The organism is Pseudoalteromonas sp. NS-SX12 (genome assembly GCF_057367955.1).
In genome coordinates, this window is the sequence record NZ_CM170634.1 from 2,093,770 (window position 1) to 2,151,440 (window position 57,671).

47 protein-coding genes and 18 tRNA genes (2 of these 65 only partly in view) are annotated in these 57,671 nt (G+C 41.4%); 36 read left to right on the forward strand and 29 right to left on the reverse strand.

Features of this window, described 5'->3' with window-relative positions:
- The 8 genes from AC2IOM_RS09655 to rlmM all read left to right on the forward strand — a co-directional run.
- Window positions 1-682, forward strand: the 3' portion of a protein-coding gene (locus tag AC2IOM_RS09655) for a monovalent cation/H+ antiporter subunit D (RefSeq protein WP_486358233.1). Its footprint begins 821 nt before the window's first position; 682 of the gene's 1,503 nt are visible here — the last part of the coding sequence; its start codon lies beyond the left edge, outside the window; its stop codon occupies window positions 680-682.
- 1 nt (window position 683) lies between these two features.
- Window positions 684-1,220, forward strand: coding sequence for a Na+/H+ antiporter subunit E (locus AC2IOM_RS09660; RefSeq protein ID WP_105171672.1), 537 nt, complete (start codon window positions 684-686; stop codon window positions 1,218-1,220).
- The gene (locus AC2IOM_RS09665) at window positions 1,214-1,483 is read left to right on the forward strand and encodes a K+/H+ antiporter subunit F (protein WP_010559799.1); all 270 of its coding nucleotides are present in this window, start codon (window positions 1,214-1,216) and stop codon (window positions 1,481-1,483) included. Before AC2IOM_RS09660 ends, AC2IOM_RS09665 begins: the two co-directional genes overlap by 7 nt.
- A gap of 5 nt (window positions 1,484-1,488) precedes the next feature.
- Window positions 1,489-1,818, forward strand: coding sequence for a Na+/H+ antiporter subunit G (locus tag AC2IOM_RS09670; protein ID WP_010559800.1), 330 nt, complete (start codon window positions 1,489-1,491; stop codon window positions 1,816-1,818).
- Window positions 1,819-2,302: 484 nt separating this feature from the next.
- Window positions 2,303-3,214, forward strand: a complete 912-nt coding sequence (locus AC2IOM_RS09675; RefSeq protein WP_010559801.1) for a transcriptional regulator GcvA — start codon at window positions 2,303-2,305, stop codon at window positions 3,212-3,214.
- The gene (locus tag AC2IOM_RS09680; RefSeq protein WP_486358234.1) at window positions 3,207-3,821 is read left to right on the forward strand and encodes an alpha/beta family hydrolase; all 615 of its coding nucleotides are present in this window, start codon (window positions 3,207-3,209) and stop codon (window positions 3,819-3,821) included. The genes AC2IOM_RS09675 and AC2IOM_RS09680 overlap by 8 nt, the downstream gene beginning before the upstream one ends.
- Window positions 3,818-4,198 (forward strand): DUF423 domain-containing protein, encoded by a 381-nt coding sequence (locus tag AC2IOM_RS09685; protein ID WP_486358235.1) that lies wholly within the window; start codon window positions 3,818-3,820, stop codon window positions 4,196-4,198. Before AC2IOM_RS09680 ends, AC2IOM_RS09685 begins: the two co-directional genes overlap by 4 nt.
- Window positions 4,199-4,207: 9 nt before the next feature.
- A complete protein-coding gene (gene rlmM, locus AC2IOM_RS09690) occupies window positions 4,208-5,293 on the forward strand; it encodes a 23S rRNA (cytidine(2498)-2'-O)-methyltransferase RlmM (protein ID WP_054980080.1) in 1,086 nt (361 codons plus the stop codon).
- Window positions 5,294-5,355: 62 nt separating this feature from the next.
- Here the strand turns inward: rlmM and cysZ are convergent, their stop codons facing one another.
- Window positions 5,356-6,084: a sulfate transporter CysZ gene (gene cysZ / locus AC2IOM_RS09695; RefSeq protein WP_486358236.1), complete on the reverse strand. Its 729-nt coding sequence runs from the start codon at window positions 6,082-6,084 to the stop codon at window positions 5,356-5,358.
- Window positions 6,085-6,250: 166 nt separating this feature from the next.
- Between cysZ and AC2IOM_RS09700 the strand changes: the two genes are divergently transcribed.
- The 5 genes from AC2IOM_RS09700 (at window position 6,251) to AC2IOM_RS09720 (ending at window position 13,436) form a co-directional block, all read left to right on the forward strand.
- Window positions 6,251-9,673 (forward strand): AAA family ATPase, encoded by a 3,423-nt coding sequence (locus AC2IOM_RS09700; RefSeq protein WP_486358237.1) that lies wholly within the window; start codon window positions 6,251-6,253, stop codon window positions 9,671-9,673.
- Window positions 9,674-9,801: 128 nt separating this feature from the next.
- The gene (gene zipA / locus AC2IOM_RS09705) at window positions 9,802-10,527 is read left to right on the forward strand and encodes a cell division protein ZipA (protein WP_486358238.1); all 726 of its coding nucleotides are present in this window, start codon (window positions 9,802-9,804) and stop codon (window positions 10,525-10,527) included.
- Between the two features lie 69 nt (window positions 10,528-10,596).
- Complete coding sequence (gene ligA, locus AC2IOM_RS09710) at window positions 10,597-12,609, forward strand: NAD-dependent DNA ligase LigA (protein WP_486358239.1); 2,013 nt, start codon at window positions 10,597-10,599, stop codon at window positions 12,607-12,609.
- A 3-nt stretch (window positions 12,610-12,612) separates the two neighbouring features.
- Window positions 12,613-12,957, forward strand: coding sequence for a DUF3392 family protein (locus AC2IOM_RS09715; protein ID WP_486358240.1), 345 nt, complete (start codon window positions 12,613-12,615; stop codon window positions 12,955-12,957).
- Entirely contained in the window at window positions 12,954-13,436 is a 483-nt protein-coding gene (locus AC2IOM_RS09720; RefSeq protein WP_486358241.1) for a DUF2919 domain-containing protein, read from the forward strand. Before AC2IOM_RS09715 ends, AC2IOM_RS09720 begins: the two co-directional genes overlap by 4 nt.
- Before the next feature lie 4 nt (window positions 13,437-13,440).
- Here AC2IOM_RS09720 and AC2IOM_RS09725 read toward each other — a convergent pair whose 3' ends face one another.
- The 7 genes from AC2IOM_RS09725 to AC2IOM_RS09755 all read right to left on the reverse strand — a co-directional run bounded on the left by AC2IOM_RS09725 (window position 13,441) and on the right by AC2IOM_RS09755 (window position 15,740).
- The gene (locus AC2IOM_RS09725) at window positions 13,441-15,060 is read right to left on the reverse strand and encodes a response regulator (RefSeq protein WP_138629780.1); all 1,620 of its coding nucleotides are present in this window, start codon (window positions 15,058-15,060) and stop codon (window positions 13,441-13,443) included.
- Window positions 15,061-15,187: 127 nt separating this feature from the next.
- Window positions 15,188-15,263 (reverse strand) — tRNA-Val (locus AC2IOM_RS09730).
- Between the two features lie 17 nt (window positions 15,264-15,280).
- Window positions 15,281-15,356 (reverse strand) — tRNA-Val (locus tag AC2IOM_RS09735).
- A 20-nt stretch (window positions 15,357-15,376) separates the two neighbouring features.
- A tRNA-Val gene (locus tag AC2IOM_RS09740) sits at window positions 15,377-15,452 on the reverse strand.
- Between the two features lie 22 nt (window positions 15,453-15,474).
- Window positions 15,475-15,550, reverse strand: a tRNA-Val gene (locus AC2IOM_RS09745).
- A 19-nt stretch (window positions 15,551-15,569) separates the two neighbouring features.
- Window positions 15,570-15,645: transfer RNA gene (locus AC2IOM_RS09750), tRNA-Val, on the reverse strand.
- Between the two features lie 19 nt (window positions 15,646-15,664).
- Window positions 15,665-15,740, reverse strand: a tRNA-Val gene (locus tag AC2IOM_RS09755).
- A 1,691-nt stretch (window positions 15,741-17,431) separates the two neighbouring features.
- On the opposite strand from AC2IOM_RS09755, the gene AC2IOM_RS09760 reads away from it, so the two are divergent.
- From AC2IOM_RS09760 to AC2IOM_RS09805, 10 genes are all read left to right on the forward strand, one after another.
- A tRNA-Ala gene (locus AC2IOM_RS09760) sits at window positions 17,432-17,507 on the forward strand.
- A 53-nt stretch (window positions 17,508-17,560) separates the two neighbouring features.
- A tRNA-Glu gene (locus tag AC2IOM_RS09765) sits at window positions 17,561-17,636 on the forward strand.
- A gap of 94 nt (window positions 17,637-17,730) precedes the next feature.
- Window positions 17,731-17,806, forward strand: a tRNA-Glu gene (locus AC2IOM_RS09770).
- 96 nt (window positions 17,807-17,902) lie between these two features.
- A tRNA-Glu gene (locus AC2IOM_RS09775) sits at window positions 17,903-17,978 on the forward strand.
- 96 nt (window positions 17,979-18,074) lie between these two features.
- Window positions 18,075-18,150 (forward strand) — tRNA-Glu (locus tag AC2IOM_RS09780).
- Window positions 18,151-18,245: 95 nt separating this feature from the next.
- Window positions 18,246-18,321, forward strand: a tRNA-Glu gene (locus tag AC2IOM_RS09785).
- Window positions 18,322-18,416: 95 nt separating this feature from the next.
- A tRNA-Glu gene (locus AC2IOM_RS09790) sits at window positions 18,417-18,492 on the forward strand.
- A 105-nt stretch (window positions 18,493-18,597) separates the two neighbouring features.
- A tRNA-Glu gene (locus AC2IOM_RS09795) sits at window positions 18,598-18,673 on the forward strand.
- A gap of 124 nt (window positions 18,674-18,797) precedes the next feature.
- Window positions 18,798-19,280 carry a prepilin-type N-terminal cleavage/methylation domain-containing protein gene (locus tag AC2IOM_RS09800; protein ID WP_486358242.1) on the forward strand — a complete coding sequence of 161 codons (483 nt, stop codon included), beginning with the start codon at window positions 18,798-18,800 and terminating at the stop codon, window positions 19,278-19,280.
- Window positions 19,281-19,811: 531 nt separating this feature from the next.
- On the forward strand, window positions 19,812-20,483 hold the full coding sequence (locus AC2IOM_RS09805; protein ID WP_486358243.1) for a Qnr family pentapeptide repeat protein: 672 nt from the start codon (window positions 19,812-19,814) through the stop codon (window positions 20,481-20,483).
- 69 nt (window positions 20,484-20,552) lie between these two features.
- On the opposite strand, the gene gloA is transcribed toward AC2IOM_RS09805, so the two are convergent.
- On the reverse strand, window positions 20,553-20,942 hold the full coding sequence (gene gloA / locus AC2IOM_RS09810) for a lactoylglutathione lyase (RefSeq protein ID WP_486358244.1): 390 nt from the start codon (window positions 20,940-20,942) through the stop codon (window positions 20,553-20,555).
- A 569-nt stretch (window positions 20,943-21,511) separates the two neighbouring features.
- Between gloA and AC2IOM_RS09815 the strand changes: the two genes are divergently transcribed.
- A complete protein-coding gene (locus tag AC2IOM_RS09815) occupies window positions 21,512-22,711 on the forward strand; it encodes a type III PLP-dependent enzyme (protein WP_486358245.1) in 1,200 nt (399 codons plus the stop codon).
- Window positions 22,712-22,785: 74 nt separating this feature from the next.
- On the opposite strand, the gene nth is transcribed toward AC2IOM_RS09815, so the two are convergent.
- The 12 genes from nth to AC2IOM_RS09875 all read right to left on the reverse strand — a co-directional run bounded on the left by nth (window position 22,786) and on the right by AC2IOM_RS09875 (window position 32,333).
- Window positions 22,786-23,421 carry an endonuclease III gene (gene nth, locus AC2IOM_RS09820; protein ID WP_010559823.1) on the reverse strand — a complete coding sequence of 212 codons (636 nt, stop codon included), beginning with the start codon at window positions 23,419-23,421 and terminating at the stop codon, window positions 22,786-22,788.
- A 4-nt stretch (window positions 23,422-23,425) separates the two neighbouring features.
- Window positions 23,426-24,124 (reverse strand): electron transport complex subunit E, encoded by a 699-nt coding sequence (locus AC2IOM_RS09825; RefSeq protein WP_054980447.1) that lies wholly within the window; start codon window positions 24,122-24,124, stop codon window positions 23,426-23,428.
- Window positions 24,117-24,755 (reverse strand): electron transport complex subunit RsxG, encoded by a 639-nt coding sequence (gene rsxG, locus AC2IOM_RS09830; protein WP_105171189.1) that lies wholly within the window; start codon window positions 24,753-24,755, stop codon window positions 24,117-24,119. The genes AC2IOM_RS09825 and rsxG overlap by 8 nt, the downstream gene beginning before the upstream one ends.
- A complete protein-coding gene (gene rsxD / locus AC2IOM_RS09835; protein WP_486358246.1) occupies window positions 24,755-25,810 on the reverse strand; it encodes an electron transport complex subunit RsxD in 1,056 nt (351 codons plus the stop codon). Before rsxD ends, rsxG begins: the two co-directional genes overlap by 1 nt.
- A gap of 1 nt (window position 25,811) precedes the next feature.
- Window positions 25,812-28,487, reverse strand: a complete 2,676-nt coding sequence (gene rsxC / locus AC2IOM_RS09840; protein WP_486358247.1) for an electron transport complex subunit RsxC — start codon at window positions 28,485-28,487, stop codon at window positions 25,812-25,814.
- Window positions 28,488-28,496: 9 nt separating this feature from the next.
- Window positions 28,497-29,051: an electron transport complex subunit RsxB gene (gene rsxB, locus AC2IOM_RS09845; RefSeq protein WP_486358248.1), complete on the reverse strand. Its 555-nt coding sequence runs from the start codon at window positions 29,049-29,051 to the stop codon at window positions 28,497-28,499.
- A complete protein-coding gene (gene rsxA, locus AC2IOM_RS09850) occupies window positions 29,052-29,633 on the reverse strand; it encodes an electron transport complex subunit RsxA (protein ID WP_010559829.1) in 582 nt (193 codons plus the stop codon).
- Window positions 29,634-29,825: 192 nt separating this feature from the next.
- A complete protein-coding gene (locus AC2IOM_RS09855) occupies window positions 29,826-31,757 on the reverse strand; it encodes an EAL domain-containing protein (RefSeq protein ID WP_486358249.1) in 1,932 nt (643 codons plus the stop codon).
- A 198-nt stretch (window positions 31,758-31,955) separates the two neighbouring features.
- Window positions 31,956-32,032: transfer RNA gene (locus AC2IOM_RS09860), tRNA-Asn, on the reverse strand.
- Between the two features lie 22 nt (window positions 32,033-32,054).
- Window positions 32,055-32,131: transfer RNA gene (locus AC2IOM_RS09865), tRNA-Asn, on the reverse strand.
- 28 nt (window positions 32,132-32,159) lie between these two features.
- Window positions 32,160-32,236: transfer RNA gene (locus AC2IOM_RS09870), tRNA-Asn, on the reverse strand.
- A gap of 20 nt (window positions 32,237-32,256) precedes the next feature.
- A tRNA-Asn gene (locus AC2IOM_RS09875) sits at window positions 32,257-32,333 on the reverse strand.
- A gap of 1,394 nt (window positions 32,334-33,727) precedes the next feature.
- On the opposite strand from AC2IOM_RS09875, the gene AC2IOM_RS09880 reads away from it, so the two are divergent.
- From AC2IOM_RS09880 to AC2IOM_RS09890, 3 genes are read left to right on the forward strand one after another with little or no spacing between them, the layout of a single operon-like run.
- Entirely contained in the window at window positions 33,728-35,110 is a 1,383-nt protein-coding gene (locus AC2IOM_RS09880; protein ID WP_486358250.1) for an MATE family efflux transporter, read from the forward strand.
- A gap of 8 nt (window positions 35,111-35,118) precedes the next feature.
- Entirely contained in the window at window positions 35,119-37,134 is a 2,016-nt protein-coding gene (gene uvrB, locus AC2IOM_RS09885; RefSeq protein WP_010559832.1) for an excinuclease ABC subunit UvrB, read from the forward strand.
- Window positions 37,127-38,050: a class I SAM-dependent methyltransferase gene (locus AC2IOM_RS09890; RefSeq protein ID WP_100913637.1), complete on the forward strand. Its 924-nt coding sequence runs from the start codon at window positions 37,127-37,129 to the stop codon at window positions 38,048-38,050. The genes uvrB and AC2IOM_RS09890 overlap by 8 nt, the downstream gene beginning before the upstream one ends.
- 56 nt (window positions 38,051-38,106) lie before the next feature.
- On the opposite strand, the gene AC2IOM_RS09895 is transcribed toward AC2IOM_RS09890, so the two are convergent.
- From AC2IOM_RS09895 to AC2IOM_RS09905, 3 genes are all read right to left on the reverse strand, one after another.
- Window positions 38,107-38,349: a hypothetical protein gene (locus AC2IOM_RS09895; protein ID WP_054980438.1), complete on the reverse strand. Its 243-nt coding sequence runs from the start codon at window positions 38,347-38,349 to the stop codon at window positions 38,107-38,109.
- Window positions 38,350-38,428: 79 nt separating this feature from the next.
- Window positions 38,429-39,778 (reverse strand): sigma-54-dependent transcriptional regulator, encoded by a 1,350-nt coding sequence (locus AC2IOM_RS09900; protein WP_486358251.1) that lies wholly within the window; start codon window positions 39,776-39,778, stop codon window positions 38,429-38,431.
- Window positions 39,778-41,145 carry an ATP-binding protein gene (locus AC2IOM_RS09905; RefSeq protein WP_486358252.1) on the reverse strand — a complete coding sequence of 456 codons (1,368 nt, stop codon included), beginning with the start codon at window positions 41,143-41,145 and terminating at the stop codon, window positions 39,778-39,780. The genes AC2IOM_RS09900 and AC2IOM_RS09905 overlap by 1 nt, the downstream gene beginning before the upstream one ends.
- Window positions 41,146-41,491: 346 nt before the next feature.
- Between AC2IOM_RS09905 and AC2IOM_RS09910 the strand changes: the two genes are divergently transcribed.
- From AC2IOM_RS09910 to AC2IOM_RS09920, 3 genes are all read left to right on the forward strand, one after another.
- Window positions 41,492-42,028, forward strand: coding sequence for a hypothetical protein (locus AC2IOM_RS09910; protein WP_486358253.1), 537 nt, complete (start codon window positions 41,492-41,494; stop codon window positions 42,026-42,028).
- Window positions 42,029-42,283: 255 nt separating this feature from the next.
- The gene (locus AC2IOM_RS09915; RefSeq protein ID WP_232732165.1) at window positions 42,284-42,619 is read left to right on the forward strand and encodes a PadR family transcriptional regulator; all 336 of its coding nucleotides are present in this window, start codon (window positions 42,284-42,286) and stop codon (window positions 42,617-42,619) included.
- Entirely contained in the window at window positions 42,612-43,286 is a 675-nt protein-coding gene (locus AC2IOM_RS09920) for a hypothetical protein (protein ID WP_486358254.1), read from the forward strand. Before AC2IOM_RS09915 ends, AC2IOM_RS09920 begins: the two co-directional genes overlap by 8 nt.
- A 67-nt stretch (window positions 43,287-43,353) precedes the next feature.
- Here AC2IOM_RS09920 and recR read toward each other — a convergent pair whose 3' ends face one another.
- Entirely contained in the window at window positions 43,354-43,956 is a 603-nt protein-coding gene (recR, locus tag AC2IOM_RS09925; RefSeq protein WP_138628901.1) for a recombination mediator RecR, read from the reverse strand.
- Between the two features lie 58 nt (window positions 43,957-44,014).
- Window positions 44,015-45,220 carry a hypothetical protein gene (locus AC2IOM_RS09930; RefSeq protein ID WP_486358255.1) on the reverse strand — a complete coding sequence of 402 codons (1,206 nt, stop codon included), beginning with the start codon at window positions 45,218-45,220 and terminating at the stop codon, window positions 44,015-44,017.
- A 193-nt stretch (window positions 45,221-45,413) separates the two neighbouring features.
- On the opposite strand from AC2IOM_RS09930, the gene htpG reads away from it, so the two are divergent.
- Window positions 45,414-47,324, forward strand: a complete 1,911-nt coding sequence (gene htpG / locus AC2IOM_RS09935) for a molecular chaperone HtpG (RefSeq protein ID WP_010559842.1) — start codon at window positions 45,414-45,416, stop codon at window positions 47,322-47,324.
- 64 nt (window positions 47,325-47,388) lie between these two features.
- Here the strand turns inward: htpG and AC2IOM_RS09940 are convergent, their stop codons facing one another.
- Window positions 47,389-49,077, reverse strand: coding sequence for a carbon starvation CstA family protein (locus AC2IOM_RS09940; protein WP_394227866.1), 1,689 nt, complete (start codon window positions 49,075-49,077; stop codon window positions 47,389-47,391).
- Between the two features lie 567 nt (window positions 49,078-49,644).
- Between AC2IOM_RS09940 and adk the strand changes: the two genes are divergently transcribed.
- Window positions 49,645-50,289, forward strand: coding sequence for an adenylate kinase (gene adk / locus AC2IOM_RS09945; protein WP_010559844.1), 645 nt, complete (start codon window positions 49,645-49,647; stop codon window positions 50,287-50,289).
- Window positions 50,290-50,344: 55 nt separating this feature from the next.
- On the opposite strand, the gene tpx is transcribed toward adk, so the two are convergent.
- Window positions 50,345-50,947 carry a thiol peroxidase gene (gene tpx / locus AC2IOM_RS09950; RefSeq protein WP_486358256.1) on the reverse strand — a complete coding sequence of 201 codons (603 nt, stop codon included), beginning with the start codon at window positions 50,945-50,947 and terminating at the stop codon, window positions 50,345-50,347.
- Window positions 50,948-51,208: 261 nt separating this feature from the next.
- Here tpx and AC2IOM_RS09955 point away from each other — a divergent pair, with 261 nt between their 5' ends.
- A complete protein-coding gene (locus AC2IOM_RS09955; RefSeq protein ID WP_010559846.1) occupies window positions 51,209-52,213 on the forward strand; it encodes a response regulator in 1,005 nt (334 codons plus the stop codon).
- A 4-nt stretch (window positions 52,214-52,217) separates the two neighbouring features.
- The gene (locus AC2IOM_RS09960) at window positions 52,218-53,168 is read left to right on the forward strand and encodes a sensor domain-containing diguanylate cyclase (protein ID WP_100913627.1); all 951 of its coding nucleotides are present in this window, start codon (window positions 52,218-52,220) and stop codon (window positions 53,166-53,168) included.
- A gap of 54 nt (window positions 53,169-53,222) precedes the next feature.
- Here AC2IOM_RS09960 and AC2IOM_RS09965 read toward each other — a convergent pair whose 3' ends face one another.
- Window positions 53,223-53,549, reverse strand: a complete 327-nt coding sequence (locus tag AC2IOM_RS09965; RefSeq protein WP_010559848.1) for a ribonuclease E inhibitor RraB — start codon at window positions 53,547-53,549, stop codon at window positions 53,223-53,225.
- Window positions 53,550-53,865: 316 nt separating this feature from the next.
- On the opposite strand from AC2IOM_RS09965, the gene AC2IOM_RS09970 reads away from it, so the two are divergent.
- The gene (locus tag AC2IOM_RS09970) at window positions 53,866-55,539 is read left to right on the forward strand and encodes an autotransporter assembly complex protein TamA (RefSeq protein ID WP_486358257.1); all 1,674 of its coding nucleotides are present in this window, start codon (window positions 53,866-53,868) and stop codon (window positions 55,537-55,539) included.
- Window positions 55,536-57,671, forward strand: the 5' portion of a protein-coding gene (tamB, locus tag AC2IOM_RS09975) for an autotransporter assembly complex protein TamB (RefSeq protein WP_486358258.1). It continues 1,566 nt past the right edge of the window; only the first 2,136 of its 3,702 coding nucleotides appear in the window; the start codon lies at window positions 55,536-55,538; the stop codon falls past the right edge of the window. Before AC2IOM_RS09970 ends, tamB begins: the two co-directional genes overlap by 4 nt.

The following is a 57,671-nucleotide window of genomic DNA, read 5'->3' on the forward strand; positions in this document are numbered from 1 at the left end:
TATCGCACAAATGTGGTTATGGCCTGCGGCAATTATCACATTAGTTATTGGTATTTTGGGCGTACTTGCTAGTAAAGACCTTCGTATGATTGTGGCAAATCTTGTTATTGTATCGATAGGCACGTTAATCGCTGCTGTGGCATTTAATACGCCAGGCGCCATTGCGGCAGCATTGTATTATTTAGTGCATTCAACATTGGTGACAGCGGGCTTATTTTTACTAGCAGATGTGATTGGTAAACAGCGAGGCAAAGTAGGTGTACGTCTTGTACCCGCCAAACCAATTGGGCAACCTATTTTATTGGGTACCAGCTTTATTGTGTTTGTGCTTGCTGTGGTTGGTATGCCTCCGTTCTCAGGATTTATTGGTAAAGTTTGGTTATTACAAGAAGCCCTCAACGTTGATAAAGCAGCTTGGTTCTGGGCAGTTTATTTGGTGGTGTCTTTACTCGTATTAGTAACGCTTACACGCGCAGGTTCGCAGCTGTTTTGGCGTCATAACGGGCAAGAGCCGTCAGAGACAAAGGCAACGAGTTGTCAGTTAGTGGGCGTAATCAGCTTGCTGCTTTGTTCGCCACTATTAAGTATTTTCGCAGGACCGATCAGCGAAATTACCACGCTTGCCGCAACACAAGTATTCGATACCCTTGGCTTGCAACAAGCTGTATTAGGAGGCAAGTAAGATGCGTTTTGAAGCTCGTTTTAGTCTTTTTCCAACACCATTTCGAAGCATTTTATTGTTTTTCGTCTGGTTACTGCTAAATAACAGCTATTCGCTCGGGCATATCGTGTTAGGAGCTATTCTAGCTACAGTGATCCCACTTGCAACGCTGCGCTTTCGTGAACCTCAGCCGCTGATTATGCGCAAGTGGCTTGCGTTTAAGCACTTTTTATTGGTGTTATACGATATTGTTACCGCCAATGTGCAAGTAGCGTTTCTGATTTTAGGGCCAATTAAAAAATTGCGTCCGGCGTTTGTAAAAGTACCGCTTGATTTAACTCATGAAATGCCAATCACCATACTAGCGAGCACAGTTTCCTTAACACCGGGTACTGTGAGCGCAGAGGTGTATCCGTTTCCTGAGTCGTTAGACGAGGGTGAAGAAGTGACGCAGCGCTATTTGCTTATTCATGTTCTTGACTTAGATAACGAAGCAGAACTAATTGCGACGATTAAAAGCCGTTATGAAGCACCGCTTAAGGAGATTTTTCAATGTTAAGCACCGTTATACTAATTGTATCGGCAATGATTGGCGTGTCACTGTTACTTAATTTATGGCGCCTAATTCTCGGGCCATCTGTGCCAGATCGCATCTTAGCGCTTGATACCATGTATATAAACAGTATTGCGCTTATTGTATTGTACGGCATTAAAGTGGCGTCAGAGCTTTATTTTGAAGCAGCATTGTTGATTGCCATGCTCGGGTTTGTCAGTACGGTGGCAATTTGTAAGTTTCTTTTACGCGGCGATATTATAGAGTAATTATTATGGCAGAGATTATTGTTTCACTACTGTTGTTGTTAGGCGGCGTGTTTATTCTAATTGGTTCAATTGGTATGAACCGTATGCCGGACTTCTTTATGCGTTTACATGGTCCAACTAAGGCAACTACGTTGGGCATGGCGGGTGTGCTAATTGCTTCTATTGTTTATTTTAGTGCAATCGTTAATGAGCCAAGCGCGAAAGAAATTTTGATATCGATCTTTTTACTGATCACGGCACCAATCAGTGGCTATATGCTAATTAAAACGGCAATTCATCACAAATTAAAAGCTCACAAAGGCACTAAAGGTGTAGAAAACATCGAAGAAGATTAGCGGGTTATGCTCTTTGTTGTCACTTTTTGGTTTAGCCAACTAGGCCTACAAAGCGACACTGCGGTCAAAACGGTTTGGATATGAACAGAATTTAAACCATAAAGGTCAACACGCTCTAATACCTTTGCATAAAAGGCATTAAAAAAGACGCAATATGCGTCTTTTTTATTGGGCAGATTAAACGTGAATAACCCACGTTTTAATTGTTTGAGTTTCAGCAGCAAGTTATTCGCAGTGTAACGCTTATTTTATGCTGCTAAAAATCACTAAGTTTGCCTAAATTAAACAAACTCAATTTATGCATCTGGGTTGCATAAATATCTAAGTTCTAAAATGCTACTTAAATGATTAAGGGGGAAAACTATAATTTGGTTGGCAGTTTTTCCTCTCGGAGTAAATAATAACCAAGTTGTTTGCCTTTTAAAAACGATGATTTATAATGCGTTCAGATAAAAAAAACTAATGAATACGTCATCAGGTTGTCATGTCGAGAAGATTGCCCCCGCTAAACTCACTCAAAGCGTTTGAAGCAGCCGCCCGTAATTTAAGCTTTACCAAAGCAGCAGACGAGCTGTTTGTTACGCAAGCCGCTGTTAGTCATCAAATTAAAACCTTAGAAGAACACCTAGGCTTAAAATTATTTTTAAGGCGAAATCGTTCACTGTTACTAACAGAAGAAGGGCAGGCGTATTTTCTCGATATTAAAGAAATATTCACCCAATTGGTTGATGCAACAGAAAAGTTATTAGCGCGTGGCGCAAAAGGTTCGGTAGCAGTAAGTTTAACCCCGAGTTTTGCGATTCAATGGTTGGTACCACGGTTGCAAGCGTTTAACGAGTTGCATCCGGAGATTGATATTCGTATTAAAGCGCAAGATTTAGACGAAAACTCGTTAACTGATGATGTTGATGTGGCGATTTATTATGGTCGCGGTCATTGGAGTGGCGTACAAAGTCACAAACTTCATACCGAATACTTAGTGCCCTTATGTAGCCCGTTATTGTTAAACGGGCCCAAGCCGCTGGCAGAGCCAAACGACTTACAACACCATACATTGCTGCATGATATGACACGTAAACCTTGGAAAAGTTGGTTCAAAACGTTGGGCGTTGCTAATTCGCGGGTAAATCAGGGGCCTATTTTTAGTCACTCTTCAATGGTATTGCAAGCCGCGGTGCACGGGCAGGGTATCGCACTGGTAAACAGTGTTTTAGCCAAGCCAGAAATCGATTCCGGGCGATTAATAGTGCCATTTAGCCATCACTTAGAAAGTAAAAATGCCTTTTATTTAGTGCTGAGAGAATCGCAGTCTGAATTAGGTAAAATCGTGGCATTTAAAGAGTGGATGCTCAGCATGGTAGAAAAAGAACAGATTGAGGCAGGTTTTAATGATTAATTGGGTAAATGCAGATAAACCCATTGCGCAATTGATTTTGGCGCACGGTGCTGGTGCAGGCATGGATTCAGAGTTTATGGTCACCATGGCCAACAATTTAGCGAAATTAGGCGTCACAGTTGGCTTATTTGATTTTGAGTATATGCAGCAAGCCAAATTAGAGGGCAAAAAACGCCCGCCGCAACGTGCACCAAAACTATTAGCCTATTTTGAAAGCATACTTGCAGAGGTTGATGCTAACTTACCTTTATTTATTGGCGGTAAGTCAATGGGCGGACGAATGGCATCAATGTTGGCGTGTGAACAAAGCGTCAAGGGCGTTGTTGCTTTTGGTTACCCATTTCATCCACCTGGCAAGCCAGAAAAGCTTCGAATCGAACATTTTCCTGATCTCAAAGCGCCACTTGCAATAATTCAAGGTGAGCGTGATACCTTTGGTAAAAAAGATGAGGTAGAAAGTTATCCAGTATGCGATAATGTGCACACTTTTTGGATCCCTGATGGGGATCATTCATTAGTACCACGAAAAGCGAGTGGTTTAACCCAACTGCAAAATTGGCAAACAGCAGCCGAAATTGCATCTCAGTTTATCGCAAAACAACTATGAACAGGTTTAGCTTAGCAGCAGGTGGCATTTTTTGTGCCCTCGCCGTGATGTTAGGTGCATTTGCAGCACATGGATTAAAATCAATAATCAGCCCAGCAATGATAGCGGTGTTTCAAACCGGTGTTGATTATCAGTTTATTCACGGTTTAGCGTTAATCTTGTTTGGATTACTGGGAAACAGCGGGTACAAATTAAAGTGGGCCAGTATTTTTGCCATTGTAGGCATTTTGTTTTTTAGTGGCAGTCTATACTTGTTGGCAACAACGGGTATAAAGATTTTTGGCCCAATAACGCCACTTGGTGGCGTGTGTTTTATTGTGAGTTGGTTACTGTTTACCGTTTCGGTTATTAACCATAAACCAGCTCAAGTTAAGTAAGTGAGAAAAATGTCTGCGATTGTAATTTATTGTCGTCCGGGTTTTGAAAACGATTGTGCCGCCGAAATAAGCCACCATGCAGCACTGCGTGAAATTGGTGGATTTGTAAAAGCAAAAGATAACAGCGGTTATATCACCTTTAACTGCTATGACCCGTTAGAAGCCGAAGTTGTTGTGCGTAAGTTGCCATTTAAAGAAATGGTTTTTGCACGTCAATGGTTTGTTGGTCAACTGGTTGATAAAATGCCGATTGAAGACCGCGTTTCAGCTATTAGTGAGGCGGTTAGCGAGTTTCCATTGTGTGGTGAGCTACGGGTAGAAACACCAGACACCAACGACGGTAAAGAGCTGCAAAAGTTTTGTAAAAAGCTATCCGTACCACTACGTAAATCGTTAGTGGCGCAAGAAACCTTACTTGCTAATGAAGTGAAAAACCGTCCTGTTTTACACGTAATGTTTTTGTCAAATAGCGCTGCATACGTTGGTTTTTCTTACAGCTATAACAATTCACCATTTTATATGGGTATTCCGCGTCTGCGTATGCCAAAAGATGCGCCAAGCCGCTCAACGCTGAAACTTGATGAAGCGTTTCACGTTTTCGTACCAAAAGACGAACATGAGTCACGTTTGCAACCGGGCATGCGTGGTGTTGATTTAGGTGCGTGCCCAGGTGGTTGGACGTATCAGTTAGTGCGCCGTGGCATGATGGTACAAGCAATTGATAACGGTCCTATGGCTGAGTCATTAATGGAAACAGGCCAAGTTAAACATAAGCGTGAAGATGGCTTTAAATTCCGTCCGGATAAGCGCAATATTGATTGGTTAGTATGCGATATGGTTGAAAAACCAATTAAGGTCGCTAATTTAATGATTGATTGGGCGGTAAACGGCTTTGTAAAAGAGCAAATCTTCAACTTAAAACTGCCGATGAAAAAACGTTTTGACGCGGTTTATCAGTGTTTAAACTTAATTCATGAAGAGCTGACTAAGTACAACATCAAGTATGAACTGCAAGCAAAGCAGCTCTACCATGACCGTGAAGAAATCACAGTACATATTCAAATCTTAAAAGTACCGCAAAACGTTTATAGTTAATCGCTACTGATACTTAAATCAAAAAAGGCTGCAATTGCAGCCTTTTTAGTGAACGCTATATACTAAGCGCGATAATTGACACGATAGTTTTCAACAAACAAACGCGTTGCGCCACATACCGCTACCGGCATTACAATTAAGTTAACGATTGGCACCATACTAAAAATTAATACTGCGCCGCCAAAACCGTAACTTAAGCCCTGTTTTTGCTTTAAGTGCTGACGCGCTTCAGCAAACGGGATTTTGTGATTATCAAACGGGTAATCAATGTATTGTACGGCAAACATCCACGCGCTAAATAAAAACCACATCACTTGACCAAACACCGGAATAAACAGCAGTAAAATTAAAAACAACAAAGCTTTTGGTAAGTAGTACATCAGTTTTGCCAATTCACGGCCAAGCATACGTGGTACGTCTTTAAGTAAATCAGCTAACCCATCGTCGTTAACGCGTTGCCCTGTTAAATACAGCTCGACCTTTTCACTTAATAAGCCGTTAAATGGTGCAGCGATAAAGTTAGTGATAACCGTAAACACCATGGAGTAGATAAACAACACCAGCAACAATGCAATAGGCCATATAATAAATTCTAACCAAGATAGAAAGTCAGGCAGGTAGCCATTGAGGTAGTTAACGCCTTGTTCAATCCAACCAATAATAAAAAATAACGAGCTACCAAATAGCACCAAGTTAATTAGTAATGGGATCAGCACAAAGCGTTTTAACCCTTTTTGGCTGATTAAACTAAAGCCCGATAAAAAATATTCGAACCCTTTTCCTAATTGCATGGAAAACTCCAATAAAACAACAACTCACCTTAGCGATTATAATAAGCCGTATATTCCCTTTAAACCAGATTTTGTTGTTAAGCGTTACAAGTTGTTTCAATTAGGGTAAATCTGATAAAGTTGGCCTTTAATTTTCTTACTATTTAGACAATCAAATAAGAATAAAATGCGTCTAGCCTCAATTAAGCTCGCGGGTTTCAAATCGTTTGTAGAGCCAAGTAAAATTCCATTTCCCGATCAAATGACCTGTGTTGTTGGTCCAAATGGCTGTGGTAAATCAAACGTCATCGATGCTGTGCGCTGGGTACTAGGTGAAAGCTCGGCTAAAAACCTGCGCGGCGACGCCATGACCGACGTCATTTTTAATGGCTCAACAGAACGCAAACCAGTTTCACAAGCGTCTGTTGAATTATTATTTGATAATACTGAAGGACGTTTACCGGGCACGCTTGCGTCACGTAACCAAATAGCGATTAAACGCTTAGTTACCCGTGATGGCGTATCACAATACTATTTAAATGGTGAGAAATGCCGTAAGCGTGATATCACGGATATTTTTCTGGGTACCGGACTTGGCCCACGCAGTTATGCGATTATCGAACAGGGCATGATCTCGCGTTTAATTGAAAGTAAGCCACAGGATTTACGGATTTTCCTCGAGGAAGCGGCTGGCGTTTCAAAATACAAAGAAAGACGACGCGAAACACAAACGCGCTTAAACAGCACGCGCGACAATCTAGAGCGTTTGCTTGATTTACGCACCGAACTTGAAAATCAACTCAATGTGCTAACAGAGCAGGCAGAAAAAGCGCGCACTTACACCACTGCTAAAGCCAAAGAACGTACCTTAAAAGCGCAAATATGCGTGCTTAAATGGCAAGCACTGCAACAAAAACTACTCGAAAGCGAAGAAAAACTGGCGCAAATTAATGAGCAAATCGCATTTCTTAGCGAAGCGCACAGCGGTCATGATGATGTGATTTCGGCATTAAAATTGGCAATCGAACAAGCTAATGACATGGTGAATGATGCGCAGCACCAAGAATATCAGTTGCGCAACAAGTTGGCGCGTGACGAACAAGATAAAGTGCATAAGCAAAGCCAAAAAACTCAGCTCAGCCAACGCATTGCGCAGTTACAAACACAGTATCAGCAAATCCAGCAAGAGCAGCAGCAAACAAAGCAACAGTTTGATGACATTAGCGAACAAGTTGCGTTTTCAAACGAAGCGCTTGAAAGTACCGCAGAACAGTTAGAAATCAGCTTACACAAATACGAAGAACAAAAAGTACAGCAAGAAACCAGTTATAGCGCTTATCAAGCATCCTTGTTGGAAAACCAAACAATTATAAAAGCGCAAACTGAGCAGCAAAAAGCACTGTCTGCATTAAATGTTAAATACGCGCAACTGTCAGAGCAACAAAGCGCTTGCCAGCAGCGCCAAAGCCAACTGAAATCAGAGCGTGAAACACTTGAGCAGCAACTGGAAGCTATTGATTTAACACAAGCAAAAACCCTCGTGCAACAAGCCGAAGCTGAATGTGAAAGCGCAAATATTCAGCTCCAACAAGCGCAAGATGTGCTTGCTCAAAAACATACAGCAGCGAGGAAAAGCGAGCAAACCTGTAATGATTTAGCGGCAAAACAAGCGGCGCTTTTAACGGTTGTAGGTGAAAACACACAGAGCCAGTCAGGCTCACCAACGCTTGTCTCTAAGCTTAGTGTCGATAAATCTTGGCAAGTGGCAGTTGAAGCAAGTTTGTTTAATTTAAGCCATGCGCATGTTAGCGCGCAGTTCGATGGCGAATGCAAAACACCCAGTATTTGGCCGCAAACACACCATTGCACAAATGGGTCATTGGCTGAGAAAATCACTACAGGGCCCATCCCACAATACTTTAATGCGATTGCTGCTGTTGAAAATATCGATACGTTAGAAGGTGATTTTTGGTCAGGGCCATTTTTATTTGCGGTGGATCAGCGCGGCGATTTACGCGGCGCTAACTGGTGTATTCCCTGTGAGTTTGATAGTGAAAGTTCACACATCGTAAAACACCAGTTATTAAAAGACATAGAGAAAGCGATACCCGCGGTACAAAGCGAACTCGAAAGTGCGCAAAAAGTGCTTACTGCAGAGCAAAAAAAGGTTGATGAGTTGCGTGTTGTTTCAACACAAAAGCAACACGCGTTATCATCACTAATGCAATCGCTCACACAAAAACAAGCAGAACATAATTTTGCTAGCGAACGTTTAGCGGCTATTACGAAGCAATGTGACGAAACACAAAATGAGCTAGCGGCACTGATTACTCAACTTGACGCTGTAGGCAACGAACAAGCGCCGTTGACTGCGCAATTAACTAAAGCCGAAACACGCCTCAGTGATTTAAAACAGCAGCAAGAATCCTTAGAAGCGGATTATCATAATGCCAAACTGGTTACTAGGCAGCTTCAAAATGCCTATGAAAATGAGAAAAATCAGCACCATAAGCAACAATTACATTTAGAGAGTGTAAAAAACCAAGCAGCCTTATGTGAGTCCAAATTAGGCCAGTTTTCATCACGCTTTAGTGAGCTTAACGAGCAACTTGAAGAAGCAAAGTTTACACTTGAAGACATTCAACTGCCGCTGGTTGAACTTGACGAGGCGATTGCGGAACAGCACCTTATGCTTGAGTCGCTTATCGAGCAAAAGTCGCAAAAGCAGCGCAATCTAGATGATGCGAAAGAGAAATTAAAGCAAGCCGAGTCGGGCATTGGTACTGAGCAGCAAAAGCTCGATAACCTGAAACAACAAAGACAAAATATTATACTTGAACAACAAGGGTTTCAGCTAAAATCGGAAGCGGCACTGTCACCGCTTGCAGAATTAAACACACAGCTAAAAGACGTGATTGCCGCGCTTCCTGAAGATGCCAAACTTAATAGTTTACAAAGCCAATTGAACAAAGTCTCGAGCGATATTGCTGGATTAGGTGCAATTAACCTAGCGGCGATAGAAGAGTTTGATAAAGCATTTGAGCGTAAAAATTACCTTGACCAACAATACGATGATTTAATCAGCGCGCTTGATACATTAGAAACGGCAATCGTTAAAATAGACCGAGAAACCAAACAGCGCTTTAAAGCGACATTTGATCAAGTGAACAATGGCTTGCAGAACTTGTTTCCAAAAGTATTTGGGGGTGGCTCGGCCTATTTAGAGCTGACATCAGACGATTTACTGGAAACGGGGGTGGCAATCATGGCGCGTCCTCCAGGTAAGAAAAATGCGACGATTCATTTACTCAGTGGTGGTGAAAAAGCACTGACGGCGTTGTCGTTGGTTTTTTCTATTTTCCAATTAAATCCCGCGCCATTTTGTATGTTAGATGAGGTAGATGCGCCGCTCGATGATGCCAACGTTGGGCGTTTTTGTCGTTTAGTGGAAGAAATGTCACAAGACGTGCAATTTGTGTATATTAGTCACAATAAAATCGCCATGGAAATGGCCGCGCGCTTAACCGGTGTAACTATGGCTGAGCCAGGTGCGTCTCGCGTGGTTGCGGTGGATATTGAAAAAGCGTTAGAAATGTCAGAATCCGCTTAGCTTTCGGTATAAATTATCAGCAACTAGTCTTATCTGTGCACTTTGCATAAGATAAGCGGTTGAAATTAAGTGCCGCTTGCTTAATAATTTTGTAAATCGGAAAAAAATATAAATTTAAGGGTACTTGAATGAGTGACGAACTAAGGTGGGTGTTAATTATTGGTGGTGCGTTAGTAATTGGCGGCGTACTGCTTCATGGCCTTTGGTCAATCCGTAAAAATGACAGCCGCACACTTGTTCAAGAACCAAGTGCCGCTCCAGACAAAAAAGAAGCAGCACCCGAAAGCGAAAAAGCATCTGTGGTTGAACCACAAATGAGCGCAAAATTAAATGTGAATGATGAACCAGAACTAGGTGATTTATCGATTAGCATTGATGACGATGAGCCAAGCACACAAGTCAGTGACGAGCCAGAACAAGCGCCTGAAGGTAAGACAGCAGTTCAAGACTACATCATCATTCATATTCAAACCGAAGAAGGTTTGCCGATGCAAGGCTCTTCGCTACTGCCGTTATTACTTACATTAGGTTTTAAGTATTCAGAGGATGGCTTCTTTAATCGTCATGAAGATGCATCAGGTCAGGGCCCAGTGCTATTTCGTTTAGCAAATATGTTTAACCCAGGCACGTTCGATATTGATAATATGGAACAACTTCAAACTGAAGGCGTAAGCTTGTTTATGACACTGCCTTGTGCAGGTGACAGTTTACCGTCGTTTAATATGCTTCACAGCGCGGCTAAGAAAATTGCCGATGAGTTTAGCGCGACAATTCTCGACCATAACCGCGAAGAGCTGGGTGTTGCCACTGTTAGGCAATATGTTGAAAAAATAAGAGAATTTGACGAACTGTAACGTCACAACCAGATTTAAACAAAAGCCACCCTTGCGGTGGCTTTTTTAACGAATATAGAGGAAGTCTCCGTGAGCGCGGCTGAACAAATAAACCAACTTAAAGCACAAATTGAAAATTACAATTATCAATACTATGTGCTAGATAATCCGACGGTACCGGACGCTGAGTATGACCGTTTAATGCGTGAGCTGATTGCGTTAGAAGAGGCAAATCCAGCGCTTAAATCAGCAGATTCGCCAAGTCAGAAAGTCGGCGGTATGGCGCTTGCTGCATTTGAAAAAGTAAACCACGAAGTACCGATGTTGTCGCTTGATAATGCGTTTGATGAAAGTGAGTTTTACGCATTTGATAAACGTATGAAAGACAGATTAAAAGATGCTAGTGATTTAGCGTTTTGTTGTGAGCCAAAACTCGACGGTTTAGCCGTGTCTATCTTGTATGAAAACGGTGTATTAGTGCGTGCTGCAACACGTGGTGATGGTCAAGTTGGCGAGAACATTACCGAAAATGTGAAAACTATTCGCAACGTGCCGCTACGTTTGCGTGGTGAGTCAATTCCAGCGCGTTTAGAAGTACGCGGAGAAGTGTTTATTGACGATAAAGGGTTTGCCAAACTTAACCAAACGCAACAAAAAAAAGGGGATAAAACCTTTGCTAACCCGCGTAATGCGGCTGCAGGTAGTTTACGCCAATTAGACCCTAAAATTACCGCATCTCGCCCACTGATGCTTTATGCCTACAGCACGGGCGTAGTTGAAGGGTTTAAGCTGGCAGCAACCCATTATGAGCAATTAATGCAGCTAAAAGAGTGGGGCTTACCAGTATGCCCTGAGATTTGCACTGCAGACAACGCCAAAGACGCCTTTGCCTATTATTCAGATATTCTTGCTCGTCGTGCCGCGCTAGGCTACGAAATTGACGGCGTAGTAATCAAAGTTAACGATAAAGCGATTCAGCAAACTTTAGGTTTTGTCGCCCGCGCACCGCGTTGGGCAATAGCCTGTAAGTTTCCAGCACAAGAAGAATTAACCACCTTATTAGATGTTGAGTTTCAGGTTGGCCGCACCGGCGCAATTACGCCGGTTGCCCGTTTAGAGCCTGTTTATGTGGGCGGTGTAACAGTATCTAACGCCACCTTACATAATGCCGATGAAATTGAACGCCTAGGCGTACACATTGGTGATACTGTGATTATTCGCCGCGCAGGAGATGTGATCCCGCAAGTCGCAAGTGTCGTGCTTGATCGTCGCCCAGAAAATAGTAAAGAAATTGTATTTCCGATAGCGTGCCCTGTGTGTGAATCGCACGTTGAACGTATTGATGGTGAAGCGGTTGCCCGTTGTAGCGGTGGCTTGGTATGTGAAGCGCAGCGCAAAGAAGCGATTAAGCATTTTGCTTCACGTAAAGCGCTCGACGTAGACGGTTTAGGCGATAAAGTGGTTGAGCAGTTAGTTGATCGCAAGCTGATCCAAACACCAGCTGACTTATTTAGTTTAAGCCAAGGCCATATTGAGTCGCTTGAGCGTATGGGGCCAAAGTCGGCCGAGAATTTAGTTGCGGCACTTGAAAAAGCCAAGCAAACCACACTTGCTAAGTTTTTATATTCACTGGGTATTCGTGAAGTAGGTGAGGCGACAGCGCAAAACTTAGCGAATCATTACAAAACCCTTGATGCATTACAAAACGCCTCAATAGAGGGCTTACAAGACGTTTCAGACGTAGGTGAGATTGTTGCTAAGCACGTCTATTACTTCTTTAAAGAAGAACATAACCAAGAGGTGATTGACGCTTTAATCGCTGCTGGCTTGCACTGGCCAGATATCGAAGAAAAGTCACAAGATGAAATGCCGTTGGATGGTTTGACTTATGTGCTAACAGGTACACTTAATCAAATGGGGCGCAGCGAAGCAAAAGCTAAACTTCAAGCACTCGGTGCAAAAGTGTCGGGCAGTGTTTCCGCTAAAACACACGCGTTAGTCGCTGGTGAAAAAGCAGGTTCTAAGCTCACTAAAGCACAAGATTTAGGCATTGAAATCTTAACTGAAGACGATATGTTAGCGTTATTTGCAAAGTACGAGTAATCCATGTCTGAATTCGTGAATATGCTCAGTTCATTCAATAGCCAAGTTGCGACTTGGCTTACACCGTACTTGAGTCAAATAGTATTGATAGCGCTTATTTGTTTAACGTCGGTGTATGGCGCGAGTCTAAATAAAGCGGTAAAGCGATTAATCGGTCAGCAAAATTTTGTTGCGCGTACGTTCGTATTCATTTTAGTAACGGGTGTTGGGATCGGTAGTTTAATTGTATTTGTTAGCCCTTATTTGGTAAGCATGATTAAACAAATTGATCGCAGTTATTTACCGTTAACCGTATTGCTGTTGTTTGTAGTGCTAGGTGTGTTAGCTGATAGGAAAAATCAAGTATGACACGCTTTGGCCCAGAATATTGGGACAAAAACGGTTACTTTAGAGCACCAATCGGCTTTGTGCTAGTGTTATTGCTGCTTTTAAGGCCTTATATTTTATGGCTCTTTGCAGCAGCATCACGACGTGAAGATTTAAACCTAATGGCGATTTTCTACCCGCAAAAACAACAATTTTTTGTTGCACTTGCTATCGCTGGGGTTAGTATCATCGTCACCTTTTGCTATTTGTTTAGGCGCCCCAATGCTATGCAGTGGCCTAAATACATTTGGTGTTATGCGCGCTGGTTATTGCTTGCTAATGTTGTGATGGATTTAACCTGGTCACTACTACAAGCAAAAAGCCAGTATTACAGTTTCTCAATCGGCTTAGCCGTGCAACTGGTGTTACTCAGTTGGGCAGGGCTTTATTTGCTTAAAAGTCGTTATTTAAGCGTTTATTTTAATGAGTGGCCTGAGCCAGAGACAAAAGAGAAAGATTAGCAAGTTATAAAACCGATTGAATCATCGGTTTTAATTTATCGAGTCTAGCCTGTTGCTCCGCGTCGAGTTTGGCGTTATTTATGGTGTCCATGCAGCGAGAAATCATAGCTTTATTAAGACTTTGGCTGCCAGGGTGTTTCGTATCTAACATCACCTGTAACAAGTTTAAAGCGATGTTGGCATTTTTTGGCATAATGCGAAACGCTTGAGTAAAGTAATTAAGCGCTTCTTCGTATTTGCCTTTTTCGTAGCTATGCACCGCATTATTGTTTAATTCTTTTGGTGAATGGCGAATTTCATCACGTTCTTGTTGCTCTTGTTTTAGATAGGCGTTTAGAGGTGCGTTATCGCTTTGGTATTTGCCACAATGCTCGGTTAACTTGGCAAACAATTGATTCGCTTTGTGGTGCATACCTAACTCATGAAACGCTTTGGCTTTATCGAGAGTATCATCTACTGAGCGGATGATAGGCTGGTCTTCAAGTTGCTCTACGAGCGCAATGGCTTTTGAGCGTTCATCTTTTAAATAGTGTATACGCGCATTGATCACATCAATCTGTTCTTGTGCTTTGCTGTCGGGGAACTGTTTGCGTAATTCAGATAAACACTCGTTACTTTGTCGAGTAAGACGATTTACGATATCGGCTTGGTCGAGCGTAAGGGCATAATCAATACCTGCGCGGGCCAAATTAAGGTATATGTCCGGCTTATCGTGCATCGAGTGCTTAGCGTATTTCACAAGCTCTTTATTAACGCGGAAATGCTTTTCATGATCGTGATTGAATTTGCTTAAAATAATCAGATCTTCTTGGCGTTCAATATTGCGCGGCGCTAGCTTAGAGGCCAGCGACAAATAATGTTGCGCCTGTTGATAGTTTTCTAAAAACAGCTCTAACTTACCCAGTAAATGATAACCCACTAAGCGGGTTTCTGGCTTGGTTAGCATAACCTCTAAGATATTTTTAGCTTGGGTAAATTCACTGTTTTGAATGTAGGCCTCAACTAAACCAACACGTGCCCACGTAAATTTTTGAATATTCAGCACAGATTTAAAGAAGTCGATGGCTTCTGCGGTGCGTTTTAAACGCAGTAATAGTTCACCACGCAACTTTAAAAGAATAGGGGATAGGTGGTTTTTGCTGCTGTCTGCCAGCATTTCATTAACGTAGCGTAACGCTTTTGAGTCATTGCCAACATCAATAAAATCGTAAATTTGCGCCAATGCTTGTTTGCGCTTTAGTAGCTTAATAATGCGCTCACCAAATACTTTCAATGAAAAAGGCTTTGCTAAAAAGTCATCTGGTTGAAGTTCAATCACACTGTGTACTAGGCTAGTGTCCGTTTCTGCACTAATAAATATAAAGCCACAAATGTTTTTAATTAAACGCTTGGTTTTTAGTTCTTCGTATAATTGATAGCCGTCTTTGAGTTTACCAAGGTTAAATGAGCATAAAACCAAATTAAAGGTATGCTCTTGGCAAAGACCCAACGCCATTTTTGCATTTTCAGCAATTGAAATATCACTAAAGCCTAAGCTTTCAAGCGATTGTTTCATATAGCTTAATGCCAATGGTTGATCGTCTATAAGTAAGATACTGGATTCGTATAAGCGTTTATTTTTCATCGCATTTCTATCTGCGCGGTCATAGTTAAACTATATAAAACAGTGGCAATAGTAGCAATAAATTAACGCTGAAATAGTGAATTAGTTTTGATTTTAAAGGATTTTTTAATAAAAGGAAGGTTCAATATGGTGGGTCGTACTGGACTTGAACCAGTGACCCTCGCCTTGTAAGGGCGATGCTCTCCCAACTGAGCTAACGACCCATATTGATGTTCTATAATGGTGGGTCGTACTGGACTTGAACCAGTGACCCTCGCCTTGTAAGGGCGATGCTCTCCCAACTGAGCTAACGACCCATTATAGATTTTTAATTTAGTGGTGGGTCGTACTGGACTTGAACCAGTGACCCTCGCCTTGTAAGGGCGATGCTCTCCCAACTGAGCTAACGACCCGCTAAATTAAAGCGTTTTGCAATGGTGGGTCGTACTGGACTTGAACCAGTGACCCTCGCCTTGTAAGGGCGATGCTCTCCCAACTGAGCTAACGACCCATGCAAAACTGTGACTAAATGGTGGGTCGTACTGGACTTGAACCAGTGACCCTCGCCTTGTAAGGGCGATGCTCTCCCAACTGAGCTAACGACCCCAAATAGTCATTTCTAAAGTGGTGGGTCGTACTGGACTTGAACCAGTGACCCTCGCCTTGTAAGGGCGATGCTCTCCCAGCTGAGCTAACGACCCGCTTTAGAATCACAACACATTGCTGCGTTGTTGTGGGGCGCTATTATAGATTTAGTTCAACTATAGTCAATACTTGTTTTCACAAAAATGTGTTAAGTGGCCTTAAAATGAACAACTTGGATAAATGTCAAACGCCTTGAGTGCTTTTAGAGCAAGGCTTAGCTCTAAAAATACGATTTGCGATTGATTTTTAGTCATTTATCTATCGCGTTTAAATTAAGCTTTATAAAAAATAGCATTTGTAAAAAAGAAATTTAATGGTTTTATGATTATTGCAGCACTTAAATAATCCTCTTTTGAAGATAATGTTTAATTTCTGCAATTAATTTTGTGGTATTTGCATAATGTGCAAACAACTTAGCTTTGCTTTATTAAATGATTCATTGCAAAGTGGCCTGCATTTGAGTCAACAACGAAATTTGATAAACAACAGCTTGGTAGGCACTTTTAATATATGGGATGAATTTCGCTTTAAATTATTATTAATAGATGCGGATTTTTATTTTGTTAGATAACAATAGTTAGACGCACTCATAAATAAGGTGAAACACTCTTTTGGCTTTTCGAGGTTGAAGGAACAAAAATAGACGGTTTTATTAATTTATAAAGACTAATGGTAGAAGGTGTTACTTTACATCAGTTAGCTAACAACGATTTGAAACTATATAGACAATGGAAACTACACATAATAAATAACACACAGCTTCAAGCAATTGTAACCCGCAAACAATAACCAATTTATTGATATTAAGTGAAACGGCTTAAATTGAGCCCTGCCGTAATTAATGCAAACCAAGAGCTAACCTTTAATAAGAGTGGTGAAATACTATTTAACTGCGATTTCTCTAATAGACTCTTTATGAAATCTTCAACGATAAATTCAATGCAATGGCAGCAATAAATAAGGCAGTGTAGCCAGGTTGTCTATTGTTGTTATCTAATCAAGCGCCAAATTATTCTTTTGGCAAAAGATAGAAATATAAGTAGGAGCAATATAAAGCAGAGTATGGAATTTGATATTTCGGTTTTTATCCGAAATTCTTACCTGTTAATAATCTACTTTTGGTTAAGCATTTAATTAAGGTTAAAGTAAATCCAAGTTTACTTTCGCTTAATGAGTTTGCTTTCACTTAAATAGTAAAAGTACGAACCAGCTGTTTATTTGTGATTTGGAAAGAACCTTTATTGTGTTGAACATAATAAAGCAATAAACAACTCAATAGAGAAGGGCAAATCCCCATTGTATTAAGAATAAAAGGTTACTCAATTGATGATCTTTATACTCATAGCAAGACGTTAATTGAATGTATGAAGAAAAATGATGACAATGAACTTTGCGTAAACCCAAATAGCGGCGAGACCTGTGTGTATTAATGCACTTATATTCAATCTTAGTTGGTAAAGTGAAAATCGATGTTCAGGTTTTACCAAGTATCAGCTTTATTTCGACTATAAAGTGTTAACATTAACTTGATAACGCACTAATTGCCTCTATTACATGTATAAATTTTGATAGCTAGGCTGTTGAAACAGGTCGAAAAATCACAATGTTGGTGAACAAGTGTGCATCTTGATTAAAAATGGTGCGAACAATGCACTATGCTTAAAAAAATGTTGACTTTGTTTTGCTAGCTCCATAAAATGCGCCCCGTCTTCAGCGATACACGAGTTATCTCTTGAAGGTGCAGTTTGGGGCTATAGCTCAGCTGGGAGAGCGCCTCGCTGGCAGCGAGGAGGTCTGCGGTTCGATCCCGCATAGCTCCACCAATAACTCTTATGGTTTGAGTATAAATAACCAGTCCTAGTGACAACACCATGTTGTCCCCTTCGTCTAGAGGCCTAGGACACCGCCCTTTCACGGCGGTAACAGGGGTTCGAATCCCCTAGGGGACGCCACTTACTTGGAACTTAGTTTTAAAAGAGTGGGGTGAGTCATTAAAACTCGTATGGTAAGAGTGAAAATAACCAGTCCTAGTGACAACACCATGTTGTCCCCTTCGTCTAGAGGCCTAGGACACCGCCCTTTCACGGCGGTAACAGGGGTTCGAATCCCCTAGGGGACGCCACTTACTTTTGAAGTTATTTTTAAAAGAGTGGGGTGAGTCATTAAAAGCTCGTATGGTAAGAGTGTAAATAACCAGTCCTAGTGACAACACCATGTTGTCCCCTTCGTCTAGAGGCCTAGGACACCGCCCTTTCACGGCGGTAACAGGGGTTCGAATCCCCTAGGGGACGCCACTTACTTTTGAAGTTATTTTTAAAAGAGTGGGGTGAGTCATTAAAAGCTCGTATGGTAAGAGTGTAAATAACCAGTCCTAGTGACAACACCATGTTGTCCCCTTCGTCTAGAGGCCTAGGACACCGCCCTTTCACGGCGGTAACAGGGGTTCGAATCCCCTAGGGGACGCCACTTACTTTTAAGCTTAGGTTTTAAAGAGTGGAGTGAGTCATTAAAGCTCGTATGGTAAGAGTAAAAATAACCAGTCCTAGTGACAACACCATGTTGTCCCCTTCGTCTAGAGGCCTAGGACACCGCCCTTTCACGGCGGTAACAGGGGTTCGAATCCCCTAGGGGACGCCACTTACTTTTAAGCTTAGGTTTTAAAGAGTGGAGTGAGTCATTAAAGCTCGTATGGTAAGAGTAAAAATAACCAGTCCTAGTGACAACACCATGTTGTCCCCTTCGTCTAGAGGCCTAGGACACCGCCCTTTCACGGCGGTAACAGGGGTTCGAATCCCCTAGGGGACGCCACTTACTTTTAAGCTTAGTGTTAAAAGAGTGGGGTGAGTCATTAAAGCTCGTATGGTAAGAGTGTAAATAACCAGTCCTAGTGACACATTATCTTAAAGATACTGCGTCCCCTTCGTCTAGAGGCCTAGGACACCGCCCTTTCACGGCGGTAACAGGGGTTCGAATCCCCTAGGGGACGCCACTTATTCTTAATTTACTCTTCTGAATCTCTCTGTATCTAAATCAAGTTACCCCTCATTTAATTTCGAATTATCAGATAATTGCTATATTATAAACGTCCAAGTTCTTATTGATTTAACGCTGTTATGAAATCACGTGGATTTACGCTTATAGAATTGATTATTGTCATTGTAATACTCGGTGTATTAGCTGTTACTGCTATGCCAAGGTTTATGGGACTATCGAGTGATGCGCGTAGTGAAGTAATCAATCAAATACAAGTAAGCGTTGAACAAGCCAATGATCTTGTTCACTACAAATCCTTAATGAAAAGCTACTCAACACAAGCCGTTCCCGGACGACCTGATCTCTTCGACGTTGATCTTGATAATAACGGCTCGTTTGAGACGCGACTAATGTGGGGCTACTTGGATAACACAGATATTGAGAAGCGCATTAACTTATCTGACGATCTGCAAATCCAATATCAAGGTATTAGATTCACCTATATTGGTTGGGATTTTGATGGAGATACGCAAATAAGCGATGATAATTGCTATTTTCGTTATACCCAAGCCGCATCAGCCAGCACACCACCTGTGTATCAACAAGTACTTACCGGTTGTTAATAATTAAATAAAGCCAACCGTTAATTATTTTTTCAAATCAACGCTAGAATCGCTTTTAAGCGCATAAATTATTTTTCAGCTCGGTTTCTTGGCTTGAATTATTTTATTGCTTTCAGTCGTTAATTAGGTGTCTTAGAATCCACATTTGACTGGTTTTAAATTGTTGTATTTTAAAGAATTATTTTTATTGAATAATCTTTCTCTAATGTTAATCTGCCGCAAATTAAATTAATGGACAACGGCATGTTTGAACAGCAGACTTATATTGAAAAAGATTTCTCTCAACAAGATTTTACTCATAGTGTGTTTAGGGTCTGTTGACCTTTCAAGTTCGTTTTTGCAGCAGTTTGATTGGGTTTTATACAAGGCAGAGGCTGCGTGGCATAGTTATTCTATGTGAGTCAGCCGATAACACAGTAGAAAAGCCAATCAAGCGCTGCCGAATGGTTCTTTTGAGCGCACTTTTCTCATTGTTGCCTATATGGATGTAGGTAAGGGGCGAGAGCAGGACGCGGAAGCTTTGCTCGATATTTGCTTAGATTACTAGGCCACACATCGAGCGTCGCGATAAAAGCACGCTCAAAAAGAACAAAAATAGAACAGCAAAGGTCAACAGACCCTATTCAATGTCATTTTTTGCGCTGCAACTTTTCACGAACACAACTGCAAGATACGCAATTTATTGAGTGTGTATTTATAGAGCAAGGCGATGAAATAGGGTGTGATTTTTCATATGCCAAATTGCAAGATGTTCAGTTTATTAGTTGTCAGTTGTCTCTTTGCTCGTTTATTGGTGCAAATTGTTTTGGTGCTAAGTTTAACCAGTGTGACCTCAAAGGCGCGGACTTTTTCAGAACAAGTTTTGCAAATCAAATCTCATACCGGAACTATTTTTGCAGTGTTGAAATGACTAGCTGCAATTTATCGTATGCGAATTTCGATAATCAATGCATGGAAAAATGTAAGCTCAATAATAACCGCTGGATTGGCGCTAATTTACAAGACGCATCTTTGTCTGGCTCGGATCTGAGTGGCGGTGAATTTTCACTGGAAAGTTGGCGACAATTTAAGTTAACGGGCTGCGATCTGACCGATATCGATCTAGACGGATTAGATCCCCGTCGAGTGGATTTAACGGGTGTGAAAATTAACCCGTGGCAGCAAGCGTCATTGCTAAATTACTTAGGCGTCGTGGTGGTGTAACACAAGACTATATCTGTTGGTTTGGTTAGCTCAGTGATTATCATGAGCTAACCGATAGCCAATTGGCTACTACTTAAATTTATTTTGTATTAGCTCAATTGAGTAACCATCAGGGTCTTTGACAAACGCAATTTCGGTTGTGCCACCCTTTACTGGGCCTGGCTCGCGCGATACAATCCCACCTAGCGCTTTGATCTCTTCGCACGCAGCGTAAATGTCATCATATTCAATGGCTAAATGACCAAATGCATTGCCATGATCGTAGTTGTCTGTATCCCAGTTGTAGGTTAACTCAATAACCGCATTGTCTTTTTCGTCGCCATAGCCAACAAATGCCAACGTATAACGGTACTCAGTATTTTCAGACCGTCGCAGCTCTTTCATACCGAGTACTTTGGTATAAAACTCAACAGACTTATCTAAATCCGCCACGCGGATCATGGTGTGTAACAAACGCATATGTGCCCCTATAAACAGGTTTTATATTTTTACGCTTAACAAAATTGTTGCTGATTGCTAGGCGTAAAAAAGTAATTTACTGTTATAGATTATTGGGCTCAGTACAGTATTTTTAAAGGCTTTGCGGACAAAGCCTTTAAATAAATTGCTAGCGCCAAATTGAGGCTAGTTTATTTGGCTGCTTTTGAATTATTCATAATAAAATCGCGCAACGCTTTTATTTTGTTGTTTTCGGCATTTTCTTGCTTGCTCACATTACAAGTTAAGCATTACGATTGATTATTACTTTTTATAAAACGCCATAGTTAATTGATATTTATAGCTTTAATTTCATTTTAAATATTTTTATTAAATTTTAATAAAAAAAGATTGCATCTAAAAAAATCTGATTTATTATTCGCACGCTTCTTGTTGATAGCCAATCCGAGTACATTGCAATTTATTGCAGCAAGGCGATAGAGCAACTATCCAAGAGTGAACTTGAATGTTTAAGTATGTTTAACTCGCTCGAACTCATAATGAGTTTATTTGATTAGTTTAGTTTTATTGACACTGCTCGGAGAATCGCTATGTCTTTAACACCTGTAATGGCCCCTATTACCAATGTTGATGCTTGTCACGGTTTAGTAATTGAAAAACCACAAGCTGAACAATTAGTTGCTCAATTTGGTTCACCGCTTATGGTGCTAGATTGTGATCTGATCAGAACACAATATCGTGCGTTACAGGCCGCATTACCTAATGTTGATTTGCACTATGCGCTAAAGCCATTACCACACCCAGCTGTTGTAACTACGTTACTTGCGGAAGGTGCGTATTTTGATTTAGCAACAAACGGTGAAGTTGACCTTGTACAATCGGTCGGTGTACCGAGTGAGCGCACGATTCAAACGCACCCAATTAAGCGTGATATTGATATTTCACATGCACTTGCGTATGGCTGCAATGTGTTTGTGGTTGATAACATCAACGAAATTGATAAGTTTGAAAAATACAAAGATCAGGTTGAGTTATTGGTACGCGTTAGCTTTCCAAACCCTGAGGTATTGGCTGACTTATCGAAAAAATTCGGTTGCTTACCTGAAGATGCTATAACACTAATTCAACATGCATTTTATTTAGGTATTCGCATTAAAGGGCTATCGTTCCATGTTGGCTCACAAACCAAAAGTGGTGTGAAATATGCCGATGCGATTACCAAATGCCATCACATTATGTTGGCGGTAATTGGTGCGGGTTTACCTGCACTGAGTACACTTGATATTGGTGGTGGTTTCCCTGTGAAATACACACCAGAAGTGCCAAATATTGCTGACTTTTGTGCACCTATTCGTGATGCATTAGCACAATTACCAGAAACAGTACGCGTGATTGCAGAACCTGGGCGTTTTATTGTGGCAACGGCAGTAACCAATATTGCTTCGGTAATGGGGCAAGCGGTACGCGGTGGTAAAACATGGTATTACTTGGATGACGGCTTATACGGCTCGTTTAGCGGCTTAATGTTTGATGAAGCTAAGTATCAAATTGATTCAGCACAAACAACCGGTGAGCGTTTTATGTCGGTACTTGCAGGTCCAACATGCGACAGCATTGATGTGATCCGCGAAGAAATTATGTTACCTAAACTGGAAAATGGCGACCTTATTATCTCAACTATGATGGGCGCGTATACTTCATGTACGGCAACAGATTTTAACTTCTTTAAGCGCGCAGCTACTGTGGTATTAAATGAAGTTGAGAGCACCAACCTAGTTGTAAGTGCTTAATCACTTTGTTTACGTGAAATACTCGCAAAAAAGGGCATTTAAATGCCCTTTTTACTTTATTAAATATCTGTGAACTACAAATCAATCTTCTCTTTAAATTCACACAGATCTTCAATTAAACAGCTGCCGCATTTAGGTTTACGCGCAACACATACGTATCGGCCGTGTAAAATAAGCCAGTGGTGTACATCAACCTTAAACTCTTTTGGCACTACTTTTTCTAGTTTTGCTTCTACTGCATCAACGTCTTTACCCATGGCGAATTTAGTGCGATTTGATACACGGAATATATGGGTGTCGACTGCAATCGTTGGCCAACCAAAAGCACAGTTTAAAACAACATTTGCGGTTTTCCGGCCAACACCGGGTAGGGCAACTAACGCCTCTAAACTTTCAGGTACTTGGCTGTTATGCTTTTCAATTAATATTTGGCTAAGTTTATAAACATTGTTAGCTTTTGAGTTATAAAGGCCAATGGTTTTTATGTATTCTTTGAGGCCTTCAACGCCAAGTGCCACAATGGCTTCTGGCGTATTGGCTACGGGAAATAGCTTACGCGTTGCTTTATTAACGCCAACATCAGTCGCTTGTGCTGATAAGGTAACCGCAACCAATAATTCAAACGGATTTGAATATTCTAATTCCGATTTAGGCTCTGGGTTGTCGGCGCGTAAACGCTCTAATATTTCGCGGCGTTTTGTTTTATTCATGTGCTTAGTCCAGGCTTGTTACACGTGCGCGTGGCGCTTTTTCAGTAATTGGTTCGTCTTGTTGTGATTGCTGTTTGGCGTCAATGTAATTTTTTAACGCAATAAGCAAGCCCATGCCTAAGAAAGCACCTGGCGATAGAATCGCAAGTAAAAACTTTGTTTCGGTTTGCATTATTTCAATGCGTAACACTTTTGCCCAGTCACCCAGCAGTAAATGTGCACCATCAAATAAAGTACCTTGTCCTAATAATTCGCGCATCGCGCCCAATAGCACTAACACAGCGAGAAAACCGAGTCCCATCATCAAACCATCAAATGCTGCGAGTGGTACCGAATTTTTAGAGGCAAATGCCTCGGCACGACCAATAATGGCGCAGTTGGTAACGATTAATGGAATGAAAATACCCAGTGATAAGTACAGTTCGTGACTAAAGGCATTCATTAATAACTCGATCATTGTCACAAAGGCTGCAATAATCATCACAAATACCGGAATGCGAATTTCTTTTGGCACCCATTCACGTACTATTGCTACGGTGACGTTTGACCCTAATAATACAAATAAGGTGGCTAATCCTAAACCAAGGGCATTGGTTACAGTGGCCGATACCGCCAGTAATGGGCATAAACCAAGCAGTTGTACCAATGCTGGGTTATTTTTCCACAGTCCTTGGTTAATTATATCGCGCAGTTGTTCAGTCATTATTTACTCCGCACAAATTATCTTGATTAAACAGTGCTTGATGCTGATTTTGGGTATAAAGACTTGCACGTTTAACGGCATTAATCACGGCGCGAGGCGTTATTGTTGCTCCTGTAAATGCATCAAATTGACCACCATCCTTTTTTACTGCCCATGACGTATCTTTAATTGAAGTAGGGCGTTTGCCATCAAAACTGGTTATCCAGTCTGAGCGACGAATTTCTACTTTATCACCAAGCCCTGGCGTTTCCTTGTGTTCAATAACGCGTACACCAGCTATTGTGCCATCAATATAAATGGCAGAAAGAATTTCAATATTACCGCTATAACCATCTGGTGCAGTTGATTGCAGGACCACCGCGACTGGCTTATCACCACTTTTAGCGCGATACACTTTGGTAACACTCGCGTGATTTAAATAATCTTCTTTAATCTGCGCACAGTCTAAATAAAGTGTGTTGTCGTAGTCATTTTCGCTAATAACCTGGCCTAATGTTGTCATTAGTTTTTGCTGTTTATTGTGTTCAATTGCAGGCTTAGTTGCGATGTAAGTTAGGGTTACTACCGCAGTGCTGGCAATTGCAAACGCGCCTAAAATTAGTGCGTTTTTAGAAATTGATTTAGATAACATTATTGCTCCTTAGCACCATACACTTTTGGCTGCGTGTAGAAGTCAATTAAAGGCACCGCCATATTGAGTAACAATACTGAAAACGCAACAGCGTCAGGGTATCCACCATAAGTACGAATAAGGTAAACCAGTAGGCCAATTAAGGCGCCGTAAATTAAACGGCCTTTATTCGTTGTTGATGCAGACACCGGGTCGGTGGCAATAAAAAATGCCGCTAACATGGTTGCGCCACTAAATAAATGAAGCACAGGACCAGTACTAACACCTGGGTGAAACATCACACCAATGCTGGCACAAATAGCAAGGCTAGCTATACAGCTCACTGGAATATGCCAGTTAATAACGCGCGCTTTTAATAAATAAATGCCGCCTAATAGGTATGCTAGATTAACCCATTGCCAACCGATTCCAGCAAGTTCGCCAAATATTGGGTTTTGTAAACTTTCAGAAGTGGTGAGCCCTTTGCTAAGACTCGTTTTTAGCGTATCGAGTGGGGTTGCCATAGACACGCCATCCACGCCGAGTCTTAACTGCTCTGTTGTGAGTCCGCTTTGGGTTATGCCAGTAAAGATAACGCTAATTTCATCTAACAGGGTATGTTGATTAAATGCAAGTTCAATGGGAGGTGACCATGTTGTCATTTGTACCGGAAATGAAATTAGTAACAGCACATAGCCTGCCATCGCTGGGTTAAATAAATTAAAACCAAGGCCGCCATACAGTTGTTTAACAAAAATAATGGCAAACGCGGTACCAATAACAATCACCCACCAAGGCGCAAGCGGCGGTATACTGATAGCAAGTAACACGGCAGTAAGTACCGCGCTATAATCGCTTAACGCTGATTTTATATTGCGCTTACGTAGTTTTAGCACAAAAGCTTCGGCGGCAATTGCCGTGATAATTGCTAGCAATAATTGAATAATTACACCAAAGCCAAAAAAGTAAGCCTGACAGGCAATGCCTAGGCTTGCTGCAAAGGCAACTTTGAGCATAAGTGCACCGAGCGACTTATGGCTGTGTTTGTGTGGCGAGCTGCTTAAGGATAATTGCACGTTATTCCGACCCTTTATCTTGTTGCGCTTTTTTGGCTTTAGCCTTTGCGATTGCAGCGGCTATCGCTGCCTTTTTCTTCGCTTCAGCATCGAGTTTTGGTTTTTCAGTTGTCTCAACTGCAGCTAGGTTATCTTGTTGCTCTACATCGTTATCGTTAGATTGTGGCAAGTCGTTTTGCTCAGCCGCTTGCTTGGCTGCTTTTTTGGCTTTTGCACGAGCAATAGCGGCAGCGACTGCAGCTTTACGCGGATCATCACTGGTGCTTTCGCTTGCGTCTTGAGCTTTGGTTTCATCTAGCGCTTCAGCTGAAGATTCTTCTGCCAGCTTTGCAGCCTTTTTGGCTTTTGCACGAGCAATAGCAGCGGCAACAGCAGCTTTACGTGGATCATCACTGGCGCTTTCGTCTGCGTCTTGGGTTTCCGTTTCATCTAGCGCTTTTGCTGATGATTCTTCAGCCTGCTTTGCCGCCTTCTTGGCTTTTGCACGAGCAATAGCAGCAGCGACTGCGGCTTTACGTGGATCATCATCGGTGCTTTCGTCTGCGTCTTGAGCTTTGGTTTCGTCAAGCGCTTCAACTGATGATTCTTCAGCCTGCTTTGCTGCCTTTTTGGCTTTTGCACGAGCGATAGCAGTGGCAACAGCTGCTTTACGCGGATCATCAGCGGTGCTTTCGCTTGCGTCTTGAGCCTTGGTTTCATTTAGCGCTTCAGTTGATGGTTCTTCAGCCTGCTGTGCAGCCTTTTTAGCCTTTGCACGAGCAATAGCAGCGGCAACAGCGGCTTTACGTGGATCGTTATCGCTTGATGTGTCCGTATCAATAGTAGCGCTATTATTGGCAGCGTCATCGGAACCTTTCGCTTCTTTTTTTGCTTTGGCGCGAGCTATTGCTGCGGCGACGGCTGCTTTACGCGGGTCGCTCGTATTATCTTTTACATCTTGCTCGTTTGTTTGCTCAGCTTTTTTCGCTTTTGCACGTGCTATTGCAGCTGCAACGGCATCTTTTTTACTGTCATTACTTGTCGCTGCTGGTTTTTCTTCTTTATATGCGCGAGCTTGTGCTTTTCGTTCTTCACGCAGCTTTGCCATTTCAGAATTATCTGGCTCACCATTATCTGAACGTTTTGCTTTAGCGCGCGCTAAAGCTGCTTGAACAGCTGCACTTTTATCATTTGATGAAACTCGTTTCGAGGCTTCTTCAACTTTCGACTTAGCGTCATCGTTCGTTCGTTTTGCTGCGCGTTTGTGTCGGTTTTGGCGTTCTTCTTGTTCGCGCTTCAAACGCTCATTACGTGCTTCAAAACGCTCTTTGGCACGTTCTGCTTTAATTTTATCTTCGCGCTCTTGGCGAATTTCTGCCTTGGCAACACGGTAATATTGCACCAGTGGAATTTCACTTGGACATACATAGGCACACGCACCGCATTCAATACAGTCAAATAAGTTATGTTCTTCTAACTTGTCGTATTCTTTACTTTTGGCAAACCATTGTAGCTGCTGTGGTAGTAGTGTAGCAGGGCAGGCGTCGGCGCACGCACTGCAGCGAATACAGGCTTTTTCTTCACCGGGCATCGGCATTTCATGTTCACTTGGCGCGAGCACGCAGTTACTGGTTTTTATTATTGGAAGGCGTACGCTCGGTAAGGTAAAGCCCATCATTGGGCCGCCCATAATTACACGTTGCCACTGCTGTGGCTGAAAACCGCTTTGCTCGAGCAAGAACTTGATTGGTGTACCGAGTAAACTCCAGACATTACCCGGTGTTGAAATTGTTTCACCCGTTACCGTTACAACACGCTCAATGAGCGGTTTGCCTTCATATATGGCCTGATAAATAGCGAAAATAGTACCGACATTATGCACCACCATACCAATATCAGATGGGATCCCACCTTGTGGTACGTGTTTTGACGTTAACAGTTGAATAAGTTGCTTTTCACCGCCCGATGGGTATTTAGTTGGCACCGGGCATACTTGAGTATAGTGGTCATTTTCACAGGCTTTTTTCAGTGCAGCGATCGCTTCAGGCTTATCGTCTTCAATACCAATTAAAATTTTGGTTGGCTGATAAAGTTTGCGTAATACCTCAATGCCTTTAATTAACTCGCTAGCATGCTCACGCATCAGCATGTCATCGGCGCTGATATATGGCTCGCATTCAACACCGTTAATGATTAGAAATTCAATTTCATTTCTAGGTTGGGCTTTAACATACGCAGGAAAACCCGCACCGCCCATACCACTGATACCGGCATTGTGAATACGGGTTACAATCTCTTGGTCAGATTTGGCATAAAAGTCAGGCCATGGAGATAGTTCACACCATGTGTCTTGACCATCTGGCAGTAAGACTACACTCGGCTCAGGCAATGCACTTGGGTGTGTGGTTGGCTTCATCGCGATTTCGCTGATCGTACCAGAGGTTGGTGCGTGTACAGGCACGCTCCAGTGGCCTGCGGGTTCGGTTAAGGCTTGACCTTTTAATACACGATCACCCGTTTTAACGAGTAAACGCCCGTTATCGCCAATGTGCTGCTTAAGCGGAATAGTTAAACTTTCAGGTAACGGTAAGCGCTTAATTGGTTGTTGTGTTGAACTCGCTTTATTCGGCGCAGGGTGCACACCGCCCGGAATCGACCAAAGCTTACCACGTTCAATTTGTTCTAAAATAGATTCCACCAACAACCTCTAATCGATATTTGTTACTGGAATGGCTTGTAAGTCCCATTTCCAGTTTTTACTTGTGGTTTTAACTGGCAGCATGTCGATGCAGTCTACCGGACAAGGTTCAACGCACAGATCGCACCCTGTACATTCGTCAATTAATACCGTGTGCATTTGGCGTGTTGCGCCGACAATGGCATCAACAGGACATGCTTGAATGCATTTAGTACAGCCAATACATTCATCTTCTCGAATGTAGGCAACCGTTTTAATCGGTTCTTTTTCTTCGCCGCCAGCAAGCGGTTTGGCTTCAACTCCCATTAAATCCGCGAGCTTTTGTACCGTAGCTTCGCCCCCTGGTGGGCACTTGTTAACGTCATCACCATTAGCAATGGCTTCCGCATAAGGGCGACAGCCAGGGTAGCCACACTGACCGCATTGCGTTTGCGGTAATATTTCATCGATTTGTTCGACGATAGGGTTGCCTTCAATTTTATAGCGAATTGCTGCAAAGCCAAGAATTGCGCCAAATAACAGCGCTAAACCGCCTAAGGCGAGTAGGGCGTAGAATAAAGTCATTTACAGTTTTACCAGTCCGGTGAAGCCAAGAAATGCCAACGACATTAAACCGGCTGTGATCATGGCGATAGACGCGCCTTTAAATGGGGCTGGTACGTCTGCTGCTGCTAAGCGTTCACGCATTGCGGCAAATAAAACAAGTACCAATGAAAAACCGACTGCGGCGCCAAAGCCGTAAATTGCCGATTGTAAAAATGAGTGTTGCTCACGGGTGTTTAATAATGCTACGCCAAGTACTGCACAGTTGGTGGTGATTAACGGTAAGAATATACCCAGTAAGCGATACAGTGTCGGGCTGGTTTTACGTACCACCATTTCGGTAAATTGCACAACAACTGCGATTACTAAAATAAAGCTCATAGTGCGCAGAAAAGTGAGCTCGAGCGGTATAAGAATATATTGATTTACGAGGTAACTGGTGACTGATGCCAAAGTGAGTACAAAAGTGGTCGCAAGAGACATACCAATTGCGGTATCCAGCTTGCCAGACACACCCATAAACGGGCACAGTCCTAAAAATTGTACCAAAACAAAGTTGTTTACTAATACTGTGGCAATGAGTAACAGTAGGTATTCGGTCATTGAAATCTTATATGCGCTACATTTGACGCTTATTATCCAAATTTTCGGATTAAAGCTCAACTGATTCCGCTAAACAAATCTCATTCAGTTTCAATTGTTAAAGTAGTGTGGGGGAGTTTAGTGTGAAATTTAAACAAAAGGTAATTGTGGCGTTAAAAAGGGGCGATAAAGCCCCTTTTTAAATGGTGTAAATTAAATCTCTTTCGGCTTTTCGATGTAATAGCCTTGTGCACCATCTAAACACAGTTGTTCAATAATGTGTTTTTCTTCTTGGCTTTCGACCCCTTCGGCAAGTACAGTAACGCCAATGCGGTGGGCCAAATCAACCATTAAACGCATAAAGTACTGGTTGTTTTTATCTTCTTCTAAACCGCGCGTGTAGGTTGCATCCATTTTGATAAAATCAGGTTTTAAATCGCGGAAAAACTTAAATGAGGTTAAGCCAACACCAAAACGTTCAACGGTAATACGCGCACCTACACGGTGGATCATATCAATAAAGCGTTTTGATGCTTTTACATTTTGCTGTAAACCGAATTCACTCACTTCAAAAATTAATTTAGCAGCAATGGCATTATCTTTTAGTAAGCGACGTTCAAGCCAAATCGAAAACTGCTCGTCGTGAGCGCTTTTAGCCGATACGTTTACACCGAAAAACTGGTCGTTTAAGTTACGCGTTTTAATTGCATTAATTGCTTCTTCGATAACAAGGCGGTCCACATGTGCGTGTTGATTGAGCTTTTCACTCATTGCTAAGAACGAAGAGGTCGGCAAAATGTGTTCGTCAGACGTTTTAAAACGCGCGAATATCTCAGAGTAGGCCTTAGCACTACGACTTGTTGGCATAATGGTTTGGATCATTAGCTGAATGCGATTGTTGTTTAATACATCATCAATCACTTGACGCCAATTTTGATTACCAAAACTTGCTGAAACGTTATCAATAATGTCGCTTTCTTTTTGAATATGGTAGCCATTTGTAGTTTTACTTTGCGCAAGGCTAAGAGCAGTATCTACTTGCGCCAATAGTGGGCTAAGTGGCTTGCCCGTTTCAAAAGACACAATACCGGTATTTGCGACACTGGTAAGTTCAACGTGTTGTTGAAATTCAGTGAATTTACTTTGCAGTACTTCGCCAAGTTTTTCTGCTTCTTTAATTGGTACGTTGATTAACAGTACTGCGAAGTCTGAACTATTTAAGCGATAACTGGTGCTGCCAGAGTAAGTGCCAATAGCTTGGGTGATGAGATCTGACACATCTTTAATGTATTCATCGCCTTGCTGATAACCGCGCGTTTGGTTTATTAAGTTCAATTCCGTACAGCGAATAACGGCAAGGGTACCGAAACACGGTTTATCGGCGTTTTCAATTTGGTGTTCGTAGTGCTCAATAAATAAATTACGGTTGCCTAGCCCTGTCACTGTGTCTTTATATGCTTCACGTTTAATATCAAGGGCAGAGGATTCAATGTCTTTTTGCTTGCGCTTTAAAAAGCCATTTAAGCGAACAATGCTAGGAAAAATATTGCTCACTGCGTTATCAGCAAGCGATGAGTCGAGTTTGCCATCTTTACTGTCATTCTCAATGTACTTATCGACCATATTTGAAATGGCATCGCCCATACGATTTGACGCTTGCATTAATGTCAGCTTTAAGGTGATAAAAGGCACAAGGGTGAGCACTAAAATGATCAAAAATAAAATCAAAAACGCATTTTGTACGATTTCAGCGGTTTGTTGTAGGCGTAGCGTAAACTCGATTTTTAGACCTAAATCGCTTCCCGCGCCATGTTGAGAGCGAATAAACGGTTTGTAACTTTGTAAGTGTTTTACTAAAAAGGGCAGGTAGTTTAAGTTGCCTTGATTGCTGAAAATAGTTTCATTTTCTTTGTCTTTAATAACTAATTTATCAAGGTTGTACTGTAATTTTATGTTCTTTGCGAATGCTTCGATATCTTGCTCAGTTGTTATTTGAGCCAGTTCAAGATCGATTGCTCTTTGCACTTTTAATTGTTGCGAGTTTGCATATTGATGCAACGCTGAATTAAGCATATATCCAGTAAGTGCTGTTGCTAGCAAGCAAAAAAATACTTGGATTGTAATAAAGCGAGTTAATCCTGCCATGGTTTTTTCTTATCTCACGCTGTATTAATCGGTAGATTGTATTAAATGAAATAGGGGACAACGATAGATCAGCATACTTGTCAGTTATGCAAGACCAAGACTCTGTCACTAATACAAAAAATCACTTATGAAATGGTAAGTTATATTCTAAGAAAAGTCTAATAAAGGTAATAAAATGTTATATAGAAAGGTAAGTGTTGGCTCCCCCTCCCCGACTCGAACGGGGGACCTGCGGATTAACAGTCCGTCGCTCTAACCAACTGAGCTAAGGGGGAACAACAATAGGGCAGTGTGCTTTGGCTCCCCCTCCCCGACTCGAACGGGGGACCTGCGGATTAACAGTCCGTCGCTCTAACCAACTGAGCTAAGGGGGAACAAGCATACTTAAAGTAGATTAACGATTGGCTCCCCCTCCCCGACTCGAACGGGGGACCTGCGGATTAACAGTCCGTCGCTCTAACCAACTGAGCTAAGGGGGAATCGTTAAATGCTAAGAACTTGGCTCCCCCTCCCCGACTCGAACGGGGGACCTGCGGATTAACAGTCCGTCGCTCTAACCAACTGAGCTAAGGGGGAATGGCGTTGTTCTCAACGGGGCGAAATATTAATGACAGCATGGGGAAGTGTCAACAACTATTAATTAAGAAAGTTAAAAAAGTGGTTTGAATGCATATTTGTTGTGCAACTTGCTAGTTTTTTAACTGCTTTCGTGTGTTATTTGTTCATTAGCGTTTTAAAAATGATGGAAATTACATATTAAAATGAAGTATCTAAAGTTAAAAATTAGACACTCGCCACCTTGCCATTCATTTTTTTGCCTTAAAATTATGCTTACAGATTATATAAACACTGAACTTGGTTTTTACTTTTAACACTTTTAAGTAATTAACGATTGTCAGTAAATATTTAAATGCTATTTATTACTGAGTCGAATTCACAATAGAGCGCAGACTTAAGTTCATATACTTCTAATTGTGCTTTTAGATTTAAATGCTAAAGCGGGCATTTATGAATACTTTGTGACTTATTTGCTTCACTGAACTGACAGATTAATGCAAAACAGTGGTGATACATCTCAAACTCGAGTTTATAAAAAAGCTAAAAGGCGCTAATACTCATCACAATTAGGATTAAGCCCAGAACAATTAAACTAGTGAAAACGTGTAATGCTAAAAAGCAATACGCTATGCCTAGTTTAACGATAAGTGTGATTGGCAACTTATAACGTATGTGTTTCTCTTATCAGACACTTATAAAAAGACATACTCGGTTGTAAATCACCTTATACTTATTTAAGAGCTAAGAGCTAAGAGCTAAGAGCTAAGAGCTAAGAGCTAAGAGCTAAGAGCTAAGAGCTAAGAGCTAAGAGCTAAGAGCAAATAAAACGCGCAATTGGTTCTAATAATAAGTATTTTAATTTACCTAACGATTAATGAATTAATCACTAGTGAAAAAGTATCAATATTTTTCTTGGCAATTTTTTTGATACTGATATTAGCGCACTCTATGACATATTTATTTTTGTAATCGCTGATTAATAAAGGGCTACATTTAGTTATCCACTAAATCTGTGGATAACTCTGTTTATGAATCTTTGAGAACATAACCAAGCCCTTTATTTATCGGTTGTAAGAGAAATGCAATAGTTTTCAAATAAAAAATATTTACCAATAAATTCAATGCTTTAATTTATTTGATGGTTTTTGGTTGAAAATTGTTCGAAATGTAATCTCGGTATATTTATTGCGCAAGTTGTTGTGTAAAAACTAGTCGGAGCAGTGGTTGTTAGCTGTTACTAACTGAGTATCTATCGGAATATCAGTGTGTTTATATAAATCAAATGTAAATGTAAAATTCTTTTGGTTTACTTTTTGTTTACATTGGCTGGGCGGGTTTGTAAAAAGTTAATTTGCGATGGTATCAACGCGCTCATTTCATTAGAATGTTGCGGTGCTTATATAAGGGTCCTCATGCAACAGTCTAAATCGCAATCAGCAAATAGCGCCGCATCGCTTCTCGAAGCGCCGATTGAAAAAACACTTGTTAAAATGACCGTGCCAATGATTTTCGGCATGATCACCTTAATGTTGTTTAATATTGTCGATACTTTTTTTGTCAGTATGTTGGGCACAGAACAACTTGCTGCAATTAGTTTTACCTTTCCGGTTACATTTACGGTTATCAGCCTTGCAATAGGCCTCAGTATCGCCACATCGGCAATAATTGCTAAAGCACTTGGTGCAAATAATCACGCTGAAGCGCGTTTCGATGGTGCAGTCGCATTAATCGTGTCTGCATTGTTAGTTGTGGTGACGTCATTTATTGGCTATTTACTGATCACACCGATTTTTACATTACTTGGCGCGACACCAGAACTGCTGGTTTATATTCGTGATTATATGACGGTTTGGTTTATCGGCAGCGCGCTACTTATTACCCCAATGATCGGTAACGCCGTTTTGCGTGCCAGTGGCGATACTAAAACACCCAGCATTATTATGGGCGGGGCGGGGGTGATAAACGCAATCTTGGACCCTATTTTAATTTTTGGCTTTGGACCCGTGCCTGCCATGGGCATTAAAGGTGCTGCGATTGCGAGTGTTATTGCCTGGTCATTTGGTGTTGCCTTTATTCTTTATCTGCTGATTATTAAGCGCAAACTTGTGGCCTGGGAAAAGTGCCAGCAAAGTGTAATGACTGCAACGGTAAAAATGCTAAAAATTGGCGTACCAGCAGCCAGTGCAAATATGCTAACGCCGATAGCAATGGCAATTATGACTGCGATTGTCGCAAGCTATGGCGCGCATGCGGTGGCGGCATTTGGTGTGGGAAGTCGTATCGAATCAATCGCCAGTATTGTGGTGTTAGCACTTTCTATGACACTACCACCTTTTATTAGCCAAAACTTCGGTGCAAATCGTTACGACCGTGTTGAGGCAGCTTATATGGCGAGCCTGAAGTTTGTACTTATATGGCAGTTCGTTATTTACCTAGTGCTTATCGCGTTAAGTGGTGTGATAAGCCATATATTTGCTGAAGAGCAAAGTGTTATCGATGTGATAAAACTGTTTATCTACATTTTACCGTTAGGCTACGGTTTGCAGGGTATTATAATTTTAACTAATTCATCATTAAACGCATTACACAAGCCAATGCACGCGCTGGTACTTAGTATTGTACGTTTATTTGTGTTTTATTTGCCATTTGCCTATGCCGGTAGTTTAATCGGCGACTTACAAGGGCTATTTATTGGTGCGTTAGTGGGTAACTTATTCACTGCATGTGTTTCATACACATGGTTTAAAAAGCAGTTAACCAAATGCCATAATAGTATTGTGCCACACACTGTTTAGAGGGAAATATGAGTAAAGAAAATGTTTCAGATTTCAAATTGGTATCGCCCTTTAAACCCAATGGCGATCAACCCACTGCCATCGCGCAACTAGTTGATGGACTCGAAGCAGGATTGGCCCACCAAACCTTACTGGGTGCTACCGGTACAGGTAAAACCTTTACCATGGCGAATGTTATTGCAGAGCTAAATCGCCCGACCATTATTTTGGCGCATAACAAAACCCTAGCTGCTCAGCTATACGGTGAGATGAAAGAATTCTTTCCTGAGAATGCCGTGGAGTACTTTGTTTCTTACTACGACTATTACCAGCCAGAAGCCTATGTAGTTGCGAGCGATACCTTTATTGAGAAAGATGCTTCAATAAACGACCACATCGAACAAATGCGTTTATCTGCGACCAAAGCGTTGCTTGAACGACAAGACGTTATTATTGTTGCATCAGTTTCGGCTATTTACGGTTTGGGCGACCCTGACTCTTATTTAAAGATGATGTTACTGATAAAACAAGGTGACACCATAGATCAGCGTGACTTACTGCGTCGACTTGCTGAACTGCAATACACCCGCAATGACATTGATTTTCAACGTGGTACCTATCGTGTGCGCGGTGAAGTAATTGATATTTTCCCTGCTGAATCTGAAACCATGGCTATTCGCGTTGAAATGTTTGACGATGAAGTGGACCGCTTAAGCATTTTTGATCCACTTACAGGCGCGGTAGAAAGGCATATTATTCGCGCCACAATTTACCCGAAAACCCACTATGTGACGCCACGTGAGAAAATTCTTGCTGCCATTGATAACATTAAAGAAGAGTTGAAAATTCGTCGTAAACAGTTACTTGATAATAACCGTTTAGTTGAAGAGCAGCGCGTTGCACAGCGCACCCAATACGATATTGAAATGATGAGCGAGCTGGGATATTGCTCGGGCATTGAAAACTACTCGCGTTATTTATCGGGTAGAGCACCTGGCGAGCCGCCACCGACATTGCTTGATTACTTGCCAGATGAAGCCTTAATGATTATTGATGAATCACATGTAACTGTATCGCAAGTAGGCGCAATGTATCGTGGCGATCGCAGTCGTAAAGAAAACCTTGTGGAATATGGCTTTCGTTTACCATCGGCACTCGATAATCGTCCGTTAAAGTTTGAAGAATTCGAAGCGATTTCGCCGCAAACGATTTATGTCTCGGCAACGCCTGGAGATTATGAATTAGAACGCTCCAATAACGAAGTGGCTGAGCAGGTTATTCGTCCAACTGGCCTATTAGATCCTGAACTTGAAATTCGCCCAGTCGGAACGCAAGTGGATGATTTATTGTCTGAAATTTATAAACGTGTTGAACTAAACGAGCGAGTATTAGTTACCACATTAACCAAGCGCATGGCTGAGGATTTGTCTGATTATTTAAATGATCACGATGTAAAAGTGCGTTACCTTCACTCTGATATTGATACCGTTGAACGTGTTGAAATCATTCGTGATTTACGTGCTGGCGTATTTGATGTACTGGTCGGAATTAACTTGCTTCGTGAAGGGTTAGATATGCCAGAAGTGTCTTTGGTGGCGATTTTAGATGCTGACAAGGAAGGTTTCTTGCGTTCAACCCGATCGCTTATCCAGACCATCGGCCGTGCTGCCCGTCATATTAACGGCCGCGCAATTCTATATGCTGATCGCATAACAGATTCAATGAAGCGCGCAATTGACGAAACCGAACGTAGACGCAGTATTCAGCACCAATACAACTTAGATAACGGCATTACGCCACAAGCCTTGAATAAGAAAATCACCGACATTATGGACGTGGGTGAGCAAGTTGATGATGCGCCGAAAGCAAGCAAGAGAACGGTTAGTAAAGCGACCGCTGAAATTTTATCAGCCGATGAAATTAACAAGAAAATCAAACAGCTTGAATCTGAAATGTTGGCGTTTGCCCGAGACCTTGAATTTGAAAAGGCAGCAAGCGTACGTGATCAAATTCAACAATTACATCAAGAATTAATAAATGCCTAATATCGATTTAACCAATTTACTAAGCGCTATTGCCAAAGGCGCACCGTTTAACGATGAAGTGTGCCGTGTTTATCATGGTCGTGGTGATAGCCAAGGTGAAACTAATTTCATCAATTTAGATTGGTACCCGCCGTATTTATTTCTTGCGTGCTACAACGCAATTGATGAAACAACGCAAAACGCACTAACAGAAGCCGTTTGGCAAGCACAGCAAGCAGCCGGATTTAACGCAAAAGGGCTTGTGTTTCAGTATCGTGCCGGACGTGATACGCAAGTGTCTGTGCCGTTTGGTGAGGTGCAAGACCGATTCGAAGTTGCAGAGCTTGGTGCCAAATATTGGGTACAACTAACCAAAACGCAAAATACGGGTATTTTTCCTGATATGCGTGAGGGCAGGGCGTTTGTTAAAAATAATAGTCACGATGCAAAAGTACTTAACTTATTTTCATATACCTGTGCGTTCTCGGTTGTCGCTAAATTAGGTGGCGCTCAACAAGTTATTAATATGGATATGAATAAATCAGTGTTGCGTACGGGGGCTGATAATCATCGACTAAATAACGTGGCGGAAAATATTAGTTATTTACCTCACGATATTTTGAAGTCATTTGGTAAATTAAAAAAGGCCGCGCCGTTTGATTTAATTGTGGTTGATCCGCCGAGTTTTCAAAAAGGCAGTTTCGTACTAACCAAAGATTATCAAAAAATCTTACGACGTTTGCCGGATTTATGCCACAGCAATACGCAGTTATTGTTATGTGCTAACAGCCCTGATGTATCAGAAAACCTGTTTATCGAGATGATAAGTGATGCCACCGAAGGGCGACTGAGCTTTGTTGAAAGACTACCAGCAGCTCCGCGTTTTGAAGAGCCAGAAGGTGCAAATTTAAAGGCGCTAGTTTATCGCTTAGCGTAAAATAAGTAGCCGATGCAAAACAAAAAAAGCGCTAAGTAAAACACTTAGCGCTTTTTTTATAACTTATTGATTTCTTTTGCTACTTGGTAGCCATCGTCCGTTACAATTTTTTCGAGTACTTGAACACGTTCAGTTAGCTTGGTGATTTGTTGTTTTAAATCTTCTGTTTGTGCATCACTTGCTTGATTGTGTTTTAACGTCTTCTCTTTAAATTTAATGTGCTTGTTGTACATATCTGCCAATACGCCAAAACCTACTGAGACAAATACGATCATTACAATCATCGTTGTGCCACTCATTGTCGCTCCTAACCTTCGAGTAAATGTGGCTTTAGCTTAATGCAAAAACATACACAATGTGAAATTTAATGATAAGCGGTCAAATTTGGTGTTTTTCGAGTCGATATAAAAAGGCTTTGTAACTTAGCCCTAATAATTTTGCGGCTGCAGTTTTATTATTTTCACAGCGTTTAAGCGACTGTAATAAAATATCGCGTTCAAACTGATGCCAATCTATTCCCTCACTTGGCAAAATATATTGATCGCCTTGCTGGAGTTGCCCGTTTTCGCGTGTAAGGCTCTCTAATAGTTCGTCTTCATCGCCAAGTAGGGCGTAACGCTCAATGCAATTTGACAGCTGCCTAACATTACCAGGCCACGGGTAGCTTAATAGCTGTTTTAGTGTGTGCGCACTTAATGGTTCAATATTTCCACCATATTGTTGGCTAAATTTGTCTTTAAAGTAATGAATAAGCTTGCCGATGTCTTCACTTCGCTCACGTAGCGCTGGCATATGAATAGGCACAACGTTTAAGCGATAATACAAATCTTCACGAAACAAGCCTTCTTCAACTTGCGCTAACAATTGTTTGTGGCTTGCTGCAATCACACGCACATCAAGCGCTACTTCATGGTGACAGCCTAGTGGGGTGATCACCCCTTCTTGTAAAAAGCGCAGTAGTTTAGTTTGTAATTGCGGGCTAAGCTCCGCTACTTCATCTAAAAATAACGTACCACCGTCGGCCGCGGCAAATTTGCCGAGTTTATCTTGATTAGCACCGGTAAAAGCCCCTTTTTTGGCGCCAAATAATTCAGCTTCGGCAATGGATTCAGGAATTGCGCCACAGTTAATCGCAATAAATGGGCTATTTTTGCGCGGTGAAATTTTATGAAGTGCACGGGCTGCAAGCTCTTTTCCGGTTCCGCTTTCACCACTAATTAAAACGGTTGCGTTAGTGGATGCCACTTTTTCAATACGCTGAAATACCTTTTGCATACATGAAGCGCTACCAATCAAATCGACCATGCTGTCTTGCTGGCTCAGTTGACTATTAAGTGTTTGGTTGGTTAAACGTAACTGATTGGCTTTATTTGCTTTGGCGAGTGCCAGTAATAGCTCTTGGCGCTGAAATGGCTTTGCTAAATAGTCATCCGCGCCTTTTTCTATGGCAAGGGCTGCATGATCAATTGAGCCATAGGCGGTGGCAATAACAATACCCACAGGAAAGTTGTTTTTTCGCGTAAACTCTAATAATTCAAGCCCGCTTAATTGGCCCAGTTTCCAATCACTAAAAATTAAGCTAATGCGATTATCTGCTTTAAGTGCCACAATCGCTTCTTCCACGCTAAATGTCGCTGTGACGGTAAACCCCTCAGCACTTAGCATTGCAGCGATTAACTCATTTTGAGCAGTATCGTCCTCAACCAATAGAATATGTACGTTATCCATTAAACTTCTCTTTTAAACATTGCGCGAAAGTGACTACCATTTTGACTGGTGTTAACAAGTTGAATATCGCCCGCGTAATACAAATTGATAATCTGTTTAGCGAGGTAAAGGCCGATGCCGGCACCATCTGGCTTGTCGCTTACATGAGGTTGGAATAATTGCGCTTGAATAGCTGAATTTACACCTTTACCTTTATCATTAATTTCAACGTGTACCGTGTTTTCATGTGTATTCACATCAATATCAATAGCGTTGTTTTCGCCGCCTGATTCAATACCGTTGACGATAAGCGTATGTAAAATACTGCGAACTTCCGTTTCGAGGCCAACGAGTTTAATACTGTTATCGCAATTGATGTTAATGGGTATATTTTCTGATAATAGTTCGAGCTTTATATCCGTTAGTACGGCAGCAAGCGGTACCTCAGTGCTTCTGTCGACTTTATCTTTGGAGAGGGTTAGAAGTGCATTAATATTTTTATCAATATGCTCGATTTTAGTATGCGCAATTTGTTCTAGCTTAGTGCGCTCTGTTTCGGGTGCTTTAAAATATTGGTCTATGGTTAAGTTTAGGGTGTGAACTGGGTTACGAAGTGCATGGGCAATACCGCGACTTAATTCACCAAGCTGCGCTAGGTGTTTTTTCTGTTCTAATTGGTGCTGTACTTTGGCGAATTCGGCTAGTTTGCTGCTCATTGAATTAAACTGCTGTGCACAACGCTTAAGTTCGGTTACACCTTTTGCAGGAATTTGAATACCGAGTTTATCGTTATCTAACTCATCCATCGCTTGCACTAGCTGATTAATTGGCCGCGTGATTTTGTTGGTAAGCCAAAGCGCCAGTAGCAATGCAAGAGCAGAGGAAATAGCGATACTCCAAAGAATTGATTGCGTAAAGCGTTCAAAGCTCGCACTGTCGGTAAGGTATTCGGTACTAATTTGACGATGTACTTGCATATTGTCTAAGTCGTCTACCGCCATAAACACCGCTTCAATCTGCTCTGCATTCTGACTAATAATTTCAATACTGCGTTCGTTATCTTTATCAATTACCACATGGCGTTTTACAACCGTGGTACTGTTTTCGTGCGCGTTAGATGCTGCATGAGCATCGCTATCGGATTCTGCAGCGATATGAAATTCAAATTTCATATCGCTGTTATCCCCACTTTTAGGGGCAATTTCAATTAGCTTTTTACGAACCTTATCTTTGGTCGAGGCTAATATTTTTTCTGTTAATACTTCACTTTTACTTAAGATTTCACTTTCGATTTGCTGCTTAAAATACATAGTGAGTGCCGTTTGAATTAATGCGACGCTGGCAAACAACACAACTAAAGTAATAATTAACAGTTTTCTGATACTCAAAGAGGGCTTCCTTTTTTATCGAATGTAAATAACACGTGGTCATATCTTAATTCAAACTTTGTACCAGATTATCAGCTAATGCCTAAATTAAGAATAACTATACAACACATTGAAAGTTATATAGTTACTACTCAAATGTAATTAAGCATTTAAAAACTACTCACCGCTTTTGTGCTGTAAATCCTGATATCAGGATATGCGACCCGCATATAGGTAAACTCAATTTCGTTAAAATTATCAAAAAATAGCAAAAATCATTTTAAATCAGGCGATTATGCTTTTGGCATGATAATTCCTTAGCAACAAACAGAGTTAACAACAAAACCAATTAAACAAGGAATTAACCATGTTACTTAAAAAAACACGTTTTTTACCATTAGCGGCATTAGCACTTGCATGTACTACAGCGATGGCGGGTGATACAGAGAAAAAAGTAAAAGTTATTGAATACAAAACCGATATTGAACTGATAAGTGATGGGGCAACAACGCCTATTAAGATACAGTTCGATGGCAAGCCGAGTGAGCAGCAAATTGAAGATGCAGTTGCGGGTTTACCATCTGAAAAACAAGAAAAGGTGCGAGAGTTATTACGTAACCTTGAGGTTGAACATGATGAAGGATTGAAGGTATTTGCATTTAAAAGTGGTGAGGGCGATATTGAAAAGCATATCGAAATACACGCCGATGAAGCTTGGTCGTCACAAAGCGGTAGCAATGTATTTGTTTTGAGTGACGGTGAAAAGCAGGCTCAAGTATTTAAGTTTAAATTCGAAGGCGATGAGTCGGATGGACCTTTTCATGCGTTAAAACACCTTTTGAACACGGCCGACTTAACGCCAACGCAAATTGTTGAGTTGCAAAATATACTAAGTCAAAAATAACAAAATATACATTAAGCGAAGCCAAGCTGTTATAACCAGGTTTGGCTTTATTACTTGCGTCCACTTTTCTCTAAATCATTGAATCTGTAAATTCTATTAAACCTCAACTCAGGTTAATTTGGTGCACAAACTACTTTTAATGCGGGTTATCTTATCTCACGCTTTATTCGTATATTAATACTACATTGTAGAATTAATTGGACGGGTTGAATTATTTATTCTACATTGTGATAAAAATAATATATCTAAATAGCAATGAAAGAGAAGTTTTTAGGTGAGTTTGAACAAATGGTGATGCTTGCCATTTTAAAACTCAATGACAATGCATACGGGGTGTCTATTCGCGACATGCTAGTTGAAGCAATTGATCGCGATGTGAGCGTAGGGGCCTTGTATACCACTTTGGAACGCCTTGAAAAAAAAGGTTTGTTAACAAGTTCGCAAGGGGAAGCAATTGCTGAACGAGGTGGTAGAGCAAAGAAGTTTTATGCTGTAACCGGTCAAGGAAAGCAGGCGCTTAATCGTGCTAAAAATGCACTTGATACCTTATGGCAAGGTGTGCAGTTAAGTAAGTTAGCACGTTATGCATAGTTCATCTCCGCTTAAAAACAAACACGAAATGGTGCTAGCTAATAAACTGCTGAGCTGGTGCTTACCTGCGTCAATACGCGATGCGGTAATTGGCGATTTAGAAGAAACGTATTATTTAAAACAACAACAAGGCCTCGCGCCGATTGCGATTCAATATTGGTATTGGCAGCAGACGTTTAATCTAGCCTACCGTTTTATGCCAACAACTCAAAGAGGGTTAATCATGTTTATTTTAAGTCTAATTGTGTTTATGTCGATGATGGTATTTGGCATGGTTATGGGTTCGGATGTAACCGCGTTTATTGATGTGCCATCTGCAATGTTGGTGTTTCCTCCAGCTATCTTTTTTGCTATTGCTGCTACGTCTTGGCAAGAGTTTACCTTTGCATTCGGTTGCGTGGTAAGTGATGAAAGAAGCTTTAGTGAGCGAGAACTTGTGCAATCAAAGCGTGTTTTTTCGGTATTAGGAAATTCTGCGTTGTGGTGTGGCGGCATTACGACCTTGATTGGTTGGGTAGCAATGGCATCAAATATTAGTGCACAAGAGTTTAGCAGTGTAATTGGCCCTGCATTTGCGGTATCAATTTTGACGTTTTACTACGGTGCCATTGTTAAACTGATTTGTTATGTTGCAGCGCAACGTATTGAATCTAAGTTACTAAACTAAAATTTTACGCCAAAGTTAAAACAAAAAAGCCCGCATTGCGGGCTTTTTTGTGTTTATTTTGTTAAGATTAATTGACTTTCTTTCTGCCTGAAAACGCATGGGAGAGTGTCATACCGTCTACTAAATCAAGTTCACCACCAACCGGCACGCCATGGGCAATACGTGATGCACTAATGTTATTTTTAGCACACATATCGGCAATATAATGCGCCGTTGTCTCACCTTCTACCGTTGGGTTTGTCGCTAAGATAACTTCTTCAATGGTGCCCGACTTTAATTGTTGCTCAAATACATCCAGACCAAGTTCCATTGGTCCGATACCGTCAAGTGGCGATAAGTGACCCATTAATACAAAATAACGGCCTTGAAATTGCCCCGTTTGCTCAATCGCTAGAATATCCGTTGGTGATTCAACGACACATAACAGACCGGAATCTTGGCGTTTTGTACTTAAGCAAATATCACATTGTTCAGTTTCGCAAAACGTTCGGCAAGTTTTACAATGGCCGACGTTTTCCATTGCAAACGTTAAACTTTGACCTAATTGACGACCGCCATCGCGATCATGTTCTAATAGGTGAAATGCAATACGTTGCGCTGATTTTGGGCCGATGCCAGGCAAGCAGCGCAAGGCTTCAACAAGTTGGCTTACGCCTGATGTTAATTTCATAAGGAGTTTGAGTTTTCCAATTTTGCTATAACATACACTAAGTTACTAAATGAGCCAATTATTCAAAGCTGAGATTACTTGGCTTTGCTAATAACTGTGTATTGTGTGCGATAGGCTCGTAGGTATATTCAATGTGTGGATTACGTAGCCAAAGCTTACCTTTACTAATAAGTAAGGTACCAAACGACACTATGGTGGCTTCATCTGTAATGGGTAGTGTTACCTCAACGTCGCGCCAGTCTCTTGTTCCACCGCTACTTGTATAACGTAAGTTATCAAATGCTAGGGAATTATTGTCTTTGTCCTCGATGCGCATCCAAATACTTGCCATTGACTTTACAAATTGGTGTTTGATTTGTGCGCGAAACGTTATTCCGGTGACGTTTTCTTTTTTGGCACGAGGCGTATCGAAGTTAAATCGTTTTAACAGCACACCAAAGTAAGGGTTATCAATTACACTTTCGAGCAATAGGGTGTCGCCATCATTTCGTGCTTGGTATTCGCCATTGAGTTCGTCACTGATCTTCCAGGTTGATAGATCAATAGATTGAGGCCCTAGGGTAAATTCACCAAATGGCGTTGTGTTGTATCCAACAATATTTAAATATTTTGTGCGTTCTTTGCTTGGGGCATCATCTTTTGGCCTAACATAACCAAAAGGGGTACTCGTATCTTTTGCATCATTTGGTGCTTCGCTAATTTCAAATTTATCGAACCACACTTGCCCCGAGCCTTGAAGTACACCAGAGTATAATAATGCCGATATGTCGGTCGTAATATCTGCAACTACTGAAAAACGTTGCCATTCAAGGTCGCTGTTAGTGCCAATAAATTTCGCTTCAGCGCGACGAGTAATGCTGTCTTCATTATCAATTAAATAAAGTCGCAGTAAGGCTTCACCATCTAAATTACTGGCTTTCACGTAACCTGATAACTCAATTCTTTGATTTTCATACGGCTTTGCATCGATCGTTTGTCTTATGGTTGCAGTACCCTCTTTACTAGGCAGTTTATTAATTAGAAATACGCTTGATTTACCATCAACTTTTTCCTTGTTTGATAGCCCATAGCGGTAATTGTTAAATGGATAAGCAAAAAAATACCAATCGTTGAGCGCAGGTTTTTCTTCCAGCGATAAAATTTGATGACTTGAGAGAAAATCAAAGTGATTTAATTGCACATTGCGATTATGGATCGCTGAATAAACGAAGGCTGTGCAACAAATAATTAGTATAAAAATCAGAGTACGAATTGCGATTGTCATTGTTGTTATTAACTCAATACAGCTTAGTCGGTGATTGTATCGTTTACGGGGAATATTTAAAACAAGCGTCAATCTGATTGCGCTTAATTTCGGCAACTATTTCGGATTTGAACGTTTGCTCTTGAAATCTCGAAACTCAACCTTATATCAAATTGCAATATAGCAAAAACCTAAGATTTTGACGGAGTTTTCAATGTCTGCCCAAAAAGAAACATTTGGTTTTCAAACCGAAGTAAAGCAACTTCTACAGCTTATGATCCACTCTCTTTATTCAAATAAAGAGATTTTTCTACGTGAACTTGTTTCAAACGCATCCGACGCAGCAGATAAACTGCGTTTTCTCGCACTAGAGAATAACGACCTTTACGAAGGTAATGGCGAGTTACGCGTTCGTATTAGCGCTGATAAAGATGCAAACACCGTAACTATCTCAGATAACGGTATTGGTATGAGTCGCGAAGAAGTGATTAGTTCACTGGGTACTATTGCTAAATCAGGTACCGCTGAATTTTTCCAAAATTTAACCGGTGACCAAGCGCGTGATTCACAGCTGATTGGTCAATTTGGTGTGGGTTTCTATTCAGCGTTTATTGTTGCTGACAGTGTGACAGTGCGCACGCGTAAAGCGGGTGAAGCGCAAGCAACTGAATGGCATTCACAAGGTGAAGGCGAATACACACTAGCGGATATCGAAAAAGCCGAGCGTGGTACTGAAATTATTCTGCACTTACGTGACGATGAAAAAGAATTTTTAGAAGAGTTCCGTTTACGTTCAATCGTAACTAAATACTCAGATCACGTATCAATTCCAGTGGAAATGTATCAAGCGCCAACGGAAGAGTCAGAAGGTCCTGATGGCGAGAAAATTCCAGCAACCCCAGGTGAGTGGCAAGCAATTAACAAAGCAACAGCGCTTTGGACACGTGATAAATCAGAAATTTCTGATGAAGAATACAAAGAATTCTATAAGCACGTTGGTCACGATTGGGAAGAGCCACTAACATGGGCTCACAATAAAGTAGAAGGTAAAACAGAGTACACAAGCCTACTTTATATTCCTAAAAAAGCGCCATTTGATATGTGGAATCGCGAACGTCAACACGGTTTAAAACTGTATGTGCAACGCGTATTCATTATGGATGATGCTGAGCAGTTTATGCCTAACTACTTACGCTTTGTTAAAGGCTTACTAGATTCAAATGACCTTCCACTTAATGTGTCGCGTGAAATTTTACAAGATAACAAAGTAACGCAAGCAATTCGTAAAGGCTGTACATCGCGTGTGCTTAAGATGCTTGATCGCATGGGTAAAAACAAGCCAGAAGAATACCAAACATTCTGGAATGAGTTTGGCCAAGTGATTAAAGAAGGTCCAGCTGAAGATATGGCGAACAAAGAAGCCATTGCTAAGTTACTACGCTTTGCTTCTACAGATTCAGACCTTGAAACACAAAATGTATCGCTTGAACAATACATTGCACGCATGAAAGAAGGTCAAGATAAGATTTATTATGTTGTGGCTGATAGCTTCCAAGCAGCGAAAAGTTCTCCACACCTTGAGATCTTCCGTAAGAAAGGCATTGAAGTGTTATTACTTTCAGATCGTGTTGATGAATGGATGATGAGCCACCTGACGGAATTTGACGGTAAACAGCTTGCATCAATTACTCGTGGTGATTTAGATCTTGGTGATTTGGATGATGAAGAGAGCAAAAAAGAGCAAGAAGCGTCTGAAAAAGAAGTAGAAGGCTTAATTGAGCGTGTTAAAACAGCGCTGGGTGATAAAGTGAAAGAAGTACGCTTTACTCACCGTTTAACAGACTCGCCAGCCTGTGTGGTTGCCGATGAACACGACATGAGCTCGCAAATGCAAAAGCTAATGGAGCAAATTGGTCAACAAGCACCTGAAACTAAGCCAGTGTTTGAGTTAAACCCAGAGCATCAACTTGTTAAGCACTTAAATGATGTGCAAGATGAAGACAACTTTGCACAATGGGCTGATGTACTGCTTGACCAAGCATTACTTGCAGAGCGTGGCAGCTTGAAAGACCCTGCAGGCTTTGTATCTCGCTTAAACAAACTAATGTTAGATTTAAGCAAGTAACCAATCTGGTTAAAAGAAAAGGGCGCTTAGCGCCCTTTTTTATTGTAAGTGTTTAATCTTTAAGTTAGTCATTTTCTTCGGTCGTTGGCGCTAACTGCTGCTTTTGCGCTTTGATTACTGTCCACGCTTCGAGCATTACTAAAACACACACGACTAACACAATAATATCTAAGGTAACTAATAACCAATTACCCGCACTGTAGTATTCTTGCAGTTTAAGTATGCCGGCGAAAAATGCCATCACTAGCACAAATAGCATGGGCACTAACGTGTAACGAGCAGGTCGCCCCATCTTTATTAACATCACAGAAATAACTAACAGTGTTAAACTGGCAAGGATTTGGTTAGTTGAGCCGAATAATGGCCAAATGATCATGCCGCCCGAACCAGACGAACCGCCTGCACCAAACGCTAAAAGTAAACAACACGCAACGGCAATAAGTGTAGCAATAATGCCATTTCTAAATGCGCTGATCTGATATATCTCGCCCCATTCTTGAATAATATAGCGCTGTAAGCGAACACCTGAATCCATTGTTGTTCCAGCAAACAATACAACCATTACAGCAAGTAAGGTAGACGCAAGTTCAGATGGAATACCCCAACCTTGGAAGATTAGGTTTGAGCCACCTTGAATAAATGCGCCGACACTGCCAGCACCGAGATGACTATATACTTCGTGCCACTCCTGCGGGCTCATTGCGAGTGTTACACCACTGACAGCAACTATGGTAATAAGGGCAAGCGAACCTTCACCAACCGCACCTAAATAACCAACGAACCGTGCATCGGTATCTTTATCTAATTGTTTAGAACTGGTGCCGCTTGACACAATACCGTGGAAACCCGATACCGCACCACAGGCAATCGTAACGAATAATAGTGGGATAATACTGGGCGTAGACTCTGCAACTTCGCTATTAAAAGCAGGTGCGGTAATGTCAGGCATAAACATAAATACGGCGCCGTAAAGTAACACTAACCCCACCAATAATTGAACACCATTAATAAAGTCACGAGGTTGTAGCAGCACCCACACAGGTAATAATGACGCAACCGCAGCATAAATAAATAGAATGATTATCCAGTTAGCTTTGTCACTTAACCCGAACATTTCTTTTGGCAGTGCCAATGGCATTTCGCTACCTGCATACACGGTTAAGTAAAGCGCCACTACTCCTAACAAACACAAAAACACTAAGTTAAAGTTGCGGCGAATTAACTGACCAATAATTAAGGCAAACACAATCGCAGCCCACGCTGGTAATACTGCTGTTGGTTGGCTAACAAATGAGTTGGCAATCACCACGCCAAATACCGCATTAACCATTAACAGCACTAAAAATACCACTATCATAAATAAAGCGCGGGTGCGTTTACCGATAACTTCTTCTGATAGTGCGCCAATTGATTTACCTTTGTGGCGACTGCTCGCCCAAAGTGCGCCCATATCGTGAACACCAGCAAAGAAAATAGTCCCGAGTACTACCCAAATAACAGCGGGTACCCAGCCCCAATAAACCGCAATGGCAGGACCAACAATCGGTGCAGCGCCAGCAACAGAGGTAAAGTGGTGACCCCAAAGTACCACTTTTTTGGTTGGTACAAAGTCAACGCCATCATTAATTTGATGAGCAGGGGTAATGTACTTGTCATCCATTTGGAAAATGCGACTTGCAATAAACTTAGAATAGACAAACCAGCCAAACAGCATGCCGATAATGCCGAGCAATACAATAACGACAGATTGCATAGGTGTTCCTTATAATTGATTGTTATTTAAACCAGCTTAAAGCAGCATGTTGTAAAAGCAAGTGTTTGGCCTGAGACTTTGGCATAACACGGCGCTATTTATTTCGCTTTGACTTAAGCTTCTTTATATCTTTAGCTTGATTATTAGGGCCTGTTGACCTTTGCTGTTCTATTTTTGTTCTTTTTGAGCGTGCTTTTATCGCGGCGCTCGATGTGTGGCCTAGCAATCTAAGCGAATATCGAGCAACAATGAGAAAAGTGCGCTCAAAAGAACCGTTCGGCAGCGCTTGATTGGCTTTTCTACTGTGTTATCTGCTGACTCACATAGAATAACTATGCCACGCAGCCTCTGCCTTGTATAAAACCCAATCAAACTGCTGCAAAAACGAACTTGAAAGGTCAACAGACCCTAAACAAAGCTCGCCAGCCCTTAAGCAAAAATACGCGAAATAATGGCTTTGCAGTTACTTGGTTAAACAAAGGTTAAACTTTTGGCTAATCACTATTGAGAATCAACTGCCACTGTGAAAGAATTCCCCCAATTAAAAAAACATCTTGAGGAAAAGTCATGCGCATTATTCTTTTAGGAGCGCCAGGTGCAGGTAAAGGTACGCAAGCACAATTTTTAATGGATAAGTACGGTATCCCACAAATTTCGACAGGCGATATGTTACGCGCTGCGATTAAAGAGGGTACACCACTTGGTCTTGAAGCTAAAAAAGTAATGGATGCAGGCCAGCTTGTTTCTGATGAAATTATCATTGGCCTAGTAAAAGAGCGTGTTGCTAAAGCTGACTGTGAAAACGGTTTCCTATTAGATGGTTTCCCACGCACAATTCCTCAAGCAGATGCAATGAAAGAAAACGGCATTACAGTTGATCACTGTATTGAGTTTGATGTTGCAGATGAAATCATTGTTGAACGTATGGGCGGCCGTCGTGTACACCCAGGTTCTGGTCGTGTTTATCACGTTGTTTACAACCCACCTAAAACAGAGGGTAAAGACGACGTAACAGGCGAAGACTTAATTATTCGTGATGACGACGTAGAAGAAACAGTACGTAAGCGTTTAGCAATTTACCACGAACAAACTAAGCCGTTAGTTGATTACTACCGTGCTGAAGCAGACGCAGGTAACACGCAGTACCACAAATTAGATGGTACACAAGCAGTTGAAGCAGTAAGTGCACAACTTGCAGATTTACTGGGCTAATACCCAATAAATAAAAAACCGCCATCTCGGCGGTTTTTTTATATCTGAACGTTAATTATAACTTCTTAAGAGCTGACTCTACTGATACATAATCAGGTTCTTTTGCTAAATTAGTCACTAACTGCTTGTAAACAATCTTGTGGTCTTTATCTAAGATGATCACACCGCGCGCTAATAACCCCATATCTTGGATTAGCAAGCCATAGTTTTGGGCAAACTCACGCCATACCGCGTCTGATAAAGTATGCATTTGGGTAATGTTTTCGGCCTTACAAAAGCGGCTTTGTGCAAATGGTAAATCCATACTGATAGTAAGCATCACCACATCACTGTAATTCGCTGCAAACTTATCATTGAAGTGTTTTGTTTGTAAGCTACACACACCGGTGTCTAGGCTTGGTACTGTGCTAATAAGCACTGCTTTTCCTTCAAAGTCGCTTAAAGAGACTGGTGCAAATTTATTGTTTGCCGCTTTGAAATCGGGCGCTTGTTGTCCTAGTTCAACCGCATTACCACGCAAGGTCAGCATTTTACTGTTGGCTGAAATTTTACCAGAATCAGTTTGATTCAGAGGTAATTGATATTGCGCTGCCGCTAGGTTTAAAGACAAAAGAGATGCGCTAATTAAACCCGTTAACGTCATTAAATTTTTTAACATAATAAAAACACAGTTTCTGCTATAAGTAATGTTAATTTAGCACACGTGTAAGACACTGATAAAGTGATAATAATACTTATCTGTTAGCGGCTTTAAGCGAACAGTTCAACGCGTTACAATTTGATTAAATTGGTAACTTTGTGAACGAAACTTTTGTAATTTGTTACAATTTTTAGCACAATAGTCGTAGATTTCATGCAGTGCTAGTTAAAACCTACTTCCTGCTCTAAACTTATAAAGACAAAAAATAAGAGTGATAGTATGGCAACCCCAGTTTTAATATGTGATGACTCTCGTTTGGCGCGGCGACAGCTCGCTCGTTCGCTACCAGATGATTGGGACATACAAATTGAATACGCTGAAAATGGTCTTCATTGTTTAGAGCAAATAAAAGCGATTCAACCTGAAATTCTGTTTCTCGATCTTAATATGCCACAAATGGACGGCTACGAAGTGCTGCAAGCAATCAAAGCAGAGAATTTGCATGTGCTGGTGGTGGTGGTGTCTGGTGATATTCAGCCAACAGCCCATGAACGAGTGATGGCACTGGGGGCAATTGATTTTATCACTAAGCCGTGTGATGGCGCTAAGCTAGAAGAGATTATTGAAAAGCATGGCATTAAAGATAAAGCCATGCGCGAACGCTTGCAGCATTCTCTTGGCGAGCAACTCGATCCTGAACTGCGAGATATCTATCAAGAGATCACTAACGTAGCGATGGGACAAGCGGGTAACTTATTAGCACGTTTGCTTAATGTCTTTGTTGAACTACCTATTCCTAACGTTAACGTATTAGAAGTCAATGAGCTTTCAATGGCGCTGCAATCAATCGATACCAATGCGTCCACATCTGGTGTTTGTCAAGGCTTTATAGGCGGTGGCGTATCGGGTGAAGCATTGTTACTACTCAATGATTCAAGTTTTGTTGAAATCGCATCTTTAATGAATTACGAAGGTGAACTGAATCAAAAAGTGGAACTAGAGCTGTTAATGGATGTGGGGAATATTCTCATTGGCGCAGTATTAACGGGACTTGCTAAGCAGCTTGATATGCACTTTTCACAAGGGCACCCTGTGGTAATGGGGCAGCACTGTAACGTAGCCGATTTAGTCAGTACTAACCAAGATCGTTGGCAGCGTACGTTAGCAATTGAGATCAGTTACGGCATTGAAAATCACAACGTAAACTGTGATCTAATGCTGTTATTTACTGAAGACTCACTAAAAACACTCAAGTTTAAAACACAATACTTATTAGAAGACTAACACTATGAGCGTAGACTTTGAACTCAATGAAATTCACTGGATGATGGATATGTTTAACACCATAGACGTCGGTTTGGTGGTGTTAGACAGAAAATACAATATTTGTGTTTGGAATGGCTTTATGGAAGCTCATTCTGGTTTGTTACCCAGTGCGGTAAAAGGTAAAGACGTATTTGATGCTTTCCCAGGCATCGATGAAACATGGTTTCGCTCGAAGGCCGAATCGGTATTTGTGTTAAAAACTCGTTCTTTCACCATTTGGGAACAGCATCCGTATATTTTTAAGTTTAAAAATTACCGACCAATCACCGGTAAAGCGGATTACATGTACCAAAATGGCACTCTTATTCCGCTGACGAACACCACAGGCGAAGTTTCTCACTTGTGCGTGATTATTTACGATGTGACTGATGAGGCGGTTAACAAACTAGAGCTTGAACAAGCGAACGCAAAACTAGAAGAGTTAAGCCGAGTTGATAGGTTAACGAACCTTTATAACCGTGGTTTTTGGGAAGAAAGCTTTTCAAAAGAATTTAAGCGTCAGCAACGCAGTCAGGCAAAAAGTTGCTTGTTAATGTTCGATATCGATCACTTTAAAAAGATCAATGATTTATTTGGTCACCAAGGTGGCGATGCGGCGCTGTGTTTCGTGTCACAAACGTTGAAAAAAGTGCTGCGCGAGTCGGATGTAGCAGGGCGTTATGGCGGTGAAGAATTTGCTGTAACGTTAGTGGATACCGACTTAGATGGCGCCAAAGTATTTGCCGAACGTTTGCGTAAAACCATAGAAGATGCGGTGATCCATTACGAAGAGTCGGAAATCACGCTTACTATAAGCATAGGTATTGCGCAGTTTGATGGTAAATATACAAAATACGAACAGTGGATTGAAGACGCCGATAAAGCACTATATCGTTCAAAAGAAGCAGGGAGAAACACCATTAATGTGGCGTAATTCTGCTGGCTTAGCGTTAGCAAGTTAACATACTTACTAACGCTACTAGCTTACTTACTCAGCTAAAATACCCCAACCGTCGCCGTAGCCATTAAGCGGATTAGCAACCGATTCTAGGTAGTTCTCTAAATCAGTAATAAGCTGATGGTCTGGTACCATTTCAACACTCACTAACACTTCAAACACCCCCGTGTCTGGGCATTTTTGTTGTTTGGTATTAGGTGCAAGATCGTCCTCGCTAATAACTTTGGCAAACTTGTCTGCATCACTGACTTTTTCAAAAAGAATAAAAAAGTCTAGCGTGTGTGTCTTGGTTAAATCGACACCTTCTTGGTGCATCTCGGCCAAAATTTGCCCATTGTCGTCTGTTGGAAAATCCATCAAGGTACTCACGTAATAATTTATAGCGCTAAGTTTACTGCGTGCGTGAAACGGGGTAAATATGTAATCGTGAATGTTTTTGTTTATTCGCACATTTTGGCAGGTTAGAATAGGTACGGTTGATTTTTGACGTTCTATTTTTGTGCTCGTTGAGCGTATTTCTATTACGGAGTTTGATGTTTCGCCTTGTAATTTACGTGAGCTTCAATAACTAAAGATTGATGCGCGTTTATAGAATCAATCGCCTCCGAATTCATAATTAAAATTAATTGAGTATAAATTGTTCCGCAGCATTATTATTTTTACAGTGTTATGTTTGTTCTCTTGCTCAGTATTGGCATCGCCAATTGTTTCGAGCATTACTGTAAAAACAGACAACGACGGGCTAAAACGCAACGTCGAGTTATATTTAAATGAACTCAAACAACAGTCATTTTCTCCAAGTATCATTAAAAAAGCCAAAACGCTTACGCAAAATGCGTTAAAACCGTTTGGTTATTACTTACCAACCATTGACGTTAAAGCAGAAGATGACGGCGGGAAAGTACGCCTCGTTGTTAATGTCGATGCAAAAACGGTGACACAAATTAGCCAGCTCGATATTCAGATTTTCGGTGACGCTGCAAAGCAAAAAGAAATTAACGAACAGATTGCAAAGCTTAACTTGGCGGTTGGTCAGGCGCTTAATCATAGCGCGTATGAAAAAGCAAAAAGCCAGATAAGCTCTGTGCTTTTCGAATATGGTTATTTTGACACAAAGTGGTTAAAGCATGCCATTGAAGTACGCCGTGGTACTTACAGCGCGGTTATTCGCTTACATGTGGATTCGGGAATTCGCTATAAATTTGGCCCTGTTGTGCTAGACAAAGAAATAAAAGCGTACGAGTTGGTGCATCGTTTAAATCCAATGGTTGTTGGCAATCCATATGATAACAACACGGTAACTGATTTTAATATTCAACTGTCAAATATGCCTTACTTTAAAAGTGTGCGTGTTTATCCCGATATTATTAATCGTGAAAATGGTGAGATCTCGGTTATCGTGCAACTGCTGCATAAACCTGAGAACAGTTTCGAGGTCGGTGGTGGTGTAAGCACCGACGATAACGGTTTAAAGTTACGGTTTAAATGGACTAAACCATGGATCAGCGAAAATGGCCATTACCTTGAAACCAATATTGAAGCCAGTCAAGTAGACCCACAAGCACGTATTAGCTATACCATTCCGGTGAACGATCCGAATAATGATGTTTGGCGTTTTGGCGCGGGTTATATTTATGACGATAACAAACTATCCCGAAAAGCAACGGTGCAAGCACAACGACAATGGCTTACAGACAGTAATTGGATCCGTACCGCGTTTTTAAAGTATGAAATCGAAAATTACGAAATAGACAGCACGCATTATCACAGCAATATGGTACTGCCGGGCATTAGTTACGCAAGAAAACGTACGTTAGGTGGAACTACGCCATATTGGGGTGAGCAGTTGTTAATTTCCACCGAATTTGCCAGCGAAAGCCTCGCATCCGACACAGACTTAGTAAAAGTGCAGCTATTAGGTCAACGCCTTACCACTTTTGCTGAACGCCATATGCTATTTGGCCGCATTAATATAGGCGCCATAATCACTGACGATATTAATGATGTGCCAATTTCGATGCGCTTTTTTGCTGGTGGTGATAAAAGTATTCGCGGTTATCGTTACGAGTCAGTAGCACCAAAAATTAATGATCAAGTTGTTGGAGGGCAGTACTTAGCGACTACCAGTGCCGAATATAACTACCGCTTTTTACCGAATTGGCGGGCCGCGTTATTTATTGACGCCGGTACTGCAACCAACGATTTCGAAGATAAAATTCAGGTAGGTACAGGCCTTGGTTTGCGATGGTTAACGCCAATTGGCCCGGTAAGAATTGATTATGCCTTTGCTGTTACTGATGACACGCGTACAGGTCGCTTTAGTATTACCATAGGGCCAGAAATATGAGTGAAACGATAACTAAAACCACGCTTACGAAAACGGTTTTACGCGTGTTTCGTAATCTATTTTGGTCTTTGTTAGTACTGCTTATTGGATTAGTCGCGCTGGTATTCAGTGGTGTTGGTAATCAACTGATAGTTTACGGTGCAAACAAACTAGTACCTAATCTTTCTATTTCCATGAAAGACGATCCTTTGTTACGCGGCGGTCAGTTTAGCGTTAATTATAAAAATGAACAGTTAGCGCTTACGTTAGTTAATGCGCAGCTTGATGTGCGTTTTTATAGTTGTGCGGCGATATGTGTGAAGCAGTTTAATGCGCAATCTGTAGCGGTTGAGTTAGCAGCAAGTAACAATACCCAAGAGCCTGATACGCAATCGCCACTTGGCAAAATAGAGCTGCCAGTGTCGCTAGCGGTAAAAACATTTTCAATAAAATCATTTCGTTTCACCCAAGGCGAGTTGGCGCTTGATGTCAGTGAGTTTTTTACCCAACTTAATGCGCAAAAGAGTGAACTGACCGTTGAACGCTTAGCAGTAAATAAGATTAAGTTAGCGTTGCCTACACAAGATAAAGAAACCAGTGCTACAAAAACAACATCGCCAATAACGATGCCAAAAATATCGCCACTGCACTTTGAACCCCCACTTGATTGGCAAATAAACGCGCTGCGTGTATCGCAATTTGAGCTAGTTCAAGCAGACGCATCGCAAGTGATCCACAATGTATCGTTGCAGGCAAAGCAGCAAGCAAGTGATTTAAATGTTATTCACTTAAGCCTTGATTATCAGGACATCAGTGCGGCACTGAACGGCGCGTTGTCACTAGCAAACCATAACCCAATAAGCTTAACCGCAACCGTTGAACACCCAAAACACGCTATTAAGGCGAATCTTGAAGGTGATTTAAGTGCATTAACAATAAGCAGTGAATTAACGGGCTTATACAGTGCATCACTTAATGGCAGTGCATCGCTGCTGAATGAGCAATTACCGTTTGAACTGAACGTTTTATCAAAGCACTTAGAGCTAGTACAAGACGATAAAACAATCGCCGTAGATGACGCAAGCGTTAGTGCAAAAGGCGATTTGACCGCTTTTGATTATAGTTTGAACACAAAGCTAAGTGTTACAGATATGCCAAAGCTTGCGATTGATGGTGAGGGCAAAGGTAACTTCTCTGAACTCAATATTGAACGCTTGGGTATCGAAAGTGAAAAAAGTACATTAACACTCGCAGGTAAGGTCAATTGGCAACAAGGGGTTGATGCCTCTATTTCAGTATTATCTGAGAATATTAGTACTGAGGAATTTTTGCCTTCGGTTGCCTCTAACTTGGCGCTAAAAGGTGACTTGGCGGTACGCGCAAATGGTAACGAGTGGCAACTCGATATTCCGGAATTTGCAGTTGCCGGTCAAATAAACAATGCGCCTATCGATGCGATTGTTGCGATGAACGTTGATGATAGCCTAAAAGCGTCAATATCTCAGTTACAGATTACCAGTGACAAAAACCAATTAACGTTACACGGTGAAATAACAAAAGAGTGGGATATTTCAGGTAACCTGAATTTAGTAAACCCCGATAGGCTTGACCCAAGGTTGTCAGGACACGGAAACGCTGAGTTTAAAATTACCGGCGAACTCGAAAAACCAAAAGCGCGCTGGCAAGCAAATTTAAAACAGTTGGCATTTGAAGAGTACCGAATTGATGCGCTAAGCAGTGAAGGCCATGTTGATGTTGCAAAAAATTATTTAAGTAAGATTGCATTTGATGCCAAAGGGATCTCACTTGATGATCAGCCAATTCATGCGGTTTCCGTTTTGATAGAGGGCGACTTAAAGCAACATTTGGCTAAGCTATCGTTAGAATCTGAAACAGTAAATGCAAAATCACAAATTAACGGTGGTTTAATCAACAACCAATATGCTGGTAGCGTAAATAAGCTGGCGCTTAAAAATCAAAAAATCAATTTAACCAATCAGCAAGCGATAGATTTCAGTTATCACGTAAACTCAGGGCAAGTTAATGTTAGCGAACATTGCTGGCAAGGCACCAATACAGCCTTTTGTTTAAAACCTTTAACCGCATCGGCCGAGCAAGGTGAATTATCGTTAGCATTAACGCACTTTGATCTT

Coding starts and splice junctions, on each gene's coding strand:
- rsxB (WP_486358248.1), bottom strand. CDS start 29,051: ATGACTTTATTCTACGCCCTACTCGCCTTAGGCGGTTTAGCGCTGTTA.
- rsxG (WP_105171189.1), bottom strand. CDS start 24,755: ATGTTATCTAAATCAATTTCTAAAAACGCACTAATTTTAGGCGCGTTT.
- cysZ (WP_486358236.1), bottom strand. CDS start 6,084: ATGCAATTAGGAAAAGGGTTCGAATATTTTTTATCGGGCTTTAGTTTA.
- AC2IOM_RS09940 (WP_394227866.1), bottom strand. CDS start 49,077: ATGCAATCTGTCGTTATTGTATTGCTCGGCATTATCGGCATGCTGTTT.
- htpG (WP_010559842.1), top strand. CDS start 45,414: ATGTCTGCCCAAAAAGAAACATTTGGTTTTCAAACCGAAGTAAAGCAA.
- tpx (WP_486358256.1), bottom strand. CDS start 50,947: ATGTTAAAAAATTTAATGACGTTAACGGGTTTAATTAGCGCATCTCTT.
- AC2IOM_RS09960 (WP_100913627.1), top strand. CDS start 52,218: ATGAGCGTAGACTTTGAACTCAATGAAATTCACTGGATGATGGATATG.
- AC2IOM_RS09915 (WP_232732165.1), top strand. CDS start 42,284: ATGAAAGAGAAGTTTTTAGGTGAGTTTGAACAAATGGTGATGCTTGCC.
- AC2IOM_RS09930 (WP_486358255.1), bottom strand. CDS start 45,220: ATGACAATCGCAATTCGTACTCTGATTTTTATACTAATTATTTGTTGC.
- AC2IOM_RS09855 (WP_486358249.1), bottom strand. CDS start 31,757: ATGGCAGGATTAACTCGCTTTATTACAATCCAAGTATTTTTTTGCTTG.
- AC2IOM_RS09670 (WP_010559800.1), top strand. CDS start 1,489: ATGGCAGAGATTATTGTTTCACTACTGTTGTTGTTAGGCGGCGTGTTT.
- nth (WP_010559823.1), bottom strand. CDS start 23,421: ATGAATAAAACAAAACGCCGCGAAATATTAGAGCGTTTACGCGCCGAC.
- AC2IOM_RS09685 (WP_486358235.1), top strand. CDS start 3,818: ATGAACAGGTTTAGCTTAGCAGCAGGTGGCATTTTTTGTGCCCTCGCC.
- AC2IOM_RS09955 (WP_010559846.1), top strand. CDS start 51,209: ATGGCAACCCCAGTTTTAATATGTGATGACTCTCGTTTGGCGCGGCGA.
- AC2IOM_RS09665 (WP_010559799.1), top strand. CDS start 1,214: ATGTTAAGCACCGTTATACTAATTGTATCGGCAATGATTGGCGTGTCA.
- AC2IOM_RS09910 (WP_486358253.1), top strand. CDS start 41,492: ATGTTACTTAAAAAAACACGTTTTTTACCATTAGCGGCATTAGCACTT.
- AC2IOM_RS09895 (WP_054980438.1), bottom strand. CDS start 38,349: ATGAGTGGCACAACGATGATTGTAATGATCGTATTTGTCTCAGTAGGT.
- rlmM (WP_054980080.1), top strand. CDS start 4,208: ATGTCTGCGATTGTAATTTATTGTCGTCCGGGTTTTGAAAACGATTGT.
- uvrB (WP_010559832.1), top strand. CDS start 35,119: ATGAGTAAAGAAAATGTTTCAGATTTCAAATTGGTATCGCCCTTTAAA.
- AC2IOM_RS09880 (WP_486358250.1), top strand. CDS start 33,728: ATGCAACAGTCTAAATCGCAATCAGCAAATAGCGCCGCATCGCTTCTC.
- recR (WP_138628901.1), bottom strand. CDS start 43,956: ATGAAATTAACATCAGGCGTAAGCCAACTTGTTGAAGCCTTGCGCTGC.
- AC2IOM_RS09700 (WP_486358237.1), top strand. CDS start 6,251: ATGCGTCTAGCCTCAATTAAGCTCGCGGGTTTCAAATCGTTTGTAGAG.
- AC2IOM_RS09815 (WP_486358245.1), top strand. CDS start 21,512: ATGTCTTTAACACCTGTAATGGCCCCTATTACCAATGTTGATGCTTGT.
- AC2IOM_RS09965 (WP_010559848.1), bottom strand. CDS start 53,549: ATGGATTTTCCAACAGACGACAATGGGCAAATTTTGGCCGAGATGCAC.
- rsxA (WP_010559829.1), bottom strand. CDS start 29,633: ATGACCGAATACCTACTGTTACTCATTGCCACAGTATTAGTAAACAAC.
- AC2IOM_RS09660 (WP_105171672.1), top strand. CDS start 684: ATGCGTTTTGAAGCTCGTTTTAGTCTTTTTCCAACACCATTTCGAAGC.
- AC2IOM_RS09680 (WP_486358234.1), top strand. CDS start 3,207: ATGATTAATTGGGTAAATGCAGATAAACCCATTGCGCAATTGATTTTG.
- adk (WP_010559844.1), top strand. CDS start 49,645: ATGCGCATTATTCTTTTAGGAGCGCCAGGTGCAGGTAAAGGTACGCAA.
- AC2IOM_RS09890 (WP_100913637.1), top strand. CDS start 37,127: ATGCCTAATATCGATTTAACCAATTTACTAAGCGCTATTGCCAAAGGC.
- AC2IOM_RS09800 (WP_486358242.1), top strand. CDS start 18,798: ATGAAATCACGTGGATTTACGCTTATAGAATTGATTATTGTCATTGTA.
- AC2IOM_RS09715 (WP_486358240.1), top strand. CDS start 12,613: ATGTCTGAATTCGTGAATATGCTCAGTTCATTCAATAGCCAAGTTGCG.
- AC2IOM_RS09920 (WP_486358254.1), top strand. CDS start 42,612: ATGCATAGTTCATCTCCGCTTAAAAACAAACACGAAATGGTGCTAGCT.
- gloA (WP_486358244.1), bottom strand. CDS start 20,942: ATGCGTTTGTTACACACCATGATCCGCGTGGCGGATTTAGATAAGTCT.
- AC2IOM_RS09900 (WP_486358251.1), bottom strand. CDS start 39,778: ATGGATAACGTACATATTCTATTGGTTGAGGACGATACTGCTCAAAAT.
- AC2IOM_RS09720 (WP_486358241.1), top strand. CDS start 12,954: ATGACACGCTTTGGCCCAGAATATTGGGACAAAAACGGTTACTTTAGA.
- AC2IOM_RS09675 (WP_010559801.1), top strand. CDS start 2,303: ATGTCGAGAAGATTGCCCCCGCTAAACTCACTCAAAGCGTTTGAAGCA.
- AC2IOM_RS09725 (WP_138629780.1), bottom strand. CDS start 15,060: ATGAAAAATAAACGCTTATACGAATCCAGTATCTTACTTATAGACGAT.
- zipA (WP_486358238.1), top strand. CDS start 9,802: ATGAGTGACGAACTAAGGTGGGTGTTAATTATTGGTGGTGCGTTAGTA.
- AC2IOM_RS09825 (WP_054980447.1), bottom strand. CDS start 24,124: ATGACTGAACAACTGCGCGATATAATTAACCAAGGACTGTGGAAAAAT.